Annotated in this window: 51 protein-coding genes and 1 pseudogene (1 of these 52 running past the window's edge); 22 read left to right on the forward strand and 30 right to left on the reverse strand. The window is 61.5% G+C overall.

What is annotated here, in order from left to right:
* Positions 1 to 570 carry the start of a YhdP family protein gene (locus BXU06_RS04025; protein WP_256364064.1) on the reverse strand. Its footprint begins 3,201 nt before the window's first position, so the window shows 570 of its 3,771 coding nt (coding positions 1–570); its start codon is at positions 568 to 570; its stop codon lies off the left edge, out of view.
* A gap of 137 nt (positions 571 to 707) precedes the next feature.
* Between BXU06_RS04025 and glnE the strand changes: the two genes are divergently transcribed.
* Complete coding sequence (glnE, locus tag BXU06_RS04030) at positions 708 to 3,422, forward strand: bifunctional [glutamate--ammonia ligase]-adenylyl-L-tyrosine phosphorylase/[glutamate--ammonia-ligase] adenylyltransferase (protein WP_077302646.1); 2,715 nt, start codon at positions 708 to 710, stop codon at positions 3,420 to 3,422.
* 459 nt (positions 3,423 to 3,881) lie between these two features.
* On the opposite strand, the gene BXU06_RS04035 is transcribed toward glnE, so the two are convergent.
* A complete protein-coding gene (locus tag BXU06_RS04035; RefSeq protein WP_374754321.1) occupies positions 3,882 to 4,256 on the reverse strand; it encodes a DUF2325 domain-containing protein in 375 nt (124 codons plus the stop codon).
* Between the two features lie 115 nt (positions 4,257 to 4,371).
* Positions 4,372 to 4,992 (reverse strand): riboflavin synthase subunit alpha, encoded by a 621-nt coding sequence (locus tag BXU06_RS04040; protein ID WP_077297062.1) that lies wholly within the window; start codon positions 4,990 to 4,992, stop codon positions 4,372 to 4,374.
* A gap of 149 nt (positions 4,993 to 5,141) precedes the next feature.
* On the opposite strand from BXU06_RS04040, the gene BXU06_RS04045 reads away from it, so the two are divergent.
* Positions 5,142 to 6,752 (forward strand): peptide chain release factor 3, encoded by a 1,611-nt coding sequence (locus BXU06_RS04045; protein ID WP_077297064.1) that lies wholly within the window; start codon positions 5,142 to 5,144, stop codon positions 6,750 to 6,752.
* A gap of 88 nt (positions 6,753 to 6,840) precedes the next feature.
* On the opposite strand, the gene BXU06_RS04050 is transcribed toward BXU06_RS04045, so the two are convergent.
* The 5 genes from BXU06_RS04050 to BXU06_RS04070 form a co-directional block, all read right to left on the reverse strand.
* The gene (locus BXU06_RS04050; RefSeq protein ID WP_077297066.1) at positions 6,841 to 7,173 is read right to left on the reverse strand and encodes a DUF2322 family protein; all 333 of its coding nucleotides are present in this window, start codon (positions 7,171 to 7,173) and stop codon (positions 6,841 to 6,843) included.
* Positions 7,174 to 7,203: 30 nt separating this feature from the next.
* Complete coding sequence (locus BXU06_RS04055) at positions 7,204 to 8,148, reverse strand: cation diffusion facilitator family transporter (RefSeq protein WP_077297068.1); 945 nt, start codon at positions 8,146 to 8,148, stop codon at positions 7,204 to 7,206.
* A gap of 115 nt (positions 8,149 to 8,263) precedes the next feature.
* Positions 8,264 to 8,809, reverse strand: a complete 546-nt coding sequence (locus tag BXU06_RS04060; RefSeq protein WP_077297070.1) for a hydrolase — start codon at positions 8,807 to 8,809, stop codon at positions 8,264 to 8,266.
* A 33-nt stretch (positions 8,810 to 8,842) separates the two neighbouring features.
* Positions 8,843 to 9,502 (reverse strand): glutathione S-transferase family protein, encoded by a 660-nt coding sequence (locus BXU06_RS04065; RefSeq protein ID WP_077297072.1) that lies wholly within the window; start codon positions 9,500 to 9,502, stop codon positions 8,843 to 8,845.
* A gap of 66 nt (positions 9,503 to 9,568) precedes the next feature.
* Positions 9,569 to 9,937 (reverse strand): hypothetical protein, encoded by a 369-nt coding sequence (locus BXU06_RS04070; protein ID WP_150125094.1) that lies wholly within the window; start codon positions 9,935 to 9,937, stop codon positions 9,569 to 9,571.
* A 116-nt stretch (positions 9,938 to 10,053) separates the two neighbouring features.
* Between BXU06_RS04070 and BXU06_RS04075 the strand changes: the two genes are divergently transcribed.
* From BXU06_RS04075 to BXU06_RS18020, 3 genes are read left to right on the forward strand one after another with little or no spacing between them, the layout of a single operon-like run.
* Positions 10,054 to 10,419 carry a helix-turn-helix domain-containing protein gene (locus BXU06_RS04075; RefSeq protein WP_077297075.1) on the forward strand — a complete coding sequence of 122 codons (366 nt, stop codon included), beginning with the start codon at positions 10,054 to 10,056 and terminating at the stop codon, positions 10,417 to 10,419.
* Positions 10,416 to 10,658, forward strand: a complete 243-nt coding sequence (locus BXU06_RS18015; RefSeq protein WP_253189592.1) for a hypothetical protein — start codon at positions 10,416 to 10,418, stop codon at positions 10,656 to 10,658. The genes BXU06_RS04075 and BXU06_RS18015 overlap by 4 nt, the downstream gene beginning before the upstream one ends.
* On the forward strand, positions 10,643 to 10,834 hold the full coding sequence (locus BXU06_RS18020) for a hypothetical protein (RefSeq protein ID WP_374754324.1): 192 nt from the start codon (positions 10,643 to 10,645) through the stop codon (positions 10,832 to 10,834). The genes BXU06_RS18015 and BXU06_RS18020 overlap by 16 nt, the downstream gene beginning before the upstream one ends.
* A gap of 11 nt (positions 10,835 to 10,845) precedes the next feature.
* Here the strand turns inward: BXU06_RS18020 and ada are convergent, their stop codons facing one another.
* The 4 genes from ada to ssuD form a co-directional block, all read right to left on the reverse strand.
* A complete protein-coding gene (ada, locus tag BXU06_RS04085; RefSeq protein WP_077297077.1) occupies positions 10,846 to 11,931 on the reverse strand; it encodes a bifunctional DNA-binding transcriptional regulator/O6-methylguanine-DNA methyltransferase Ada in 1,086 nt (361 codons plus the stop codon).
* 163 nt (positions 11,932 to 12,094) lie between these two features.
* The gene (locus BXU06_RS04090; protein ID WP_077297079.1) at positions 12,095 to 13,063 is read right to left on the reverse strand and encodes a sulfonate ABC transporter substrate-binding protein; all 969 of its coding nucleotides are present in this window, start codon (positions 13,061 to 13,063) and stop codon (positions 12,095 to 12,097) included.
* A 61-nt stretch (positions 13,064 to 13,124) separates the two neighbouring features.
* On the reverse strand, positions 13,125 to 13,991 hold the full coding sequence (locus tag BXU06_RS04095) for an amidohydrolase family protein (protein WP_077297081.1): 867 nt from the start codon (positions 13,989 to 13,991) through the stop codon (positions 13,125 to 13,127).
* Positions 13,988 to 15,139 carry an FMNH2-dependent alkanesulfonate monooxygenase gene (gene ssuD / locus BXU06_RS04100; protein WP_077297083.1) on the reverse strand — a complete coding sequence of 384 codons (1,152 nt, stop codon included), beginning with the start codon at positions 15,137 to 15,139 and terminating at the stop codon, positions 13,988 to 13,990. The genes BXU06_RS04095 and ssuD overlap by 4 nt, the downstream gene beginning before the upstream one ends.
* Positions 15,140 to 15,349: 210 nt before the next feature.
* Between ssuD and BXU06_RS04105 the strand changes: the two genes are divergently transcribed.
* Positions 15,350 to 16,081 carry a GntR family transcriptional regulator gene (locus BXU06_RS04105; RefSeq protein ID WP_077297085.1) on the forward strand — a complete coding sequence of 244 codons (732 nt, stop codon included), beginning with the start codon at positions 15,350 to 15,352 and terminating at the stop codon, positions 16,079 to 16,081.
* Between the two features lie 316 nt (positions 16,082 to 16,397).
* Positions 16,398 to 17,102: a thiopurine S-methyltransferase gene (locus BXU06_RS04110; RefSeq protein ID WP_077297087.1), complete on the forward strand. Its 705-nt coding sequence runs from the start codon at positions 16,398 to 16,400 to the stop codon at positions 17,100 to 17,102.
* 48 nt (positions 17,103 to 17,150) lie between these two features.
* Here the strand turns inward: BXU06_RS04110 and BXU06_RS04115 are convergent, their stop codons facing one another.
* Positions 17,151 to 19,289: a diguanylate cyclase domain-containing protein gene (locus tag BXU06_RS04115; protein WP_077297089.1), complete on the reverse strand. Its 2,139-nt coding sequence runs from the start codon at positions 19,287 to 19,289 to the stop codon at positions 17,151 to 17,153.
* Between the two features lie 239 nt (positions 19,290 to 19,528).
* On the reverse strand, positions 19,529 to 20,842 hold the full coding sequence (argA, locus tag BXU06_RS04120) for an amino-acid N-acetyltransferase (protein WP_077297091.1): 1,314 nt from the start codon (positions 20,840 to 20,842) through the stop codon (positions 19,529 to 19,531).
* Between the two features lie 498 nt (positions 20,843 to 21,340).
* Here argA and BXU06_RS04125 point away from each other — a divergent pair, with 498 nt between their 5' ends.
* From BXU06_RS04125 to BXU06_RS04135, 3 genes are all read left to right on the forward strand, one after another.
* Positions 21,341 to 23,365, forward strand: a complete 2,025-nt coding sequence (locus tag BXU06_RS04125) for a methyl-accepting chemotaxis protein (protein ID WP_171982108.1) — start codon at positions 21,341 to 21,343, stop codon at positions 23,363 to 23,365.
* Positions 23,366 to 23,662: 297 nt separating this feature from the next.
* On the forward strand, positions 23,663 to 25,468 hold the full coding sequence (locus BXU06_RS04130) for a putative nucleotidyltransferase substrate binding domain-containing protein (protein WP_077297095.1): 1,806 nt from the start codon (positions 23,663 to 23,665) through the stop codon (positions 25,466 to 25,468).
* 1 nt (position 25,469) lies between these two features.
* Positions 25,470 to 26,081, forward strand: a complete 612-nt coding sequence (locus tag BXU06_RS04135) for a 3'-5' exonuclease (RefSeq protein ID WP_077297097.1) — start codon at positions 25,470 to 25,472, stop codon at positions 26,079 to 26,081.
* Positions 26,082 to 26,123: 42 nt separating this feature from the next.
* Here the strand turns inward: BXU06_RS04135 and BXU06_RS04140 are convergent, their stop codons facing one another.
* The 7 genes from BXU06_RS04140 to phaR all read right to left on the reverse strand — a co-directional run bounded on the left by BXU06_RS04140 (position 26,124) and on the right by phaR (position 31,693).
* Entirely contained in the window at positions 26,124 to 26,915 is a 792-nt protein-coding gene (locus BXU06_RS04140; RefSeq protein WP_077297099.1) for an ABC transporter substrate-binding protein, read from the reverse strand.
* A gap of 69 nt (positions 26,916 to 26,984) precedes the next feature.
* Entirely contained in the window at positions 26,985 to 27,308 is a 324-nt protein-coding gene (grxD, locus tag BXU06_RS04145) for a Grx4 family monothiol glutaredoxin (protein ID WP_077297101.1), read from the reverse strand.
* A 152-nt stretch (positions 27,309 to 27,460) separates the two neighbouring features.
* Complete coding sequence (gene fliW / locus BXU06_RS04150; protein WP_077297103.1) at positions 27,461 to 27,919, reverse strand: flagellar assembly protein FliW; 459 nt, start codon at positions 27,917 to 27,919, stop codon at positions 27,461 to 27,463.
* 101 nt (positions 27,920 to 28,020) lie between these two features.
* Positions 28,021 to 28,878 carry a pirin family protein gene (locus tag BXU06_RS04155; RefSeq protein WP_077297105.1) on the reverse strand — a complete coding sequence of 286 codons (858 nt, stop codon included), beginning with the start codon at positions 28,876 to 28,878 and terminating at the stop codon, positions 28,021 to 28,023.
* 211 nt (positions 28,879 to 29,089) lie between these two features.
* Positions 29,090 to 29,362: a YqaE/Pmp3 family membrane protein gene (locus BXU06_RS18570; RefSeq protein ID WP_077297107.1), complete on the reverse strand. Its 273-nt coding sequence runs from the start codon at positions 29,360 to 29,362 to the stop codon at positions 29,090 to 29,092.
* 240 nt (positions 29,363 to 29,602) lie between these two features.
* Complete coding sequence (gene rimO, locus BXU06_RS04165) at positions 29,603 to 30,931, reverse strand: 30S ribosomal protein S12 methylthiotransferase RimO (protein ID WP_077297109.1); 1,329 nt, start codon at positions 30,929 to 30,931, stop codon at positions 29,603 to 29,605.
* Positions 30,932 to 31,126: 195 nt separating this feature from the next.
* Positions 31,127 to 31,693 (reverse strand): polyhydroxyalkanoate synthesis repressor PhaR, encoded by a 567-nt coding sequence (gene phaR, locus BXU06_RS04170; RefSeq protein ID WP_077297111.1) that lies wholly within the window; start codon positions 31,691 to 31,693, stop codon positions 31,127 to 31,129.
* Between the two features lie 498 nt (positions 31,694 to 32,191).
* Between phaR and phaP the strand changes: the two genes are divergently transcribed.
* Positions 32,192 to 32,749 carry a TIGR01841 family phasin gene (gene phaP / locus BXU06_RS04175; RefSeq protein ID WP_077297113.1) on the forward strand — a complete coding sequence of 186 codons (558 nt, stop codon included), beginning with the start codon at positions 32,192 to 32,194 and terminating at the stop codon, positions 32,747 to 32,749.
* 114 nt (positions 32,750 to 32,863) lie between these two features.
* Positions 32,864 to 34,030: a M14-type cytosolic carboxypeptidase gene (locus BXU06_RS04180; RefSeq protein WP_077297115.1), complete on the forward strand. Its 1,167-nt coding sequence runs from the start codon at positions 32,864 to 32,866 to the stop codon at positions 34,028 to 34,030.
* A gap of 574 nt (positions 34,031 to 34,604) precedes the next feature.
* On the opposite strand, the gene BXU06_RS04185 is transcribed toward BXU06_RS04180, so the two are convergent.
* Positions 34,605 to 35,718, reverse strand: a protein-coding gene (locus BXU06_RS04185; RefSeq protein ID WP_150125096.1) for an IS630 family transposase whose coding sequence is annotated in 2 segments (ribosomal slippage) — positions 34,605 to 35,292 and positions 35,291 to 35,718 — 1,116 coding nt in all. Because the reading frame shifts where the segments join, the coding sequence is not laid out codon by codon here.
* Positions 35,719 to 35,954: 236 nt separating this feature from the next.
* Here BXU06_RS04185 and BXU06_RS04190 point away from each other — a divergent pair.
* The 5 genes from BXU06_RS04190 (at position 35,955) to BXU06_RS04210 (ending at position 40,078) form a co-directional block, all read left to right on the forward strand.
* Positions 35,955 to 36,311 (forward strand): transposase, encoded by a 357-nt coding sequence (locus BXU06_RS04190; RefSeq protein ID WP_256364065.1) that lies wholly within the window; start codon positions 35,955 to 35,957, stop codon positions 36,309 to 36,311.
* Positions 36,312 to 36,394: 83 nt separating this feature from the next.
* Entirely contained in the window at positions 36,395 to 37,555 is a 1,161-nt protein-coding gene (locus tag BXU06_RS04195; RefSeq protein ID WP_077297119.1) for an ABC transporter substrate-binding protein, read from the forward strand.
* Positions 37,556 to 37,614: 59 nt separating this feature from the next.
* A complete protein-coding gene (locus tag BXU06_RS04200) occupies positions 37,615 to 38,580 on the forward strand; it encodes a YVTN family beta-propeller repeat protein (protein WP_077297121.1) in 966 nt (321 codons plus the stop codon).
* A complete protein-coding gene (locus BXU06_RS04205; RefSeq protein WP_077297123.1) occupies positions 38,577 to 39,317 on the forward strand; it encodes an ABC transporter ATP-binding protein in 741 nt (246 codons plus the stop codon). Before BXU06_RS04200 ends, BXU06_RS04205 begins: the two co-directional genes overlap by 4 nt.
* On the forward strand, positions 39,302 to 40,078 hold the full coding sequence (locus BXU06_RS04210; protein WP_077297125.1) for an ABC transporter permease: 777 nt from the start codon (positions 39,302 to 39,304) through the stop codon (positions 40,076 to 40,078). Before BXU06_RS04205 ends, BXU06_RS04210 begins: the two co-directional genes overlap by 16 nt.
* Positions 40,079 to 40,101: 23 nt before the next feature.
* Here the strand turns inward: BXU06_RS04210 and BXU06_RS04215 are convergent, their stop codons facing one another.
* The gene (locus tag BXU06_RS04215) at positions 40,102 to 40,665 is read right to left on the reverse strand and encodes a rhodanese-like domain-containing protein (RefSeq protein ID WP_077297127.1); all 564 of its coding nucleotides are present in this window, start codon (positions 40,663 to 40,665) and stop codon (positions 40,102 to 40,104) included.
* 161 nt (positions 40,666 to 40,826) lie between these two features.
* Between BXU06_RS04215 and nosP the strand changes: the two genes are divergently transcribed.
* From nosP to BXU06_RS17235, 5 genes are all read left to right on the forward strand, one after another.
* A complete protein-coding gene (gene nosP, locus BXU06_RS04220) occupies positions 40,827 to 41,975 on the forward strand; it encodes a nitric oxide-sensing protein NosP (RefSeq protein ID WP_077297129.1) in 1,149 nt (382 codons plus the stop codon).
* Complete coding sequence (locus tag BXU06_RS04225) at positions 41,972 to 44,548, forward strand: NahK/ErcS family hybrid sensor histidine kinase/response regulator (RefSeq protein WP_077297131.1); 2,577 nt, start codon at positions 41,972 to 41,974, stop codon at positions 44,546 to 44,548. The genes nosP and BXU06_RS04225 overlap by 4 nt, the downstream gene beginning before the upstream one ends.
* A 394-nt stretch (positions 44,549 to 44,942) precedes the next feature.
* On the forward strand, positions 44,943 to 45,527 hold the full coding sequence (locus BXU06_RS04230) for a calcium-binding protein (RefSeq protein ID WP_150125097.1): 585 nt from the start codon (positions 44,943 to 44,945) through the stop codon (positions 45,525 to 45,527).
* Between the two features lie 99 nt (positions 45,528 to 45,626).
* Positions 45,627 to 46,223 carry a hypothetical protein gene (locus BXU06_RS04235; protein WP_077297135.1) on the forward strand — a complete coding sequence of 199 codons (597 nt, stop codon included), beginning with the start codon at positions 45,627 to 45,629 and terminating at the stop codon, positions 46,221 to 46,223.
* Positions 46,224 to 46,320: 97 nt separating this feature from the next.
* The gene (locus tag BXU06_RS17235) at positions 46,321 to 46,887 is read left to right on the forward strand and encodes a DNA replication initiation control protein YabA (protein ID WP_150125098.1); all 567 of its coding nucleotides are present in this window, start codon (positions 46,321 to 46,323) and stop codon (positions 46,885 to 46,887) included.
* Here the strand turns inward: BXU06_RS17235 and BXU06_RS04240 are convergent.
* From BXU06_RS04240 to yajC, 7 genes and pseudogenes are all read right to left on the reverse strand, one after another.
* A pseudogene (locus BXU06_RS04240) lies at positions 46,853 to 47,830 on the reverse strand (IS481 family transposase); the annotation flags it as partial. The gene BXU06_RS17235 and the pseudogene BXU06_RS04240 overlap by 35 nt on opposite strands.
* 330 nt (positions 47,831 to 48,160) lie before the next feature.
* A complete protein-coding gene (miaA, locus tag BXU06_RS04245; protein WP_077297137.1) occupies positions 48,161 to 49,120 on the reverse strand; it encodes a tRNA (adenosine(37)-N6)-dimethylallyltransferase MiaA in 960 nt (319 codons plus the stop codon).
* A 14-nt stretch (positions 49,121 to 49,134) separates the two neighbouring features.
* Positions 49,135 to 51,069, reverse strand: a complete 1,935-nt coding sequence (gene mutL / locus BXU06_RS04250; RefSeq protein WP_077297139.1) for a DNA mismatch repair endonuclease MutL — start codon at positions 51,067 to 51,069, stop codon at positions 49,135 to 49,137.
* Positions 51,066 to 51,707, reverse strand: a complete 642-nt coding sequence (locus BXU06_RS04255) for a DedA family protein (RefSeq protein WP_077297141.1) — start codon at positions 51,705 to 51,707, stop codon at positions 51,066 to 51,068. Before BXU06_RS04255 ends, mutL begins: the two co-directional genes overlap by 4 nt.
* Before the next feature lie 1,624 nt (positions 51,708 to 53,331).
* Entirely contained in the window at positions 53,332 to 54,267 is a 936-nt protein-coding gene (secF, locus tag BXU06_RS04260) for a protein translocase subunit SecF (protein ID WP_077297143.1), read from the reverse strand.
* A gap of 131 nt (positions 54,268 to 54,398) precedes the next feature.
* Complete coding sequence (gene secD, locus BXU06_RS04265; protein WP_077297145.1) at positions 54,399 to 56,219, reverse strand: protein translocase subunit SecD; 1,821 nt, start codon at positions 56,217 to 56,219, stop codon at positions 54,399 to 54,401.
* Positions 56,220 to 56,280: 61 nt separating this feature from the next.
* Positions 56,281 to 56,547, reverse strand: coding sequence for a preprotein translocase subunit YajC (yajC, locus tag BXU06_RS04270; RefSeq protein ID WP_253189520.1), 267 nt, complete (start codon positions 56,545 to 56,547; stop codon positions 56,281 to 56,283).
* Positions 56,548 to 56,658: the final 111 nt, after the last annotated feature.

Consider the following 56,658-nt stretch of genomic DNA (forward strand, 5'->3'; position numbering starts at 1 on the left):
CGGCGGGCGGGCGCTGATCGACAGGCTGTGGCGCAGCAAGCCCCGGCGCAACACCACCCGGCCTTCGGTCAGGGTGAGCTCGGCCAGGCCGGCAAATTCATCGTGCCAGTGCAGGGTGGCCTGATCAATGCGCACCTCGCCCTGGCGCAGCAGCCAGTCGGGCAGCGCCGAATCGCCATTGCCCTGGGTCAGATCAATGCCGTTGACCAGAATGGCCCCCTGGGGGTCGCGGCGGATATGGATCACCGGGCCGGTGAGCGCAATCCGGTCGAAGTGCGGCTCCAGGCGCCATAGCGAACTGAGCGATGGGGCCAGCTCCAGCCGGTCAAACTGCTGGGTGGCACCGGTTCCGGGCTGGGTAATGGTTACCTGGCGCATGTACAGCACCAGCTGGCCGTGCCGCCAGCCGCCGCCCAGCTCGCCAATGCTGACCGTCTGGCCAATGCTGTGCGACAGCTGGGCGGCCAGCTCGGGCTTGAACTGGGGCAGGCGCGGCAACAGCCAGAACTGCACCACGCAGGCCAGCGCCGCCAGCAACAGTGTCACGGACAAAATCAGCCATCCCAGCACGCGGGTCAGCCGTCGCGCCAGCGGATGGCGCAACTGGGGGAATCTGCGGGTGAAAACGTTCAAAACTCACGCCCGCTCAGGATATGATAGAGAGATTCACCCATGGATTCGTCGGTTTGATGAAGAACGGTCATTATATGCCAGTAAGCCTTCCCGTAGCCTCCCCCCTGACGCCAATTGCCGCGCTGTGCGCCGCGCGCGAGCATAGCCATTACCTGACCCGGCTGTTTGCCGCCAATCCGGCCCTGGCCGAGCGCATTGGCGACGAAGCCAGCTCGCCCTTCACCCTGGCGCACATGCAGGAAGGCTTTGCCAGCCTGCCCGCCGACAGCGAGGAGGCGCTCAAGCATAATCTGCGCAAATTGCGCCAGCGGATGATGGCGCACCTGATTACCCGCGACATTGGCCGGCTGGCCGACCTGCACGAAGTGGTATCGACCATCAGCCTGTTTGCCGAGTTCTGCGTGACCACCGCACTGGCCCGGCTCAAGCCGCTGCTGGCCCACTACGGCGAGCCGGTGGGCGAAGAAAGCGGCGAAGTGCAATCGCTGATTGTGGTGGGCATGGGCAAGCTGGGCGGTGGCGAGCTGAATGTCAGCTCGGACATCGACCTGATTTTCATCTACCCGGAAGACGGCCAGACCCAGGGCGGCACCCGGCGCATCAGCAACCACGAATACTTCACCCTGCTGGGCAAAAAGCTGATTGCCGCCTTGTCCGAGCCCACCGGCGATGGTTTTGTCTTCCGCGTGGACATGCGCCTGCGCCCGTATGGTGATTCCGGCCCGCTGGTGATGAGCTTTGCCGCGCTGGAAAACTACCTGCTCAGCCAGGGCCGCGAATGGGAGCGCTATGCCTGGATCAAGGGCAAGGCGCTGACCGGCGACGCCGACGGGCTGAACGCGCTGATCCGGCCCTTTGTTTACCGCAAGTATCTGGATTACAACGCCTACGGTGCCATGCGCGAGCTGTACGCGCAAATCCAGCGCGAAGTGGCGCGCCGCGAGCTGACCGACAATGTCAAGCTGGGTGCCGGCGGCATCCGCGAGGTGGAATTCATCGCCCAGGTGTTTCAGCTGATTCGCGGCGGTCGGGAAAAAAGCCTGCAAGTGCGCAGCACCCGCGAAGCCATGGCGCGGCTGGCCGAGCTCAAGCTGCTGGAGCCAGAAACCGTCAGCGAGCTGCTTGAGGCTTACACCTTCTTGCGCGATGTCGAGCACCGCCTGCAATACCTGGACGACCAGCAAACGCAAACCCTGCCCGGCAGCGACGACAGCCGGCTGCGGATTGCCCTGAGCATGGGCTTTGCCGACTGGGAGCTGTTTGTCGCCGCGCTTAACCGCCAGCGCAAACGGGTGAACCGCCACTTTGAGCAGGTGTTTCTGCTGCCCAGCGAGCAGCACGGCGACCACCCCTTGGCCAGCCTGTGGCAGGACGTGGGCGAAGCCAGCGATTCGGTGGTGGACCGGCTGGCGGCGCAGGGCTATCACGATGCCCCGGCAGTGGCGCACCAGTTGGCCACCCTGGCGCGCAGCCAGCGCTACCAGCAGCTGCCCACCGCCACGCGCAAACGGTTTGACGCGCTGATTCCACCGCTGATTGAAGTGTCGGCGCAATGCCCTAACCCGGACATCACCCTCACCCGCATCATCAACCTGATGGAAGCCATCAGCCGCCGCGCGCCCTATCTGGCGCTGCTGACCGAATACCCGCAAACCCTGCGCCGGCTGGCCACGCTGTATTCGGCCAGCCCGTGGGTGTCCACCTACCTGACCAAGCACCCCATCCTGCTGGACGAACTGCTCGACGCCCGCGTGCTGTACGCCGAGCCAGACTGGCCGGCACAGGCCGCCCAGCTGGAACAGCAAATGGCCGAGTGCGACCGCGACGTGGAAGCCAAAATGGACACCCTGCGCCATGTGCAGCACGCCCAGCAGTTTCGTCTGGTGGCGCAGGATCTGGCCGGCATGTGGCCGCTGGAAGCCTTGTCCGACCAGCTCTCGCAGCTGGCCGACATGGTGCTGGACACCACCTTGCGCCACGCCTGGCAAGACGTGGCCAAGCGCCATGCCAACACCCCGCGCTTTGCCATCGTCGGCTACGGCAAGTTGGGCGGCAAGGAACTGGGCTACGCCTCCGACCTCGACCTGATCTTTTTATACGACGACGACCACCCGGACGCCGCCGACTGCTACGCCCGGCTGGCACGCAAGCTGTCGGCGTGGATGACCAGCGCCACCCCGGCAGGCATTCTGTACGACATCGACCTGCGCCTGCGCCCCAATGGCCAGTCTGGCCTGCTGGTCAGCACGGTGGAAGCCTTCCGCGACTACCAGGCGCGTGATGCCTGGCTGTGGGAACACCAGGCGCTCACCCGCGCGCGGTTTGTCGCTGGCGACAGCCGCATTGGCGATGCCTTTGAAAAAGTGCGCTTTGACGTGCTGGCGCTGCCACGCGAACTGGCCGGCCTGCGCCACGAAGTGCTGACCATGCGCGAACGCATGCTGGAAACCCACCCAGCGCAGCCAGACAAGCTCAAGCACGCCCGAGGCGGGATTATTGATCTGGAGTTTATTGTCCAGTATCTGGTGCTGGCCTACACCCACTATCACCCGGAACTGGCCGGCAATATCGGCAATATCGCCCTGCTGCGCCTGGCCGCCAACGCCGGGCTGATTGAACACGACCTGGCCGAAGCCTGCCAGGCCGCCTACCGGCATTATCGCCGCCTGCAGCATGCCCAGCGGCTGAACGAACACGCCAGCGTGGAAGTAGACGACGTGCTGCTGCGCCACTACAGCGACGTACAGGCGCTGTGGCAGGCGGTGTTTGGGGAAACCAGCGGAAACTGAAAGAAGCGCGGAATGAATCGGTATTCCCAACCGGGCCTGGCCCGGTTGGGGGGGCGTCTGCCAGTAGTCAGTCACGTTGAAATACAAGGGCATATGCGAGCAAGCTGGCGTCGGGCATCTCTATTTGTTCTGTTAAAACAAATCCTTGCCTTGCCACAGCGAAGCACCCGCCGCGCTTTACCCCGCCATTCCCGCGCAGGCGGGAATCCAGGGGCATCCACAGCGTGCAGCGGGGCAAGTTCTCACGACCGCCCCACAATGCCAACCCCCCACGGCGCACGCTGTGGCGCGGCCTGGGTTCCCGCCTGCGCGGGAACGACAAGTGAGGTGAGGCTTATGCCGAAAGAGGTCTGGTCACCCATCACCTTGAAACGCAAAGGCACATGCGAGCGAGCTGACGTTGAGCATCCGCACCAATCCAATAATGATCGGTTTATATCATGATGAATCACTACTGGTTCAATGCCGGGCCGATTTATCGCCCGACTTGCGCGACTGCTGCTGGCACGGCGTGGCGCAGCGCTGGCAGTCGGCGCTGCTGAAGCCGGCGTTGTCCAGCGATTGCTGCAGCGCACACACCGAGCGGCGGCAGGCGATGAAGCGGATGTTTTCCTGCGCGGCCAGCGAGCGGAAATGCTTCATCACATTGTGGCCAAGGAAGTCGGTAAACAGAATCAGCAGGTCGGTGCCCGCCGGTAGACGGTCTTGCTTGCGCTGGTGGGCGCTGTTGCGCCCGGTGAGGTGGCGGTGGATCTGTATGCCGTAGCCGTCCAGCACGGCAGGAATATTGCCCAGGGTGTCGGCACCCACCAGCATGGCTTGCATTGCGTTCATCGCACGAACTCCAATAAATGATAACCATTATCATCTTATAAAGTGCGTGCGCTGACAAGCGCTTTTCACCGTGCGGCCAGCAGTTGGTGTGGCGCATGCCACACCAGGGCAATACTCAGCCCGCTGTGACGCCGCGCTCGGCCAGCAGGCGCTCCACCGTATCCACAATCACCTGGGTTTGCGGGTCGATTTCAATATTCACCCGCTCGCCGGCACTGCGCCAGCCCAGGCTGGTGCGCGCCAGGGTTTCCGGAATCAGATGCACGCAAAACGCATTGCCGCGCACCTCGCCAATGGTCAGGCTGCAACCATCGATGCCGATATAACCCTTGGTAAACAAAAAGCGCGCGTGCTCCGCCGGCAGGCGAAACCAGGTGGTGCGGTTATTGGGGGTGTCGATCACCTCAATCACCTCGGCGGTGCACAGCACATGGCCGCTCATGGCGTGGCCGCCAATTTCTGCGCCAAAGCGGGCGGCGCGTTCGATATTCACCCGGCTGCCCACCGTCACCTCGCCCAGATTGGTGCAGGCCAGGGTTTCCTGCATCAGGTCAAAGCTCACCCGCTGGCCGTCAATCGCCGTCACCGTCAGGCAGCAGCCGTTATGCGCCACCGACGCGCCCGGCTCCAGGCCGTCGCACCAGTCGGCAGGCAGCGCCAGCACATGGGTCTGAAAATTTTCTTTGGCGTCAATCGCCACCACTTCTGCCGTGCCCGCCACAATTCCGGTAAACATGGGTCAATGCCTCGCAACAGATGAACAATCCGCCGATTGTACCCTGCTGGCCCGCCGGCTTGCTGCACTGCAAGGTTTTTTCTGCGCAAGCATTTTCCCGCTGACCATAATCCATTACAATTCAACGCTTTTCCCGCACCGGCCCCCTCATGTCCGACGCCCTGACCGCCCTGGCCAGCGAAGCTGCCCGCCGCCGCACCTTTGCCATCATCTCCCACCCCGACGCCGGCAAAACCACGCTCACCGAAAAACTCCTGCTCTTCTCCGGCGCCATCCAGATGGCCGGCACCGTCAAAGGCAAAAAAGGCGGCAAATTCGCCACCTCCGACTGGATGGACATCGAAAAACAGCGCGGCATCTCGGTCGCCTCGTCAGTCATGCAGTTTGATTACCGCAACCATGTGGTCAACCTGCTCGACACCCCCGGCCATCAGGACTTCTCCGAAGACACCTACCGCGTGCTCACCGCCGTCGATGCCGCGCTGATGGTGATCGATGCCGCCAAGGGTGTGGAAGCGCAAACCATCAAGCTGCTTAACGTCTGCCGCCTGCGCCACACCCCGATCGTCACCTTCATGAACAAGTACGATCGCGAAGTGCGCGACTCGCTGGAACTGCTCGACGAAGTCGAAAACGTGCTCAATATCCGCTGCGCGCCGATCACCTGGCCCATCGGCATGGGCAAAACCTTCCGTGGTGTGTATCACCTGCTGCGCGACCAGGTCATGCTGTTTGAAGCCGGCCAGGACATCGCCGACCAACTGGTCAGCGAAGTCATCGACGGCATCGACAACCCGCGTCTGGACCAGCTGTTTCCGCTGGAAATGGAACAGCTGCGCATGGAAATCGAACTGGTCAAAGGCGCGTCCAATGAATTTGACCTGAACGCCTTCCTGGCCGGCCAGCTCACCCCGGTGTTTTTTGGCTCGGCCATCAACAACTTTGGCGTGCGCGAAATCCTCAACGCCCTGGTCGACTGGGCCCCGCCGCCCTCCGCCCGCGACGCCACCGTGCGCCAGGTGGACCCCGCCGAAAGCAGATTCTCCGGCTTCGTGTTCAAAATCCAGGCCAATATGGACCCGAAACACCGCGACCGCATCGCCTTCATGCGCGTCTGCTCCGGTCGTTTCGAGCGCGGCATGAAAATGAAACACCTGCGGCTCAACCGCGACATCTCCGCCTCCAGCGTGGTCACCTTCATGGCCCACGACCGTGAAATTGTCGAAGAAGCCTTTGCCGGCGACATCATCGGCATCCCCAACCACGGCAATATCCAGATTGGCGACAGCTTCTCCGAAGGCGAAGCCCTGCAATTCACCGGCATCCCCTTCTTCGCCCCCGAACTGTTCCGCTCGGTGCGCATCCGCAACCCGCTGAAAATCAAGCAACTGCACAAGGGCTTGCAACAGCTGGGCGAAGAAGGCGCCGTGCAAGTGTTCAAACCGGCCAACGGCGCAGACCTGATTCTGGGTGCCGTCGGTGTGCTGCAGTTTGAAGTCGTCGCCCACCGCTTGCTCAGCGAATACGGCGTGGAAGCGGTGTTCGACCCGTGCCAGATCTACACCGCCCGCTGGGTCAGCTGCGACGACGGACGCATGCTGGGTGACTTTGAAAAAACCCTGGTCAACAACGTCGCCATCGACGCCGCCGGCAGCCTGGCGTATCTGGCCCCGAACCGGGTGAATCTGGATCTGACCCAGGAACGCTGGCCGAAGGTGGTGTTCCATGAGACGCGTGAGCATGCGGTGAAGTTGTCGTAACCGGCAGCTTGCCCACCGCTGACCACCACCCCCAATACCGCGCCAGAGCCAAACACCTGGCGCGGTGTTGCAGATGGCACCACACGGTTCAGGCCAGCGCTTCCAGCTGGCAGCTCAGCGTAGCGCCGCCCTGTTCGGCAATGGCCAGCAGGCGGTCGATGTTCGGGTGCGCGCCAGGGCGGGCGCGTGCATCAGCCGTGTGTTCGGCAAACAGCACCAGGCCATGGCGGGCGGCGGCGGCGTCAATCTGGCCAAACTGCTGGTAGAGCGCATGGTAGACCGCCAGCGAACCAGCCTGGCCAGGTTTGTTTTCCAGCCGGGCCACCTGGCCGCTGGCGTTGTGCAGGGTCAGTGCCCCCAGGTGGGTCACCGCTGGCAGGCTGGCCAGTACGTCGCGAAACAGGGTGGGGGTGGCAGTCATGGCAAGTCCTTTTCTGTGGCCGTCAGGCCGTCAATCATGGTTGTCGGGTTCAACAAACGACCATTTTACCTGAGGAAAGCGGGCGCGAATGGCCACTTCCAGGCTGTTGATCTGCTCGATGGCCTGCTGTTCCTGCTGCGGATGAACCTTGCATGCCAGCATCACATACGGGCCCATTTGCAGGGTAATCAGCCGGTACAGACGGCGTACTTCTGGTCGCGCTTCGATAAAACGGCTCAGTTCGGCTTCAATCTCTGCTCCGGCCGACTGGCCAATCATCAGGCCGTAGATTTCCCGCATCAGCGTCAGCGAAATCAGCACCAGAATCCCGCCCACCACCATGGAACCCAGCGCGTCGAATACCGGGTTGCCGGTAGCCAGCGACAACAGCAACGAGACAAAGGCCACCAACAGGCCGGCCAGCGCGGCAATGTCTTCGGCCAGCACCACAATCAGCTCGCTTTGCCGGCTGTCGCGGTAAAACTGCCACAGCGAGCGGCCCCCGGCGATGGCACGGATGTCCTTGACGCACTTGCTCAGTGAAATGGCTTCGGCCAGCACGCTGTACGCCAGCACCCCCATGATCAGATACGGCAGCGGCAGGCTGAACGACCAGCCCAGTACATGCATTTCGCGCGCGCTCAAATCCGGCGCATGGCCGCTTTGCAGGGTGTGCCAGCCTTCGTACAGGGCAAACAGCCCGCCCAGGCCAAACAGCATCATCGCCACAATGAAGCCCCAGAAATAACTGGCCTTGCCGTAACCCAGCGGATGGTCGGCGTCGGGCGCTCTGGCCGACTGGCGAATGCCCCAGAACAGCAGCACCTGGTTGGCGCAATCGGCAAAGCTGTGAATCGCCTCAGCCAGCATCGAGCTGGACTGGGTCAGTGCGGCGGCAATGCTCTTGACAATGGCAATGGAGAGATTGGCAAACAGCGCGTAGACAATCGCGCCGGTAGAAGAATGACCGCTCATGGCAACAGTTCAAAAGAGATAAAGCCGCTATCTTGCCACGCTTTGCCGCAAAGGTTGTGCGCAACAGTCAGGTGCAAACCACGTCGGCGCCCTGACATGCGCCGACGTCTCCGGTTTACTTATTGACCAGATAGCGTTGTGACATCTGGCGGAACATCGGGTCGCCCGAGCTGCGCAGCAGCTCAAACAGCACCATTTCCCGGCTGACCAGCCACACCCCGGCCTGCTGGTAACGCAGCAGCGCGGTGTCCAGATCGTGCTGGGCGCGGCTGCTGATGCCGTCGGTGACGACAAATACCTCCTTGCCGGCCGCCTTGAGCTCCAGCGCGGTTTGCAGCACGCACACATGCGCTTCCATCCCGACCAGCACCACCTGGCGACGCGCCATCAGGCTGTCGGGCAGGCACTGGGCAGCCACGCAGGAAAAGTGTTTTTTTTCCACCACAGGTGCATCCGGGCACAGCCTGGCCAGCGCCTCGACGGTGTGGCCCAGCCCGGACGGGTATTGTTCAGACAGCACCACCGGCAGGCCAAGATCGACCGAGGCCTGCAGCAGCCAGCCCACCCGGTTGACCAGACCTTGCGGGTCAAGCACCGCCGGCAACAGTTTTTCCTGAATGTCCACCACCAGCAGGGTGGCGTTGTCACGTTGAATCAGCATGTGGTGTTCTCTTCTTTTGTTCGATATCGGGCATCAGCCCTGGCGATAAGGTTCGGCCTGGGCAATCACTTCGCTTTCGGCGCACGCGTCGGCATACCAGGCCTGCAAGGCCGGCAGCGCCAGAATGGTATCAGCATAGCAGGCCGCCACGCCATCCAGCGCGACGCCGTAGGTGTGCAGGCGGCACACCACCGGGGCAAACATGGCATCGGCGTAGCTGAACGGCCCAAACAGGAAGGCCCCGTGCTGGCTGTGGCGCTGACGCAAGCCCTGCCAGATGGCCTGAATCCTGGCGATATCGGCCAGTACTTCCGGGGTGTGGCCGCAGCCGGGCAGGCTGGCGCGCAGATTCATTGGCATCTGGCTGCGCAGCGCGGCAAACCCGGCGTGCATTTCTGCGCTGACCGAGCGCGCCTCGGCGCGCAGGCGGGCATTGCTGGGCCACAGCCCGTGTTCGGGAAAGCGTTCGGCCAGGTATTCGCCAATCGCCAGCGAATCCCACACCACCAGTTCGCCGTCCTTCAATGCCGGCACCTTGCCCGATGGTGACACCGCCAGCAGGCGGCTGGCGCTGTCTGGCTGGTACAGCGGAATACGGGCCTCGCGAAACGGGATGTCCAGCTGGCGCAGCGCCAGCCAGGGCCGCAACGACCAGGAAGAGTAATTCTTGTTGCCAAGATAGAGCGTGAGCATGCCGATACCTTCGTCATGACGGGAGAGACTGCCAGACTACATGCGAGCCATGGAAAAAAACAAGCCTCAGTTGGCCGATTTGATCCGCTGCCCCGCCAGCTGGTGCAGGCCGGCCCCCAGTGCCAGGCTGATCCACAGCGCATTGGCCATCGGAAACCCAGACAGGCTTAGCGGCAAAATGCCCTGGACGGTATACGCCAGCCCTACCGCCAGATCAATCAGCTGGATGACAATCATGTTGCCAATCCAGAAGCGGTGCGCCTGTGGCTGGCGGGCTACCACCCACAGCCCGGCCCCATACGCCAGAAAACGCGCAGCCAGCATGCCAAGCGGATAATGTATGTCCTGCGCCACGGCACTGTGTCCCATGGCTTGCAGCAGCCAGTCCGGCCCAAGCAAATACAGCAGCCCCAACACCAGTTGAATGCTTCCCACCAAACGTAGCACACTACCCAACATAACTTGCCCTTTTAATGTGAATAAATTTCACATATGCTAGCAAGCCACACCCCTGCCCACAAGCAGGCACTTTTTATTCAGGAACTTACCGCATGGAAACGGCTTTTTGCGACGAGCGCTGCCCGGTTCAGGCTACCGCCGAACTGATTCAGGGCAAATGGACAACCCGGCTGATTGGCGTGCTGCTGCCCGGCCCTTTGCGCTTTGCCGAGCTACAGCGCCAATTGCCCGGCATCAGCAGCAAGGTGCTGAGCGCCCGCCTGCATATGCTGCTGGCACATGAGCTGATTTCGCGCCAGGTGCTGCCCAGCGTGCCGCCCGGCACAGAATACCGGCTGACCCCACGCGGCGTGCAACTGGCTGGGGTGATTCAGTCGATGTATGCGTTTGGTCAGTTTCTGCTCAGCGCCGAGCTTGCGGACCCCATCGAGGACACGCAGGAAACCAGCCTGACATGAGCCAACCCTTGCCTTCTCCACCCAGCCTGCTGGCACCGCCGCCACGGCTGTATCTGGGCTGTCTGGCGCTGGCCATGGGCCTGCAATGCTTCTGGCCGCTGCCGCTGGGCATGCCGCTGAATGGGCGTCTGGCGCTGGGTGTCGGGCCGGCACCTCGGGCAATCCGCGCCAGGATAGCCAGCACCTGGTGCGGCATGGCCCATTTGCCTGGTCGCGCAACCCGGTGTATGTGGCCATGACCGGGCTGTATGCCAGCCTGGCCGTGCTGGCCAATAGCGCCTGGCCCTGGTGGCTGTTGCCGCCCCTGCTGCTGGCCATGCAGCAGGGGGTGATTCGCCGCGAGGAAAGCTATCTGCTGGCCCGATTCGGTGCCCCCTATGCCGACTATCTGCAACAGGTGCGCCGCTGGCTGTAACGCACGCCAGATCAGCCGTTTTCGTCCTGTTGCGCCTCACGCGCCAGCAATGCCCGCTTGCGTTCCACCCCCCAGCGATAACCCGAGATGCTGCCATCGTGGCGCACCACCCGATGACAGGGAATCGCCACCGCCAGCGCATTGGCTGCACACGCGCCCGCCACGGCGCGCACGGCGCTGGGTGCGCCAATGCGCTGGGCAATCTCGCTGTAACTGGCGGTCATGCCGGGCGGAATCTCCCGTAGCGCCTGCCATACCCGCTGCTGAAACGCCGTGCCACGAATATCCAGCGGCAAATCCAGCCCCACCTTGGGGCAGTCAACCCACCCCACCACCTGCGCCATCCACTGTTCAAATCCGGCATCACCGCCCAGCAGCGTTGCCTTGGGAAAGCGCGCCTGCAGGTTGCGCACCAGTGCGTCGGGGTCGTCCCCCAGCAGGATGGCGCACACCCCACGCGCACTGGCAGCCAGCAGAATCGCCCCCAGCGAACATTGCCCCACAGCAAAACGCAGCTGCTCGGCCACGCCGCCAGCCTGGTAGTGGCTGGGGGTCATGCCCAGCAGTTGGGTCGATGTTTGGTAAAAATGCCCGCTGGACTGATAACCGGCCTGATACAGCGCATCGCTCACCCTGGCGTGCTGGCCCAGCGCCTCCCGCACCCGCGCCGCCCGCAGCGCCTGGGCGTAGGCATGGGGTGTCACCCCGGTCACCGCCTTGAACACCCGATGCAGATAATGTGGGCTCATCCCGGCCTGTTCTGCCAGCCAGGCCAGGCTGGGCGGCGTGTCAGCGGCTTCCATCAGCCGGCACAAACCGGCAATCCGCTCGGCGTGCTGCGCCGCCAGCGGCGGCTGCTCTGGCTTGCAGCGCCGGCAGGGCCGAAATCCTGCCAGCCTGGCGGCATCGCCAGTCAGAAAAAAGCGGACATGCTCAGGACGCGGCGTGCGCGCACCACACGTGGGGCGGCAGTACACGCCGGTGCTGGTCACCGCATAGTAAAACAGCCCCTCGGCAGCAGGGTCGCGCGCCAGCAGTTGCGCCCAGCGCGGGTCTTGCCGGGTGGCCTCGGCCAGGCGTTCGGTGTCTTGGGACATGACGATGGGATGACTGCGTGAGGAAGATGACTGGAAGTGTAAGCAGGATGGGCGGGAGGCGCACTCTGGATCTTGCGCTTGAATTTTTTTCAGCGGGGAACCGCCCGGATAAGGCGCTGCCCCGGACCATGCCCGCACGCATGGTCCGGGGCAGCAGGGGGGTTTACTTCCCGCCCAGCCCCGTCCAGACAATCTCCTTTACCACCAGCTTTTTCGGAATCAGCTTGAGCTGGTAAAACGTATCGGCAATCCGTTGTTGCTCGGCCACCACTTTGGCGTCGAGCGGACGCACGTCATAGGTGCCCCGGTCGGCGGCAATCTTGACAATATTGGCGTCCAGGCCAATTTGTGACGACAGCTGACTGGCCACTTCCTTCAGGTTCTGTTTGGCCCAGCCATCCAGGCGGGCAAGTTCTTCGACGATCACCTTCACCACTTTGGCGTTATTGTCGGCGTAGCTGCGCGAAGCCAGATAAAACTGGTGATTGCTGACATGGCCCACGCCATCGGCCACCAGGCGGGCACCCAGCTGTTGTTCGGCGGCGGCAAAGAATGGGTCCCAGATCACCCAGGCGTCAACGCTGCCGCGTTCGAATGCGGCGCGGGCGTCGGAGGGTGACAGGAAGACGGTTTGCACATCCTCATACTTCAGGCCGGCCTTTTCCAGCGCCTTGACCAGCAGGTAGTGCACATTCGAGCCCTTGTTCAGTGCCACCCGCTTGCCTTTCAGGTCATGCACCGATTTGATCGGCGAGTCCTTGTGCACAATGATGCCTTCGCCTTTCGGGGCCGGTGGCTCATGGGCCACATACACCAGGTCAGCGCCGGCGGCCTGGGCAAAAATCGGCGGGGTTTCCCCGGTGGTGCCAAAGTCAACGCTGCCCACGTTCAGCGCTTCCAGCAGTTGCGGGCCACCGGGAAATTCGGCCCATTTCACCTGAATACCCAGCGGGGCCAGGCGTTTTTCCAGCGTGCCTTGGGCCTTGAGCAGCACCAGCGTGCCGTATTTCTGATAGCCAATCCGCAGGGTATCGCTGCCGGCGGCCCAACTGGGCGCGGGCAAGGCCAGGCTGAGCGCCAGGGTGGTCAGTGCGCCGAGCAGGCGGCGGCGGGTAAGGGTGAATGCAGTCATGGTTCAGCTCCGTAAGGCCTGCCCCGGCGTGCGCCGGGACAGGCCATGCGTTAGGGGGTTGTTAGCGGTTCGATGGGGTGGCGGCGTCCAGGCCCAGCAAGCGGGCGGCGTTGCCGTACAGCACGCGGTCGATCACGTCTTCCTTGAAGCCCAGCGCCAGAAAATCGTCAATCGACTGGCCAATCGGGCGGAACGGATAAGACGAGCCAAACAGCAGCTGGTCACGCATAAAGCCGTTGGCGGCATCCACATAGCCATGAGCACCGGCCACAAACAGATACATGTCGGGCACCACATACACGTTTTCATGGCGGAAGGCCACGCCGACAATGCCGGCAACATTGGGATAAAAACCGTGGTAGCAGACAATCGGCAGCTGCGGAAAAGCCTGCGCCAGCCGGCCAATTGCTGCCGGGTCGTTGTAGCTGGGGTCGGGGGTGGTCGGACCGGACATGATGAACACCGGCACACCCAGCGCCGCGCAGGCTTCGTACACCGGGTAATAGGCACGGTCGTCGGCGTGGCGGGCGGGCTGGCCAAAACCAGGCTCCACGTCGATACCGATCAGGCCCAGGGTGTTGACCGCCCGCTCCAGCTCGTCCAGCGCCGGCTGCACGCCCTGGACAATCGGGTCCACCGCGCCCACGCCAAGCAGCACGTCGTGACCGGCAACAATCTGGTGAATCTGGTCGTTGGGCAGATGCTGGCCGGGGGTGTGGCGACCGACCACCACGGCGCGGGTCAGCCCGGCCTGGTGGATTTCCTGCAAAAACCCTTCCTGGGTCAGCGACGGGGTGAAATGCTCGTCATGCTGCGAACCCACCCGACGGTTCAGCCAGCGCGCGGTGGCGTAGGCGGCGGTGCCTGAGGTGGCACCAAAAAAGTCGTGCAGATAGGCTGGCCGGCAGCGCATGTCGATCACGTTCATGCTGCCTCCTGTTCCACCGCCGGGGCATCCGCCAGGGTGCTGGCGTCAAATGGCCCACCGGTGACAATCTTGCCCTGCGGGCGCAGCTCGGCCTTGCCCGGCAGCAGCGGAAACACCAGTTCGGCAAAGCGGTAGGCTTCTTCCAGATGCGGGTAGCCGGACAACACAAAGCTGTCCACGCCCAGGTCGGCGTATTCCTTCAGCCGCGCCGCCACGGTGTGCGGGTCACCCACCAGCGCAGTGCCGGCACCGCCACGCACCAGACCCACCCCGGCCCACAGATTGGGGCTGACTTCCAGCTGGTCGCGCCGACCCTTGTGCAGGGCCGTCATGCGCCGCTGCCCTTCCGAATCCATCTGCGCGTAGCGCGCCTGCACCTTGGCAATGGTGTCGTCGTCGATATGTTCAATCAGCGCTTCGGCGGCGGCCCAGGCGGCTTCGCTGGTTTCGCGCACAATCACATGCAGGCGCACGCCAAAGCGCACGGTGCGGCCATATTTGGCGGCGCGGGCGCGCACGTCGGCAATTTTTTCCGCCACGGCGGCTGGGGGTTCGCCCCAAGTCAGATAGGCGTCAACATGCTCGGCAGCCAGCTCGTGCGCGGCAGGCGACGAGCCGCCAAAGTAAATCCCCGGATGCGGGGTTTGCACTGGTGGGAAGAAGTTGCGCGCGTCACGCACGGTGTGATGCTGGCCGGTAAAGTTGACGGTTTTGCCCGCCAGCAGCTCACGCCAGATGGTCAGGAATTCGCTGGCTTCATCGTAGCGGGCATCATGGTCAAGAAAAATCCCGTCGCCGGCCAGTTCGACCGCGTCGCCGCCGGCCACCACATTGACCAGCAGACGGCCATTGCTCACCTGGTCCAGCGTGGCGGCCTGACGGGCGGCGGCGGTAGGCTGGGTCAGCGCGGTGCGCAGCGCCACCAAGAGCTTGATGCGCTGGGTGACAGTCGCCACGGTAGAGGCGGTCACCCAGGGATCGAGGCAGCCGCTGCCGGTGGGAATCAAAATGCCATCGTAGCCAAGCTGGTCCACCGCCACGGCAATCTGGCGCAGGTAGGCATTGGTGGCCGGGCGGGCGGCATCGGCCTTGCCCAAGTAACGGGTATCGCCCGAGGTGGGCAGGAACCAGAAAATATCAAGACTCATCGCGCATTCCTCATTACAGGTGGACAGCCGCCGGCGGGGCCGACAGTTGCGTCAGGGGATGGCAAGGATTCTAGGCCGCGCCCACCCGCTGGCAGAAATGAGGAAAGCTGCAAAGCTTTGCAGATAAAGTTATAACCTGTCATGACCAGTTGATCGCCCGACGCGGGTATACTGGCCACACCCTTTGCTGATCCGGACATCGCCTACCCAATGACCTCCCGACTAGACCTCAGCCAGCCGCTACACGGCCAGATCCGCGACTGGCTACGCGGCGAAATTCTTGCTGGCCGCTACCTGCCATACGCGCGCCTGCCCTCGGAAAAGGCGCTGATGAGCCAGTTTGGCGTCAGCCGCATCACCGTGCGCCACGCACTGGGTGTGCTGGCACAAGAAGGCCTGCTCAGCACAGTAGCCGGCAAGGGCAGCTTTGTCGCTCCGCCCAAACCCGCCCAGGCGCTGGCGCGGCTGCAAGGCTTTGCCGAAGCGATGCACAGCCAGGGGTATCAGGCGTATAACCGGGTGGAATCGCTGGTCGAACGTCCTGCCAGCGCCACTGTGGCCCGCTGGCTGGCGCTGGCCGAAGGCGCACCAGTCACTGAAATCCGCCGCGTGCGCCACCTGGACGGCGTGCCAGTGTCGGTGGACCTCACCTATGTGCCGGTGGAGCTGGGCCGGCGGCTGGCGCAGGCAGACCTGGCCGGGCGCGATATCTTTGCCATCTATGAACAGGATTACGGCATCGCCCTGGGCTATGCCGAGCTGAGCATCGACGCCGTTGCCGCCAGTGCCGAGCTTGCTACCCGGCTGGAGGTGGCCGAAGGCGCGCCGCTGATCCATCTGGAGCGGATGACCTACACCCGCGACGGCCAGCCGCTGGAGCTGGACTGGATTCATTACCGGGGCGATCGTTTCCGCTATCGGCTGCGCATTGACCGCGAGTAAGCGGGCCGGCTGACACGGGGGGTTTAACCTGGTCGGCACTGGGCGGCCCTGCTCCATGGCAAGCCCACAGGGGTCACGCGCTCATGGGGTGCTGCTGCCTGAAGCGGAGGATGACACAGGGACGAAGCCAGCCATAAAAAGGCGCATCGGGATGTGGCCGGCAGGCGGTTTTTTTGCGCAGCACAGGCCGAAAAAGCTTTCGCCAACCCGAAAAGACTGTGTTACGGTGCCATCATGCAGTGCACCATCCTTCCTGCTCCGCCCTGAGTTGCCCGACCGGATTCAGACACCTTCGCCCCTGACTGCGAGACTGCTCATGTCTGTTTCCCGGCCCCCGCCGGCCACCAGCCGCGACCATGCGCTATGGCAACAATGCTGGCGTGACCGGCATATCGATTTTCATCAAGCTGTCCCCAACCCGCTGCTGATGCGCTTCTGGCCTACGCTGGCGGCTGGCGCGCGCGTGCTGGTGCCGTTGTGCGGCAAAAGCCTCGACATGGGCTGGCTGGCGGCGCAAGGCCATCAGGTGGTGGGGGTGGAGCTTAGCCATCTGGCCATCCGGGCATTCTTTCGCACGCTTCAGCTCAAGCCGCGCCGGCATGTGGTGGGCGACTTTACCGTATGGGAAAGCGGCCCGTTCCAGCTGTGGTGCGGCGATTATTTTGCCTTGAGCCGCGAGCTGCTTGGGCCGATTGATGCCGTGTACGACCGCGCCGCGCTGACTGCCCTGCCGGAAGATCTGCGCAGTGCTTACGTGCTGCAGTTGCGCCGCCTGCTGCCTGCGGCGTGTCCGGTGCTGCTGCTGACGGTGGAAGATGCCGAAGAAGGCGAAAGCGCCGAACAAACGGCAGAGGCCGCCGAGGAAATCGGCACGCTGTTCACCCTGGCGTTCAGCGTGCAGCTGCGTCATGTGGAAAGCGTCAGCGAGGCGGAGGGTCAGGCTGAACACAAGGTGTATCAGCTGTATACCCAGGTGGAGGGTGAACCGGCGGCACCATGGGCACCGGCTGGCCCGGTGTAGCAAGCCGCCTGATGGCCCTGTCCTCCGGACGCTTTCCGGGGATGGCCCTCAGCCGAACAACTCGTCGATCATCGACGGCTGGGCGTCGTCGTGGCCAGTGTCGGCAAACACGGTGGGCTCCAGGCGCTGCGGTTCTTCCGGATAGGTGTGGGCGTGCAGCAGGTGGCTGGCGTCCAGTTTCATGCTGCTGTCAAACACCACCCAGCAGCCGCGTTTGTCCTGTTTCTTGGCCTGATACATGGCGGCGTCGGCAGCGGCGACCAGCGTGTCGGCGTCCTTGGCGTGCGAAGGATAGACGGCAATGCCCAGACTGGCGCTGACCCGGCGCTTGACGCCGTCAAATTCAAAGTCGAGCCCGGTGATTTGCTGCACCACCCGGCGTGACAGCATGGTGGCGTCGTAGGCGCTGGCTTCCGGCAGCAGCACGGCAAATTCATCCCCCCCCAGCCGGCAGAATACTTCGTTTTGCCGCACGGTTTTATTCACCACCCGGCCAATGTCGATCAGCACTTGGTCGCCGGCGGCGTGACCGTGGCTGTCGTTGATGATCTTGAAGTCGTTCAGGTCAAAAATCACCAGCGCCATCGGCTGCTCGCGCCGGTCGGCGCGTTTGACCATGCGCTCCAGCTCGGTATCAAAGCGGCGGCGGTTGTAAATGCCGGTGAGGGTGTCGCGCTCGGCCAGGAAGATGAGCTGTTCGGCGGTGGCGCGTTCGGCGGTGACATCCTCAAAAATCCACAGGCTGCCATGTTCGTTATCGTTGACTTCCACATGCTGGAAGGCCAGCACCCGCTTATCGTCCAGGCGCAGCTCGTTGCGCGGGGCTTCTTCCTCGCTGGCGTCGTGTGGGGCAAACATCGCCGGCACCAGGCTGCTGAGGTCTTCGCCAATCAGTTGGTCCACCGACGACAGGCTGAGCATGCGGGCAAACATCGGGTTGGCGTAGGCAATGCGGTGCTGGTGGTCGGTCAGCACCATGCCGATTGACAGCGAGGAAAACAGCGCGGTCAGCCGGGCACGTTCGCGTTCCACCTCGCGCAGATGGGCTTCGTTCTGCTGCTGCAGCGCCTGCAGTTCGGCAAATGCCTTGTTCAGTGCCAATTGGTCGTTCTTGATCTGGGTGCAGTCCATCACACTCAGCCGGCAGCCCTGATAAACATCGAGCGCGCCATAAATCGGGTGCCAGTTGGCCATTAGCCACAGCCAGTGGCCGCTTTGGTGGCGGGCGCGAAATTCAAAGCCCTGGCCCGAGGTGCGCGCCTCAATGGCGTGGGCCAGGGCGCGGCGCAGGCGCTGGCGGTCGTCGGTGTGGACAATGGTTTCCAGCACCGAGACCTGGGCCATGCATTCTTCACGGGTATAACCGATGATGCGTTCCGACGCGCTATTGGTCCAGAACAGCTTGTTGTCCGGGTTGATCCATAATTCCCAGGCGTAGGCGTAGTCGGCAATCGCGTGCAGCATGTTCTTTTGCGACTGGATTTCGCCAATCTGCTGGCGCAGCGCGTCGCGCATATGGCTGAAATGGCGGGCCAGCTGGCCAATTTCATCGTGGCGTGCTTCCGGAACCTGTACATCGTACTGGCCATCGGCAATCGCCTGTGCGGCGCGGCCCAGCCGGCGCAGCGGGCGCAGTAGCCAGGCACCCAGCAGCCACTGCAAGCCAAGCAGCGAAAACACGCTGAACAGGCCAATCAGCGCACACCAGCCCAGCGCCCGCGACAGTGCATCGCGCGCGTCGGCCACCGACAGGCCGTATAGCACTTCGCCCACTGGCTGGCTGCCGTATTGCAGCGTCAGCCGGTGGTGAAACACCTGGTCATTGCGGCCAAACAGCATGAATGAGGCCAATTGGTCGGGCGGCGGCGGGGCGTGGCGGGCATTCCAGGCACTGCTGGCCAGCATCTCACCCTGCGGCGAGCGCACCGCCAGATAGACAATATTGTCGTAGCGGGTAAAGCGTTCCACTTGTCCGTACAGGGTATTGAGGTCTTGACTGGACACCGGTTCCAGCAAGGTGGCGCTGACCAGCCGGTCGAGCGTGGCCAGCTGGGTGGCCAGGTCGCGGCGGGCAATATCGTGCAGGGAATACAGGGTGACTGCCGAGATCAGCCCGACAATCATCAGGTTGATCAGCAGGCCCAGGCCAATCAGGCGAAAACGCAGGGAGTGGGTGCGAAGCAGCATGCGCGCAATCCGTCAGCTTAACGCAGGACGGCCATGCTGCATGGCAGCATGGCAAGGCCATGGCGGACGTAACTTGCCATGGTGGCCGGGCCAGGAATGTTCAATGCGCCCGTGTGCATTCTGCAGCCTCCCTGCGCTGTTGGTGCGGCATGAACAGGCCATGCGCACCTTTAGCTATATGGTTATCGTTTTAAGTTATTTATTGCGGCTTCATTATCCGCACTTCTGGCAAAATCCGTCTACAGCTTCTTGAAAAAAACCTTGGAACGTCGCTGAAAGTTATAAATCTGCTGTTTTGCCTGTGGCAACTCAGTGATATCCCCTGGCACAAAGCCGCGTTCGACAAACCAGTGGGCGGTCTGGGTGGTCAGCACAAACAGCCGTGCCACCCCGCTGGCGCGCGCCAGGGTTTCCACATGGCGCAGCAGGGTTTCGCCATAGCCTTCGCCCGCCCATTCCGGATCCACTGCCAGACAGGCCAGTTCGGCCATGCTGACCTCGGCAAACAGGTTCATCGCCACACAAGCAATAATTCGACCATCGTGCTCAAGCAGGGAGAACTTCTGGATTTCCATTTCCAGCTGTTCACGCCCGCGCTTGACCAGGGTGCCCAGCCGCTCCAGCGGCTCGATCAACGACAAAATGTCACCAATATCATCGATACTGGCTTCGCGCAGACGCACCAGCGGTTGCGGGGAGATCATTGAGCCAATGCCGTCGTGGGTGAACAGCTCGGTCAGCAGCGCACCTTCGGTACGGTGGCTGATCAAATGCGCACGCTTGACCCCCTGGCGGGTGGCGCGGATGGCATAAGGCAGGTAAATCGCCACATCGCCGCCGCTGTGGGCGGGCTGTTCGGCCAGAAACGCCTCGGCTTCATTGGCGGTCAGCTGGCGCAACAGTTCGCCGCGCGTATCCATGATGCCGGGGGTGTCGGTCAGAAAAATCAGTTTTTCGGCTTTCAGCGCAATCGCGGTGGCGCTGGCCACTTCTTCCAGGGTGAGGTTGAAAATCTCGCCACTGGGAGAATAGCCCAGCGTGGACAGCATCACCAGTTCGCCGGCGTCCAGCCGGGCATGCAGCGCCGGGGTGTCAATCTTGCGGATTTGCCCGGTGTACAGCATGTCCACCCCGTCGCGCACGCCCAGGGGTCGCGCCACCAGATAGTTGCCAGCGGCCACGCGCAAATTGGCCCCGGCCATCGGCGAGTTGGGCAGCGCCATTGACAGCCCGGCCTCGATATCGGCACGGGTGACGCCAACCGCCTGTTTGACAACTTCCAGGGTGTCGGGGTCGGTAATGCGGATGCTGCCATGAAAGCGTGGGGTCAGGCCCTGCACGGCCAGCAGGGCATCAATCTGGGGGCGGGCGCCGTGCACCAGCACAATGCGCACGCCCATGCTGACCAGCAGGTTGAGGTCGTAGCTCAGCCCGGCAAACTTGCCCTGGCTGATGACTTCGCCGCCAAAGGCAATGACAAAGGTTCGGCCCCGAAAGGCATGGATATACGGCGCGGCTTCGCGAAACCACTGAACAAATTCTGGCGTGCTCATCGGCGGACACAACATCTATTGGCAGTTTTGATCGGCTCACGATAGCAGGAAGTCTGTCGCAATGCACATGACGGCGCGACAAATGTTGCATTGCAAGAAGATGACGGCCAGCCGCACCAGGAACACAGGCCAATCCCGCCAGGCTGGCTGTTTGGCACGAAGCGCCAAGCCTGGGCAGAGCAGGCCTGGCAAATGGAAAAACTGGGTATATGAAAATAAAACGTGTTCTTGTTTATATGATTGAAACAAACGTTGAACTTATTGAACAGCCTTTCATAAAATATCGGGCAGTTCACTGATGAAGTCCCGCTATCATGTCGATAGGAAAATGAAGGCAAAACGTATTCCCCCCGTGCATTTGTCTTCATCTCCACCCATTAGGGCATGACCCTGAATGCGTTATTTCAGCATAACAAAGGCTATGACAGAGGCGGGATGCGCCCGCTTCCGGAACATGGCCGAAACCATGCAGCACATTATTTTCGGGAGAGTTTTAACATGCTGAAATCCTTGAGTTTCCGGCAGAAAATCCTGTTGGCGGTTCTGGTGACTGTGTTTCTGGGGTTTGCGGTCACCCTGGGCTTTGTCAATATGGCCAACAGTCAGGATGCCCGTCGCCAGGGCGAAGCGCTGGCAGAACAAATGGCCGCCCGCTATGCGGAACAAACCGAAAAAACCCTGAATGAATCGATGAAAGCCGCCGCCCAACTGGCGCAAACCTTTGAAGGCTTGCGCCAGGGAGGCATGCCGTCTCGCCCCACGCTGGATGCGCTGCAACGCCGGGTGCTGATGGCCAACACCGGCTTCATCAATATCTGGGTTTTATTCGAACCCAATGCGCTGGATGGGCGCGATGCCGAATTTGCCAACACGCCGCACCATGACCGCAGCGGTCGCTATGTGCCTTACTTTACCCGCAAGCCAGATGGCAGTATCGGCCAGGAAATTCCCGGTGGCGGCAAGGGCGAGGTGCTGGAATACGACCGCCCTGGCGATGGCGACTACTATCTGGTGCCCAAGCAACGTGGCATGGACACCATCACCGAGCCCTATGAATACGATGTGGCCGGGCAGAAAATGCTTTTGTCCTCGTTTGTGGCCCCCATCAAGGACAGCAATGGCCGCTTTATCGGTGCGGCTGGGGTGGATGTGCCGCTGGCCAGCGTGCAAAACGAGCTGGGCAAGGTCAAGCCGTTTGATGAGGGCTATCTGAGCGTGCTGTCCAACGGCGGCGTGTATATTGCCCATCCAGACACGGGCAAGCTGGGCAAGGCAGCGGCTGACCTGTCGCCGGAAGCACTGGCGGCGATCAAGGCCGGCAAGGTGTTTCACTATCAGGCTGCCGGCAACTGGATGCACTTTCTGATGCCAATCCACATTGGTCAGTCGGGCACGCCGTGGGCGGTGGCGGTAAGCATTCCGATGGACAAGGTGATGGAACAGGCCAATGCCACACGTAATCAGTCGCTGTGGATCGGTCTGGCCTGCCTGCTCGGGTTGGGCGTCATCCTGTTCATGGTGCTGGCCCGTCTGATTCGCCCCTTGAACGAGTTGTCGCGGGCAATGAGCTATCTGGCCAGCGGCTCGGGTGACCTGACCCGGCGCATGCGGGTGTCGGGCAACGATGAAATCGGCAAGGTGGCCCTGGCATTCAATGCGTTTGTCAGTCAGCTGCACGAGATGTTCAGCGGGGTGAAACAGCACGCCGAAGCCCTGGCCCGCCATGTGGACGAACTCAGCCAGGTATCCACCCAGGTGGCCGAAGGCTCGCAGCGTCAGTCCGAAGCCGCTAGTGCTACCGCCGCCACCATCGAGCAGGTGACCACCAGCATCAACCATATCGCCAACAGCACCCGCGATGCAGAAAGTGTGGTCAACCGCACCGGCAGCCTGACCCGCGATTCGGCTACCGTGGTTAACCGCTCATCCAGCGAAATTGGCCAGATTGCCGGCGCGGTGCGCCAGCTGAATGACAACCTGGCCGCGCTGGAAGGCCGTTCCGGACAGATCAGCGCGATTGTCAATGTCATCCGCGACGTGGCCGACCAGACCAACCTGCTGGCACTGAACGCGGCGATTGAAGCCGCCCGCGCTGGCGAGCAGGGCCGGGGCTTTGCCGTGGTGGCCGACGAGGTGCGCAAGCTGGCTGAGCGCACTGGCCAGGCAACCGTGGAAATTGCCGGGATGATTACCGCCATCCAGCACGACACCCGTGCAGCAGCAGGTGGCATGACCGCCGCGCTCAGCCAGGTGGATCAGGGCGTCGAGCTGGCCCAGCAGGCAGCGCAGGCGATTGCCGCCATTCAGGACAATAACACCCAGCTGATTGAAAAAATCCACGAAATTGCTGACGCCACTGCCGAGCAGTCGCTGGCCAGCACCGACATTGCCCGCAATGCCGAGCGGATCAGCAGCATGGCTGCCGACAACGACGCCGCCATTCAGCACAGCGCCAACGCCACCCGCCAGGCGCAGACCCTGGCGGCCAGCCTGCGCGAGATTGTGTCGCACTTCAAGCTGTAACGCCCACGCCGAATGCCGCCTTGCCCTGCGGTGAGACATAGGGCAAGGCGGCGGGTTTTTGCCTGGCTGACCCTGAAGGTGGTCTACCGGCCCATGCCGCCACCGGACGATGCACTGCACTAATGACAATGACAAAAACTGGTGGTATTAACCAGAATTTCAGTAAAAATCAGCAAAAACCTCTGTTGCATCGCACAAAATCCGCTTTTTGTCAGGATAACCCTACTGCTGGCATGTGCAAGCCATGACATAAGCGTTATCATGGTGGTTTGCTGAATTTCGCCGGAGAACCACCGCATGAGCCGCTTTGATTTCCTGCACCCCCCTTTCGATGTCCTGACCGCCGCCGAGCGCGAACAGGTGGAAAAAGCGGTTGATATCGTGTTCTATCCCAACGAAGAAGTGATTCTTGGCCCAGGCCAGGCGGTGGATAGCCTGTTCATGGTGATCAAGGGCATCGTGCGCGAAGTGGCCGAAGACGAAATCATCGCGGTGTACCACGCCAACGACACCTTTGATGCCCGTGCGCTGATTGCTGGCAACTCGGTTCACCGCTTTGAAGTACACGAAGAAGCGCTGGTGTTTGTCCTGCCCAAAGAAGCGGTGATGGCGCTGATTGAATCCAACCCGGTATTTGGCGCATTTTTCTTCCAGAGCGTGTCGGAAAAGTTTTCCGCCATGGCCCAGCGTTCTGGCAACCGCGAGCTGCAAACCCTGCTGACCGCCACCGTGCGCGAAGCCTGCGTGAAAACCCCGGTGTTTCTCGACAGTGCGCAAACCGTACTGGACGCTGCCCGGACGATGAAGCAGCAGCGGGCCAAATCCATTCTGGTGCGCGATGGCGAGCGCATTGGCATTTTTACCGCCAGTGATTTCCGCGACATCATCCTGACCAATACCCCGGCCAGTACGGCGCTGGGCGACACTGCACATTTCAATCTGGTGACCACGGATGCCGGCGATTACCTGTTCAACGCCCTGCTGACCATGACCCGCCATCACATCCAGCGTGTGGTGGTGACCGAAAACGGCCAGCCCACCGGTGTGCTGGAACAGATTGACCTGCTGTCCTACTTCTCCAACCACTCGCACCTGATTGCCCAGCAGATCGAGCTGGCCGAATCGCTGGATACACTCAAGAGTGTGGCCGGGCAGATTGACCGGCTGGTGGCGGTATTGTCCAGCCATGGGGTGAAGGCGCCGCAGCTGGCGCGGCTGGTGCAAACGCTGAATGCCCAGCTGTTTGCTCGCGCCTGGCGGCTGATTGCACCGGAAGAGCTGGTCGATAACAGCTGTCTGATTGTGATGGGCAGCGAAGGCCGTGGCGAGCAGATCATCAAGACCGACCAGGACAATGCGCTGATTGTCCGCGATGGTTTCAGCCATCCCTACCTGGAAGACGCCTGCGCGCGCTTTTCGGCCACGCTGATCGAGTTTGGTTATCCGCCCTGCCCTGGCCAGATCATGGTCAATAATGCACTGTGGCGCAAACCGCAGGCGGATTTCCACGACCAGCTGTATCGCTGGGTGTACCTGCCGGACGCGGATGCGCAGATGAATCTGGCCATTTTTGTTGATGCCGAGTCGGTGGCGGGCGATGCCGAGCTGCTGCATCAGGCCAAGCGCTATCTGCGTTCGATCATGTCTGACGATGCCGGTTTTTATCTGCGCTTTGCCCGCGCCATCGAGCAGTTTGACACCCCGCTGGGGCTGTTCTCGCAGTTGCTGACCAAGTCGCAGGGCGGGGTGTCCACGCTGGACCTGAAAAAAGGCGGGATCTTCCCGATTGTCCACGGCATCCGCGCCATGGCGCTGGAATACCAGCTGGAAGCCAGCAATACCCTGGAGCGGATCAAAACCCTGGTCGAACAGGGGCATCTGGAGGCCCAGCTGGGCCATGACACTGCCGAAGCGCTGGGCTTTTTGCTGGAAATGCGCCTGAAAGCCGGCCTGAGCATGCTGGCTGACGGCAAGGCTCCGTCCAACCTGATTGAGCCGGATCGCCTGTCCACCCTGGAGCGCGACCTGCTGAAAGACGCACTGGCCGTGGTCAAGCGCTTTAAAACCACCATTCGCCACCACTTCAAGATGACCGGGTTCTGACATGTTTGCTGCGCTGAAAACCACTTGGGCGCGCAAGCGCCTGTCCAACCCTGCCTATGCCCATCTGTTTGACGGGCATCCGGATGAAATGGTCAGCGTGGATTGCGAAACCACCAGCCTGAATATCCGTGAAGCCGAACTGCTGTCGATTGGCGCAGTGCGCATTCGCGGCAACCGGGTGCTGACCAGTGAGTCGTTTTACATGCTGGTCAAACCGGAACGCCTACCGATTGGGGCCAGCGTGGCCGTGCATGGCTTGCGTCCGATTGATGTGTCCAATGGTGTGCCGCCGATGGTGGCAGTCAAGGCGCTGCTCGACTTTATTGGTGGTCGCCCGCTGGTGGGCTATTACCTGGAATACGATGTCGGCGTGCTGAACAAGTACGTGAAGGGGCTGATCGGCATTGGCCTGCCGCAGGCGCAGACTGAAGTATCCGGCCTATACTACGACTGGAAGCTCAAGCAAAACCCGGATGGCTACGTCGATCTGCGCCTGCAGCCCATGCTGGACGAACTGGCGATTCCCACCCTGGCTCGCCACGATGCGCTGAATGATGCCATTACCGCCGCGATGATTTTGCTGGCCATGCGCCAGCGTGGGGCCAAGGTATAGCGCCACGGGGCTGCGCGTTGCCGTCGCAATTGGCCCGACACATCAGCCGGGGGGTGCCGCCAGCTGCTTGAGGTAGCTGCGCTGACGCTGGCGCAGTGTGGGCAAGCTCGGTGCGTGCCGCGCCAGCGCGTCCAGCACTGGCTGTAGTCGGGCATCGTGGCGAAAGCACACGCGCAAGGGGTGCTCGGCCAGCCAGCGGGCATGAAATTCCAGGGCAAGCGCTTCATTGCGCAGCGGTGAACGTTCCAGCAGGTAATACATCACCTGATTGTCAATCACCGCCACATCAATCCGCCGCTGTACCAGCTTGCGCAGATTGCTGATATCGCTGCTGGCCACATCCACCGGCAACTGGCCACTGGCCACTGCCGCGTCAAATGCATCGCTGTTGGCATAGCCGCTGACCACGCCCACCCGGTAGCGACTCAGGTCGCTGATCGTTTCCCAGTCAATCACCCGCCCCGGCAGATAGGCCAGGCCAAGCACGCTGCTGCCAATCGGGGCGCTGAGCTTGCAGCGGCGTTCGGTGTCGTGGGTCTGGTATTCTGGAAAATAGCCATCCAGACCGGGACGATGGCCAATGCCATCGCGAATGGTGCGCGCCCACGGCAGCCAGACCACTTCCAGCCGATACCCGGCCTGCGCCAGCATCTGGCGCAGGATGGCGGTGCTGCTGCCTTGCTCGGGCAAGCTGGCGGCGGAAAAGGGGGCCCAGTCGCTGGAGGCCAGCCGGACCACCGGGCGGGGATCCGGCATCGTCGGCGCGGCCAGAACGCTGCCCGCCCAGAGCACGCCAAGCCAGACCATCCGGTGGATGCCGTGGTAGAGCGTCATTGGTGTTCTCCTGGCTGACGACACAACAACGTCCCGCAAGCGGGGCGCTGGAGGAAGCGGCTGTGTGGCTCAGCCCTGCACGTCGTTGAGCAGGGTTTGCAGTTCGCCGTTTTCAAACATCTGGCTCATGATGTCGGAACCGCCGATGAATTCACCTTTGACGTACAGCTGCGGAATGGTGGGCCAGTTGGAGAATTCCTTGATGCCCTGGCGGATGGCGGCATCCTGAAGCACATCAACAGTCATGATCTTGTCCACATTGCAGGCCTTGAGAATCTGCACGGCGCGGCCGGAAAACCCGCACTGCGGAAACTGGGCCGAGCCTTTCATGTAGAGCACCACCGGGTTTTCGGAAACTTGTTGCTGGATCACATCGTGAATCGAGGCTGACATGGTTGAATCCTTTTTCATGCGAACGGGGGCGGGGAATACCCGAGTAATTTGTTAGGATTTTAATCCGCCACAGCAGCAGGGTCAACGCTGGTGCCGCACACAAAAACGCCACCCCATCGCTGGCGTGGCGTTCAGATCAGGCAACCGGGCAATCAGGCGGCGCGGTTGTGCAGCACCATATCACATTGCAGCTGGCCCAGTTGCAGGCCACGCAGCGAAACCGAGTTGATGATCAACGGGTTGCGCAGATTGGCACTCAGCGATTTGAGCAGCGGGTGGGTATTTTCGTCGATGGCGTCGCTGCCTTTGTAAATCATCACCAGCACCAGGGCATCTTCCGGGTTGGCCAGTTGCAGGGCATCCACTTCTTCGGCGCTGAGTTCCACTTCGTAGCGCACGCCAAATTCTTCCGGTGCCACCACGCTGAACAGCACATCAGCGTCATCCAGCGACTGCATCCAGAACACGCGCGGGCTATCAGCTTGTTCAGACTCCTCATGGAACAGCTTGAAACGCTGGCAGGATTCGAACCCCGGCAACCCCAACGGGAAATTCAGAACCGTGTTTTCATCAACAGTAACTTGTCCGAGCAGGTTCGATTGAAACAACATTGTAAGACTCCTCCGCAAAGCGGATGACATGGGAACACTGAAGATTCTGACACAGCCATTCTGTCCTACCCATTGCGGTAAGTCAAAGCCTGTGCATTTACTCAGGCCAGCGTGCCGGCGCGCATTTCGGCAATGGCCTGCTCGATCTCGTCGCGGGTGTTCATCACAAACGGCCCCCACTGGGCAATCGGCTGGTTCAGCGGCTGTCCGGCCAGCACCAGCAAGCGTGCGCCGCTGGCGCTATGCAGCTGTACGCCATGGCTGGCCGGGTTTTGTGTCAGCACCGCCAGCGTGCGCACCGGCAAGGCTTGATCCGCCACACTGAGCGTGCCGTCGTAGAGATAAACGGCGGCATGATGGCCTGCAGGCAGCGCCAGGCATTCGCTGGCACCAGCGGGCAGATGCACATCCCAGTAGCATGGTTCGGTGTCTGCTTCCTGAATCGCCCCTTCCACACCGTCCACACCGCCGGCAATCACCCGAATCAGGCTGCCTGCCTGGGTGCGCAGTTCCGGAATCGCCTCGGCGGGCAGGTCGCGGTAGGTTGGCGCACTGAGCTTGCGTGCGGCGGGCAGGTTGATCCACAGTTGAAAGCCATGCATCAGGCCATCTTGCTGTTCCGGCATTTCCGAATGCAAGATGCCGCGCCCGGCATTCATCCACTGCACCGCGCCGGGACCGAGCACGCCTTCATTGCCCACGCTGTCACGATGGCGCATGCGCCCGGCCAGCATATAGGTGACGGTCTGAAAGCCACGATGTGGATGCTCGGGAAAACCGGCCAGATAGTCGCCAGGCTGGTCGGAGCGGAACTCGTCCAGCATCAGGAAGGGATCAAGCCGGCGCTGTGCGGCAGCACCATGCAGGATACGCAGCAGGCGCACCCCGGCACCATCCGAAGCGGCTTGCCCGGCAAGGGTGAATTCAATCTGGCGGCTGATAAATGCAGACGGTGACATGAAGAGGCTCCCTGGCAGAGTCAGTCAGGATTGCTGAACTTGATCTGTGCCAATTAATGAATGAACATGCTGCTCAATGCAACTCATACATCCATTCTAGGCAGCCAGCTGCCAGCAAGATAGCGAGGAAATCTGCCAGAAAGGTTCAAAAAATCTGAATATCAGCCACTTGGCCTGCCGGAACGGCTGACGGGTCTGCCGTGCGTCCGGTTTAATAGCGACGCCGATTGGTGGGCATTTTGGCGCTGACAGGGGCCGGCTTGCTCGAGATGGGAGGGTGAACTGGGGCCGGATGATGTGTCCGGTGCGCATGGGGGCGATGCTGGCTGGCGCTGGCCTGGCCCAGCGCATACATGGCCCAGAGCGCAGCTGGCAACCAGCCAACCACGGTCAGCTGAAGCAACAGGCTGACCACGCCGGCCCCGGTGCGATGCAGGCGGAAAAATGCAGTGAATGGCAACAGGATGGCAAGCAGGACGCGCATGATCGATCTCCCGACAAGACACCTGGAACAAAACGGCTCAGTTCTTCCCGCCTGGCGCTGTCGCAGGGGACGGCAAGCGCAGAGACCGTCAGGGCGGTTTTGTCCGTGGTGTGTAATACGCTGGAACTGTAGTCACATCGGCTACAGCAGACATCAAGGTATCAAGGTCTTTCTGCCATGTTAGCGCAAACCGGGAAGGGTGAGGAGGATTGGCGCGGCAGCGCCGGCCTCCAGGCTGTATCAGTCGTCCAGCCGCTCACCCCACAAGTCGTATTCGTCGCTGTCGATGATGCGCACTTCCACCCAGTCGCCCACCTGCAACCCATCGCTATCGGCCACAAATACCAGACCGTCGATTTCCGGCGCATCGGCGTAGCTGCGGCATACCGCACCTTCGTCGTCGATTTCATCCACCAGCACGGTCATGATCTGGCCCACGCGGGCGGCCAGTCGGCGGGCGCTGATGTCTGCCTGCAATTCCATCAATCGTGCCTTGCGCGCTTCCTTCACGTCTTCCGGCACTGGGTCGGGCAGTTCGTTGGCAGCGGCACCGTCCACCGGCGAGTAGGTGAAACAGCCCACCCGGTCCAGCTCGGCTTCACGCAGGAAATCCAAGAGGATATTGAAGTCCTCTTCGGTTTCGCCAGGAAAGCCAACGATGAAGGTGCTGCGGATTACCAGTTCCGGACAGATTTCCCGCCATTTGCGGATGCGTTGCAGCACATTGTCGGCATTGGCCGGGCGCTTCATGGCCTTGAGCACTTTTTGCGACGCGTGCTGGAACGGGATGTCCAGGTAGGGCAGGATTTTGCCTTCGGCCATCAGTGGAATGATTTCATCCACATGCGGATAGGGGTAGACGTAATGCAGGCGTACCCACACGTCCAGCTTGCCCAGTTCTTCGCACAGCTCGGTCATCCGGGTTTTCACCGGGCGGCCTTGCCAGAAGCCGGTGCGGTATTTCACGTCCACGCCGTAAGCGCTGGTGTCCTGGGACACCACCAGCAGCTCTTTGGCCCCTCCCTTGACCAGCGCCTCGGCTTCTTTCAGCACCTCATGGACTGGCCGGCTGTCCAGGTCGCCGCGCAAGCCGGGGATGATGCAGAAGGTGCAGCGATGGTTGCAGCCTTCGGAAATCTTCAGATAGGCGTAGTGGCGTGGGGTGAGCTTGATGCCGGCTGGCGGCAGCAGGTCCATGAAGGGGTCGTGCGGCTTGGGCAGGTGCTGATGGATATGTTCCATCACTTCGCTGGCGGCGTGCGGGCCGGTGACTGCCAGCACGGCGGGATGCACGTCGGTGACCATTTTGCCGTCAGCACGGGCCCCCAGACAGCCGGTGACGATCACCTTGCCGTTTTCATTGAGCGCTTCACCAATCGCATCCAGCGATTCAGCCACCGCTGAATCGATAAAGCCACAGGTATTGACCACCACCAGATCGGCCCCGTCATAGCTGGGGGAAATTTCGTAGCCTTCGGCGCGAAGGCGGGTGAGGATGTGTTCGGAATCGACCAATGCCTTGGGACAGCCAAGACTGACGAACCCGACTTTGGGTACGGTATGTGCCATGGAGAAAAAGACTCATGCAAAAACGAACAAAGCCGGACATCTGCGCGGATGTCCGGCTGGCGGAGTTCTGCAAGTATACAGCAGGGTTGTCCGCGCTACAGCGGCGTGGGCTGTCCGGCCTTTACCCCAGGCGGGACAGCCACCCTGCTGGCGCAACACACCCTTAACCCGGTGTCAGGCCATCATGTTGGGCGATCAGGCATCTTTGTTGGGGTCACTGCTGGGCGGGTAGGGCTGGAAGGGAAAGCCGGTGAACAGGTTTTTGGTGCGGGCCTGCATCTGGTTCTGCATTTCCACAAACATATTGGTGCTTTGCTCCAGGTAGCTGGTCATCATGTTCTGGATGGCCGGGGCCTGGAATTTCATGTATTCGCTCCACATATTGTGGTTGCCAAACATTGGCGTGTCGCCCACCATTTGCCGGGTCTGATCCTGCAGCTTTTGCTGCATCTGGGTAAAGAGCTCAAGGTTCTTTTCCAGATAGTTGCCCATCAGGCCCTGCATGGTGTTGCCGTAGAAGCGGATGATCTGGGTCAGCACGTCGTAGGTGAACATTGGCATGCCGCCGGCTTCTTCTTCCAGAATGATCTGCAACAGCACGCTGCGGGTAATGTCATCCTGAGACTTGGCGTCGACCACTTGCAGTTCCACGTGGTCCAGCACCAGCTGCTTGACATCCCCCAGGGTGATGTAGGAGCTGGTGGCCGTATCGTACAGGCGACGATTCGGGTATTTCTTGATAATGCGCTTCTCTCCGCTCATGTCGAGCCTCCGGTTTTTCTTTTGGTATAACATGGGCACACCGTGGCAAAGTCGCAACAGTGCACGTGTTCACATGGGTTGACTACACGAAAGGCCGGCACATTGACCTTCGTTTTTGGCGGCATCCCCGCCTGAATGGGCTGGCGTGCCCAAGGCCCTCCGCTTGCGTGGGCGGTGGCTGGAACCGGCCAATATCCTTTGCGCTGACGCGGTTTTTCCGCATGTGCTGCCCTGGTTTCTGGACATGACCGGAACTCGCCGCCCAAGTGGGCATACCGCAAATTATTGCAGCGCAAAAGACAACTTTACCATAGCCATGCCTGCTGTCTGCATCTTTCTGGTGCATTGCGCAAGATGTTATTTTTAATGAAGAAAAATTTTGTGCAGCGCACAAAATAGTACTTGACGCACCGCACAATGCTTCCTAGAATGCAGCCATCGGAAGTTGCAAACAGTGCAAATTTTCCTTTCCAAACAAATGTCTACGAGGAGATTGACATGGTGAACCCGCAAGCCCAATTCAGCCAGGCTGCCCTGCACGGCATTGATACCGCCATGCGTTTGACTCAAATTGGCCTGAACAGTGCTGAACGCCTGTTCAAACTACAGTTCCAGACTGGCCGCACCCTGCTGGAAGAACAAGTCCGCAATCTGCATAGCCTGGCCGAAGGTGCTCCGCAAGAACTGCCGACCCGGGTCAACGGCCTGGCAGTGCAAACCGTCGAGCAACTGGTCAACCATTCGCGCAATGCCTACGAAGTGCTGTCGGCCACGCAAAACGAACTCACCCAACTGCTGGATGAACAGTTCAGCCAGCTCAACCGCACCGTAATCAGCTCGATCGACGTGCTGGCCAAAAACGCGCCGGCTGGCACCGATGCTGCCGTGAATGCACTGAAGTCGTCGATTGCCGCCTCGGCTGCCGCGATGAACAGCATGACCAAGGCTGCTCACCAAGTGGCAGAATTCACTGAAACCAGCGTCAAGGCCGCCACCACCGCCACCGCTGATGCAGTGAAAACCGCCGCTCAGAAAGTGGGCACCCCGGCTGCCTGATGCCAGCTGGCGTCAGCCAAAACCCCGCTGCCATGGCTGCGGGGTTTTTTGCGCCCATTTGCGCTGTCGGGCGATGGCGCTACAATCGGTTTTTCTGGTCAGTGGACACACCACATGAAAATCAGCAGCACGTTTGACGCCGGCAGCATCGAAGTGGTCGCCCTGGACAGCTTCGACGACATTCGCCTGCGCCTGCGCCCGGACAATGCCTCCGACTTTGCCCAATGGTTTTACTTCCGCCTGCAGGGTGCGGCTTACCAGCCCTGCACCATGCGCATCCTGAACGCCGCTAACGCTGCCTACCCGGAAGGCTGGGTGGATTATCAGCCCTGTGCTTCATATGACCGCGTCAACTGGTTCCGGGTTCCCGCCCGCTACGAAGATGGCGTGCTGATTATTGAGCACACCCCGCTGGCCAGCAGCATTTATTATGCTTACTTTGAACCCTACTCCTACGAGCAGCACCTGCGCCTGATTGGCGAGGCGCAAAGCTCTGGTCTGGTGCAACTGTCTGACCTGGGCTCTACCCTGGACGGGCGCGACCTCAGCTTGCTGACCATTGGCCATGAAGTCAGCTCCGACCTGAAAGTGTGGATCATCGCCCGCCAGCATCCGGGTGAAACCATGACGGAATGGTTTATCGAAGGTTTGCTGGGCCGGCTGCTGGACACCCATGATTCGCTGGCACGCGCGCTGATGGACAAGGCCACCTTCTATATTGTGCCCAATATGAACCCGGATGGCTCAGTGCGCGGCAATCTGCGTACCAACGCCGCAGGTGCCAACCTTAACCGCGAATGGCTGACACCCAGCGCCGAGCGCAGCCCGGAAGTGCTGTGGGTGCGTGAGAAAATGCAGGAAACCGGGGTGGACCTGTTCCTGGACATCCACGGTGACGAAAGCCTGCCTTATGTATTTGTCGCCGGCACGGAAGGGACGCCCAATTACCGTGCGCCGATTGCCGCACTGGAAGACAAGTTCAAGCAGCACTTCTTGCTGGCCAGTCCGGATTTTCAGGATGAACATGGCTACGCCAAGGATGCGCCAGGCGAAGCCAACCTGAGCATGGCCACTGCCTGGGTGGGCAATGCCTTTGAATGTCTGGCGTTTACCCTGGAAATGCCGTTCAAGGACAATGCCAACCTGCCCGACGACGATATGGGCTGGAATGGCCAGCGCAGCCTGCGTCTGGGCGAGGCGATCCTGCAGCCCATCTATGCGGTGTTGAACGATATCCAGCTGCTGCGCGCCAGTCAGGACGACACAAGCAGCGCGGTGTGAAGGCGTTGGTCGTGAAAAATGCCGCTTCCGGTTGAACCGTTGCGCGGCAACTCTCGCCTTTCAGGGCGGTGAAGAATAGTGCGGACGGCTTAGCCGTCCGTGCCTTCACCGCGCGCTGTCCCACCACTTCTTACAAACGCAGTGCCGTCTGTGCCAAATATCGTTTTCGTGATTGATAGGCCCAAGGATACGCTGAAAAAATTGTCATTCCCGCGAAGGCGGGAATCCAGTGTTTTGATTTTGCTGGGTTTTGCTTTTGGCAAACACGATTTTTCTGAATAAATCAGCGCGTCCCTAGACCGCTTTCGGCATGCGTTTCACCTAACGTGTCGTTCCCGCGAAGTCGGGAACCCAGACCGCGCTACAGCGTGCGCGGTGGGTGTTGAGCGTTGTCGGATAGTCAGCGCGCTGTGGATGCCCCTGGATTCCCGCCTGCGCGGGAATGCGCGGTGGGGTGCGGCGGATGGTTCGCTGTGTCAAATCAAGATGTTTGACATAAATAAAGCAAGACATCCGACGTCGGCTTGCTCGCAGGCACCCTCGTGTTTCAACGTGACTGGCTACTAGTAGCCAGTCACGTTGAAACACGAGGATAAAGACGAGCAAGCTTACGCCGGGCATCCTGAGTGGAGAACTTCCACTTGACGGGGATGGCGTTGGCGTTGCGTTCACGCACATTGGCCTCAACCTCGCGTCGCAGCATTTCTTCATCGGCGATACGTTGCGACAAACACATATTCGACAGCACAGCCAGCTCAAGCTCGGCAATGTTGAGCCAGCTGCCATGCTTGGGGGTGTAGTGAAACTCCAGCTTCCTGGCAATGGCGCGGGCTTCTTCTGGCTGAAACGCTTCGTAGAGAGAGGCTGTTTTGTGGGTGTTCAGGTTGTCCAGAACAACCCGAATCACTTCCGCGTCCGGGTAGCATTCGACGATGTGCCGCATGGCGTGAGCAAAGTCGATCTTGGTGCGGCGCTCCATGATCAGCACCTCCCGCCAGCCCCGCTTCGGTTCGCAGATCATCATCAGATTGCGCACGCCGTTGCGCTTGTATTCAGTATCCTGACGAGCGGGCGCGCTGGGTTGTGGCGGTATGGGTTCACGCACCTCACCAATCAGTTGCTTCGGGCTTTCGTCGAAGCAGATGACCGGGCGTGCCGGATCATAGGGTTCTGCGTACAAATCAAGCAGATCTTCCATCGGCGCAACAAATTCGGCGCCGACCTCAGGAATACACCACTCCTGCACCTGCCACGGTTTTAAGGTGTTTTTTTAAAAGCCGACGCACCGTTTCGTGACTGAACGAATCGGCGTATCCCAGTTGTACGACCTTGTCGGCCAACAGACGCAAGGTCCAGTGGTCATGTCCGGCGGGAGGTGGGGTACAGGCGGTGGCAATCACATGGGCGCATTGCTTATCCGTCAATTTCGGCGCTTTTCCAGGACGCGGTCTATCGCTCAACGCGGCTTCGACGCCTTCTTCGACACATCGTTGCCGGGTGTGGTGGATCATGGTGGCGGACACGGCCAGGGCTTCCATGATCGCCGTATCCTTACAGCCCGCTGCCGCCTTCAGCAGTATCCTGGCCCGCGTTTGCTTGCGCGCTGCGCACTTGCCCTTGCGCAGTATGGCTTCCAGCATTTCGACTTCGTCATCTGTCAGCGTGACACGATACTTGATGGCGGGCATGGTGGTTTCCTCAGCGGGGTTGTGCCGTCCTGTATGCAGCAGCTGTGCCTATTATCTGTTCAGATCATGGTGACTGGCTACTAGGCACCAGTCAATCGGTTCAAATCATGGTGACTGGCTACTAGGGTATCACTGCGATCATGCCACGTCTCCCAGCCTTCAAGTACGAATGGATGCCGACTGGCAGACGCGCCGAGCGGTTGAAACCTCACTGACCCAAAGGCGGTGCCGTCGGCATCGACATGGGCATTACCCGTTTCGCCACGCTGTCGGATGGTACCTTCTACACGCCGCTCCACAGCTTCAAACGTCACAAAACTGCGCTGCGCCGCGCGCAACGTGCGATGAACCGCAAACAGATGTTCAGCAATAACGGGAAGAAGGCAAAGTCCAGAATCCAGCGCATCCACGCCCGCCTCGGCAATGCCCGCCGCGATTATCTGCACAAGTGCTCAACCACGATCAGGCAAAACCACACAATGGTGGTAGCAATTCCCTTCCTTTGCACGCTTAAAAACAACCGCTCAAGAGCGACTGCCAGGCCAGCGCGGGGGAGCATGTCAACGCAATGCGAGGTCTGCCCCCAACTTTAGTCGAATAGACGTCCAGGCCGTGGCCGCCAACAATGGGATCAGCTCTTGTCTGACCCTTGCTTGCCGTCTGAAAGCCCTTGCCCATGTCTGCCTGTTCCCGTCTTGTTCTGGCTGTTCTGTGTGTGTCTGCTCTGCCGGCAGCTGCGCTCACCACGGTAGACATCGCCTACCTGGAAGAAACCCGCCCGCCCGTCACCACGCTGGCCAATCTGGAACCGCCGCCAGCCGATCTGGGCCGGGCCGGGGTGGAGCTGGGCATCCGCGACAATGATTCCACCGGCAAATTCTTACAGCAGCGTTTTCAGCTGCACAGCATTCAACTGCCGGCTGGCGTGCCGGCCAGCGAGTGGATGGCGCGGCTGAACAAAACCAAGGCGCGGCTGGTGGTGTTGAATCTGCCGGCCAGCACGCTGGAGGGGCTGCTCAAGCAGCCGGGCCAGGAAGGCATGCTGTGGTTTAACGCGGGTGCAGCAGACGACCGGCTGCGCCAGAGCGAGTGCAAGCCCAATCTGCTGCATACCCTGCCAGGCCGGGCGATGCAGGCCGATGCGCTGGCGCAGTATCTGGTGGCCAAGCGCTGGAAAAAATGGTTTCTGGTCAGCGGCCCGCAGCCGGAAGATGCCGCCTATGCGGCGGCGATTCGCCGCGCAGCCAAGCGCTTTGGCGGGCAGATTGTCGGTGAGAAAGCCTGGCGCTACAGCCACGATGCCCGCCGCACCGCCCAGGCCGAGGTGCCGAGCTTTACCCAGGTGACCGATCACGAAGTGATGATTGTGGCCGACGAGCGCGGGGATTTTGGTGAATACTTTTCTTACCGCACCTGGCTGCCGCGCCCGATTGCCGGCACCCAGGGCCTGGTGGCGGCAGGCTGGCACGCCAGCGCCGAGCAGTGGGGTGCGGTGCAGCTGCAAAACCGCTTCCGCGCTTACGCCAAACGGCCAATGCAGTCGGCGGATTACGCCGGCTGGGCAGCCGTGCGCAGTGTGGGTGAGGCGGCGGCACGCACCCAGTCGGCTGACGCTAAAACCTTGCGCGACTATATCCGCAGCCCGGAATTCGAACTGGCGGCGTTCAAGGGCCGCAGCCTGAGCTACCGCGCCTGGAACGGTGAATTGCGCCAGCCGATGCTGATTGCCCAGCCGCGCGCGCTGGTCAGCCTGTCGCCGCAGGAAGGGTTTTTGCACCCGAACAGTGATCTGGATACGCTGGGATTTGACGCGCCAGAAGTGAAGTGCAAGCCGTAACTCAAGCCGTAACTGATGACTTTTTGTATTGATTTTCCTGACGCCCTGGAGCCACTCCGATGACCCTGTTTCCCCGCCTGGCCTGCTGCGCTGCGCTGCTTGCCGCGCTGCCGGCACTGGCCGACACCGTGTATGTCTCCAATGAAAAAGACCACACCCTGTCGGTGATCGACAGTACCAGCATGAAGGTGCTGAAAACCGTGCCGGTGGGCAAGCGTCCGCGTGGCATTACCCTGTCCAAGGACGGCACCCAGCTGTATATCTGCGCCAGCGACGACAATACCGTGCAGGTGCTGGATCTGGCCACGCTGAAGGTGATTCATAACCTGCCCTCGGGCGAAGATCCCGAGCAATTTGCCCTGTCGCCAGACGGCAAGCAGCTGTACGTAGCCAATGAAGACAGCAATGTGGTCACCATTATTGATATTCCCAGCCGGCGAGTGGCCGGGCAGATTGACGTGGGGGTCGAGCCAGAGGGCATGGCAGTCAGCCCGGATGGGCGCTGGGCAGTGAACACCTCGGAAACCACCAATATGGTGCACTGGATCGACACCCGCACCCGCAAGCTGGTGGATAACACCCTGGTGGACCAGCGCCCGCGTTACGCCCGCTTTAGCGACGACAGCAAGCTGTTGTGGGTGAGCTCGGAAGTGGGCGGCACGGTGTCGGTGATCGATGTGGCCACCCGCAAGCGCATTCACACCATCCGCTTTGCCATTCCCGGCATCCCCAAAGACCGCATCCAGCCGGTGGGCATGCGCCTGACCCGCGATGGCCGCTATGCTTTTGTGGCACTGGGCCCGGCCAACCATGTGGCGGTGGTGGATGCCAAAACTTACGCGCCGGTGAAATACCTGCTGGTGGGCCGCCGGGTGTGGCACACCGCGCTGACCGGCGATGAAAAACAGCTGTGGGTGAGCAATGGCATCAGCAATGATGTGTCGGTGATTGATGTGGACACCCTCAAGGTGGTCAAGTCGATTGCCACTGGCCGTTATCCGTGGGGCGTGGCGATCAAGCCATGAGCGCCGCACTGGAGGTTTGTGCCGTCAGCCACCGCTATGGCGCGCGGCTGGCGCTGGACCAAGTCAGCCTGAGCGTGGCACCGGGTGAGTTTCGCGTGCTGCTCGGCCCCAACGGAGCCGGCAAGAGCACGCTGTACGCGCTGCTCACCCGGCTGCTGGCCTGCCAGAGCGGGCAGATTCGGCTGTTTGGCCAGCCTTTGTCTGCCCAGGCGATGGCCGGGCTGGGGGTGGTGTTTCAGCAGCCCACGCTGGATCTGGATCTCACCGTGGAACAGAACCTGGCCTATTTTGCCGCGCTGCACGGCTTGCGCGGCGCGGCGCGGCAGGCGCGCATCGACGCTGAACTGGCGCGCATGGCGTTGACGGAACGCCGGCACGAGCGGGTGCGCCAGCTCAATGGCGGCCACCGTCGCCGGGTGGAAATTGCCCGCGCCCTGCTGCACCGCCCGCGCCTGCTGTTGCTGGATGAAGCTACGGTCGGGCTGGACATGCCGGCACGGCGGTTTCTGGTGGAGCATGTGCATCAGCTGGTGCGCAACGAAGGGCTGGCGGTGCTGTGGGCCACCCATCTGATTGATGAAGTGCTGGCCGACGACCAGGTGGCGCTGCTGCATCAGGGCCGGCTGGTGGCGCAAGGCCGGGCCGGCGATCTGCCGCAACAGGCCGGCTGTGCCAGCCTGGGCCAGTGGTTTGACCAGCTGACCGGCAAGGAGAATGACGCATGCCTGTGGCCCTGATTGTGTTGCATGCCATTGTCTGGCGCGAGCTGCTGCGCTTCTGGCAGCAGCGCTCGCGTTTTTTTGGCGCGCTGGTCCGCCCGCTGATCTGGCTGATTGTGTTTGCCTCGGGCTTTCGCGCCGCGCTGGGCTTGTCGATCATTCCGCCCTATGAAACCTATATCACCTACGACGTGTACATCACCCCTGGCCTGGTCGGCATGATCCAGCTATTTAACGGCATGCAGCATTCATTGTCGCTGGTGTACGACCGCGAGATGGGCAGCATGCGCGTGCTGCTGACCAGCCCACAGCGGCTGTCCTGGCTGCTGGCCTGCCGGCTGCTGGCTGGGGTGGTGGTGTCGGTGGTGCAGGTGTACGGCTTTTTGCTGATTGCCCGGCTGTGGGGGGTGGATATTCCGTGGATGGGCTTTGTCAGCGTGTTTCCGGCGCTGCTGGTTACTGGCCTGCTGCTGGGGGCGGCGGGAATGCTGATTTCGTCGTGGGTGAACCAGATCGAGAACTTTGCCGGGGTGATGAACTTTGTGGTGTTCCCAGTGTTTTTCTTGTCCACCGCGCTGTACCCGCTGTGGAAGATGCAGGAATCCAGTGAATGGCTGTACTGGGTGTGCGCGGTGAATCCGTTTTCATCGGCGGTGGAAACCCTGCGCTTTGCCCTGTATGGCCAGCTGGCGCTGGAACCGGCGCTGATTACCGTGGCATGCACCGCGCTGATGCTGGCGCTGGCCATTCGCGGCTACCGCCCCCGGCAGCGGGCATGAGCGCCGGCCTGCCACAGCGGCATTCAGCGCGGCGGCCTGTAGGGCTGCGGCGTGGCGTCCACCAGCGCCAGGCCGGCATCGCGCCAGCCATCGGTGCCATCGGCAAACCACAGCACCTGGCGGTAGCCCAGCGCCAACGCGCGCTTGCCGGCATTCCACGACATCCAGCAGTCGCGCAGGCAGTAAAACACCAGCGGCGCGTCCAGGTTACCGGCGCTCAGCCGGGCCAGTTCGCTGGCAAACCAGGCTTCCATACCGGCTTCCGGCGCGCCCTGGCCCACATTGGGCAGCCACACGCTGCCGGCCAGATTGCGCCGGGGCTGCGCCGGCAGCCAGCGGCTGACGCCATCGGCGTCGTCAATCCGGTTGGCCGGCATCACATCGATCAGCAGCAGGGTTTGCTGCTGCAAACGGGCAGCCAGGGTAAGGGCGTCGATGCGCTGGGCACCGGGCAGTTGTTCCGGGGTGGGCGCACGGTAGTGGCTCATCCGGTAGCCGTCGGGCGGCGGCGGCGCGGCGTCGCCGGCTTGCCCCAGGCTTGGCAACAGGCTGGCGGCGCACAGCAGGGAGGCGATAAGGTGACGCATGACGGGGCTCCTGTGCAAACAGACAACAGTCGGCCAGCGTGGGCAAAAGCCGGCGGCTTGCCCATTCGACTTTCGTCGGGGGCGCGGGCAAAATGGTCCGACCGTTTGTCAGACACCCCGGCATTCGACCGGGGGCCGCACGCGGGAGGAGACACGCCATCATGAATTTTGCCCCGCAGGTGCGGCGCGGCCACACCACCCTGGCCGACGCTGACGCTGCCGTTGACGAGCTGCACGCCCAGCTCGACCAGCCTGACTGTAGCCTGGTGCTGATTTTTGCCTCACCCGATTACCCACCCGATGCGCTGGCCAGCGCGCTGAACCGGCGCTTTGCCCATACCCTGGTGGTGGGCTGCACCACAGCAGGTGAAATCAGCGCCAGTGGCTATCAGCATCATTCGATTGCTGCGGTCAGCTTTGCTACACCAGACTTTTGCGCAGTGGCCCAACGCATCGATGACCTGCCGGGGCTGAGCCTGTCCGACGCGCTGGGCGTGGTGATGGGCGCACGCCACCAGCTGGGCCGGCGCTCGCCGTTTGCCATCGACCGGCGTACCTTTGCCCTGCTGCTGATCGACGGCCTGTCGGCGCGGGAAGAACAGATTGCCAGCCGGCTGTCGCGCGCGCTGGGCGATATCCCGATGTTTGGCGGTTCCGCCGGCGACAATATGCGCTTTGAACGCACCGCCGTGCTGGTGGACGGCCAGTTTGTCAGCAACGCCGCCGTGCTGGTGCTGGTCAGCACCCGCCACCCGTTTGAGGTGTTCAAATCCGAACACGCTGCCGGTTACGGCGAACGGGTGGTGATTACCGAGGCCGACGCCGACCGGCGCATTGTCACCGAAATCAACGCCGAACCCGCCGCCGCCGAATACGCGCGGCTGTTGGGCCTGCCCCCGGAAAAACTCACCCCACAGGCATTTGCCGCCCATCCCCTGGTGCTGCAAGTGGGTGGCGTGCCCTATGTGCGCTCGATCCAGCGGGTGAACCCGGACATGAGCCTGAGCTTTTTTTGCGCCATCGACGAAGGGCTGGTGCTGTCCGGCACCCGCTCGCACGACGTGGTGGTCAACCTGGCGCGTACCTTCGAGGGCCTGCGCCAGCGGCTGGGGCCGCTGCAGATTGTGCTGGGCTGCGACTGTATTTTGCGCACCCTGGCCGAACACGACAGCAGCACCCGCAACCGCCTGTCCGACCTGCTGGCCGCCAACCATGTGGTTGGCTTCAACACCTATGGCGAGCAATTCAACGCCATGCACGTCAACCAGACCTTTACCGGCATTGCGATTGGATACGGACTTCCGGCATGAATGATGTCAACAGCAGCGCGCTGCGGCTGGCCGCCCTGGAGCGGGAAAACACCAAGCTGAAAAAAATCAACACCGCGCTGATGCGCCGGGTGGAGCAGGGCCTGGCCGATAACGGCAACTCGTTCACGTTTTTTCAGGTGGCGGTGGAGCTGGAACACCGCATCCAGGAGCGTACCCGCGCGCTGGAACAAGCCATGGCCGAGCTGGAAACCGCCAACTTTGCCCTCACCCAGGCCAAGCGCGCCGCCGAAACCGCCCAGGGCCGGCTGGACGTGGCGGTGGACACCATCGCCGACGGCTTTGCCCTGTGGCACCCGGACGACACCCTGGCACGCTGCAACCGCCGCTTTCTGGATCTGTTTCCCAACCAGCGCAGCATGATTCGCCCCGGCCTGCGCTTTGAAGACTTTCTGGCGGCAGTGGTCAGCGACGGCGGCGTGCTGGAAGCGCGCGACGACCCGTTTGGCTGGCTGCAGCGCCGGCTGGCCTACCACCGCGAACCAGAAGGCAGCCTGATGCTGTCGATGGCCGATGGCACCTGGCAGCGCATCAGCGAACGGCGCACCGGCGACGGTGGCCGGGTGGGCATCTACACCGACATCACCGACATCAAGCGTCAGGAAATGCGCCTGCGCGAAAGCGACCTGGCCGCGCATTCTCTGCTGCTGCAAGCCACGCTCAACAGCATCCGCCAGGGCATCGCCGTGTTCGACCCGGATGGCGCGCTGCTGGCGTGGAACCACCGTTTTTCCGATCTGATTGGCCTGTCGCCGCAGGCGCTCAGCGTGGGCCGGCGCATCAGCGCCCGCGAACGCACACTGTGCTGCCCGCTGTCGGGCGCGCTGGAAATGGCCGGCACCCGTGGCCGTACCCTGGAAGTGCAGTACAACCCAATGCCGGATGGCGGGTTTGCCATGACCTACACCGACATCAGCGAACGCAAGGCCGCCGAACAGGCGCTGCGCGACAGCGAAGCCAAGATGCGGCTGATTACCGACGCGCTGCCGGCGCTGATTGCCTACGTGGACAACCAGCAGATTTACCGCTTCACCAACCAGGGCTACGAAGACTGGTTTGGTATCCCGCGCCGCGATATCAATGGCCGCCCGATGCGCGACGTGCTCGGCCCGCGCTTGTTTGATGGCCGCCGCCATTATGTCGAGCGCGCACTGGAAGGGCGCGCCTCGGTATTTGAGCTGGAACTGCCGGCCCCACGACGCAATATCGAATTTGCCAAGGCCACATTCATTCCGCACTTCGACCCCGACCACGGCGGCGTGCTGGGCTTTTTTGCCCTGATTCAGGACATCACCGACAGCCGCCGTGCCGCCCAGGCGCTGGAACACGCCAAAGAGCAACTGGAACAGCGGGTGGCTGAACGCACTATCGAACTCAGCCACACCAATACCCGGCTGCAGGAAGCCATCCACGCCGCCGAAGAAGCCCAGCGCAGCAAAACCCGCTTTTTTGCCGCTGCCAGCCACGATCTATTGCAACCGCTGAACGCCGCCCGGCTGTTTCTGGCCTCGCTGGCCGGCCAGCCGCTGCCGCCCGCCGCCGCCCGGCTGGCCGACAACGCCGGGGCCTCATTGGAAGCGGTGGATGACCTGATCAACACCCTGCTGGAAATCTCCCGGCTGGATGCCGGCGCGGTAGAAACCGACAAGCGCCACTTTCCGCTGGCCGCCCTGCTCGACCAGCTGGGCACCGAATTTGCCCCGCTGGCCGAAGCGCGCGGGCTGTCGCTACGGGTGCGCAGCTGCAGCGCCATCGTGCACAGCGACTGGGTGCTGCTGGGCCGGGTATTGCGCAACTTCTTGTCCAATGCCATTCGCTACACTCCGCGCGGCAGCCTGCTGCTGGCCTGCCGGCGCATTGACGGCGGCGTGCGCATCGGCGTGTGGGACCAGGGCGCAGGCATTCCAGCCGACAAGCTGCCCAGCGTATTTGGCGAATTCATCCGCCTGTCCGAGCACAGCAGCATGTGCCACAAGGGCATGGGCCTGGGGCTGGCCATTGTGCATCGCCTGGCGCGGGCGCTGGATCACCGCCTGCATGTGCGCTCACAGTTTGGCCGGGGCTCGTGCTTTGCCATCGACGTGCCATATGGCCGCCCGGCCGCCGTGCAGTTCGACGCGCCGCGTGACGACCCCGTCACCGCCAGCCAGCCGCCCGCCGTGGCCGAAGGTGCACGGCTGCTGCTGATCGACAACGACCCGGCCATTCTGGAAGGCATGGTCACGCTGCTGGAAGACTGGCGCTATCAAACCCTGGCCGCCCCCAGCGCCGACGCCGCCATCACCCTGCTTGACGCCCACGGCCTGATGCCAGACGCGATTCTGGCCGACTACCACCTGGACGACGGAGCCACCGGCAGCGAAGCCATCCAGCGCATCTGCCAGCACCTGGGCCAGAACGTGCCCGCCGCGCTGATTACCGCCGACCACAGCGCCGAACTGCGCCAGGCCGCCGAACAGGCCGGCTGGGCCTGGCTGGGCAAACCGGTGCGCCCCGCCCGGCTGCGCGCCTTGCTCAGCCATGTGCTGCGTGATGTGGGGGAGAAAAAAAGCTGATCCTGGGGCTGAACGCGTGCCGCGTGTTCAGCCCAGCAAGCCCACGGCACTTCACCAGTGCAAGCCCCGCCTCACCGGCAGCCCTGTCCGGCAACCCCAATCTTCTCCCCATGGCCCTGCGCCGGATTTCCCGGCCAGCGATCCCCGTCGCCTCCTTTTCTTCACGCCTGCCAGCCAGCCGCAGCCACAGCCGTCAGTGCCTGCGCCGCCGCCCAAGGCTGCCCGCCATCCGCTCCGTGCCAACTCACTTGGCAAGTGATAGTAGATTTTATTAGCCAAATGGTATTTTTACGGATTGACGGTCAATTTCGCTTTGCTTAGCATGGGTCGTATGGTTGAGAATTAGACCATTAACTCAATTCGCACTGGCTCAGAAGGCAATGATATTTTCAATATGAGCACAATGGAAATGAAGCCAGGTGAAGATGCCCATGGCTATAGTGCACTCGGAGGGGATGATACTGTCAACGGCAGCAAATATGTTGATTTTATCTATGGTGGCACAGGAAATGATATTTTGTATGGAAATGGCGGCGACGATGCCTTGTTTGGTGAATCAGGAAATGACCGGCTCTCTGGCGGTATCGGCGTTGACTTGCTGCACGGCGGCGATGGCAATGATGTTCTGGATGGCGGTGCGGGCTTCGACGATCTCCTCGGCGGGTTTGGCAATGATCTGTATGTGGCTTATATAGGTCAAGGTCAGGACCGCATCAATGATGGTGTCACATCCAGTTTTACCCCCGACTACGGTGGTGGTATCGACATAGTGCAAATCCCCAACCTGACGCTGAACCAGGTCTACGCTGGCAGGTACAATAATGACCTGTATCTTTCAAGTGTGGCTGATGCCAGCGATGGCCAACTGAACGAAGGGGTGGCCATCACCAATTTTTTCCTGGGAGGCATTTATACCATCGAGTATTTGCAAACCAGTGATTACACCGTTAATCTTTCCCAATATTTTAATGTGGTGTAGCCTCTGATTCGTCAGCGGATCATCGCGGCCAGTCACGTCACATTCTCTAGCTGCTTGTGCAAACAAGCAGCTGATCACCATTCAGCTTGGAGTCTTCCCATGCAAATTGACATTGGATCCCTCTTATCCAGTTACCCCAGCAACCCCAACTACGTCGGCAGCCCGGAGCAATTAGCGACCAAGGCTGAATTGGATAAATTCTACAAAGAATCGCCGAACGCCGGATTTTCCTTTACTTTCGATCCGGCCTTGGCTAATACCACACATAATAATATCCGCTATATGCTTTTACCCAAGCCAACTGAGGAAGAAAAGATCGCGTTTCTAAAAATGAAACAGCAGTTTGAAGAGCTCTTGAAGAGTGATGAAGAAGTCAAGAAAAAACTCGAGTCCCCTGAAGTGCTTGAAAAATTTTTTAGCCAGGAAGCTGACAGTATTTTTCGCAGCCCTGCTGGCGAGATTCTGGCCGTAGTGTACAAAGATGGCTCCATATATAGCCATGGTGGTGTCAATCTGGATGCCATTCATCAGGCAGGCCAAGGCCTGAGTCAGCATGAATACCGGGCGATGGCCCGTAATGCTGTTGCCACCGCGCTGGGCAGCCAGGCAGTGGCTTCCTACTACGACTACCATAAGCCGGCCCCCACGCTCAGAGACATTTCCCTGGAAGAAAAAGCGTATTACCGCCGTGCCTGATGCCTGCCTGCGAGGCTGGCGCAGTCAGTTGTGCCAGCCTTGATTTAAGCCGCTCGGCCAGTCGGCTGGCTGACCACCATGCAGTTTGGAGCTCACCATGCAAATCGACATTGGATCCCTCTTATCCAGTTACCCCAGCAACCCCAACTACGCCGGCAGCCCAGAGCAATTAGCAACCAAGGCCAAATGGGATAAAATCCAGAAAGAATCGCCGAATGCCGGATTTTCCTTTACTTTCGATCCGGCCTTGGCTAACACCACGCACGATAATATCCGCTATATGCTTTTACCCAAGCCCACCGAGGAAGAGAAGATCGCGTTTCTAAAAATGAAACAGCAGTTTGAAGAGCTCTTGAAGAGTGATGAAGAAATCAAGAAAAAACTTGATGCAGCCCTTGAAGAAAACCTTCGAATGGAAGCCGACAGCATTTTTCGCAGCCCTGGTGGCGAGATTCTGGCGGTGGTGTACAAGGATGGTTCTATATATACCCATGGTGGTGTCAATCTGGATGCCATTCATCAGGCAGGCCAAGGCCTGAGTCAGCACGAATACCGGGCAATGGCCCGTAATGCTGTTGCCACCGCGCTGGGCAGCCAGGCAGTGGCTTCCTACTACGACTACCATAAGTGTCAAGTCCCGCCTGGTTATAAATGCGCTTCTTGAACAATTCAGGTTTTTTCTTCTGCCATTCTTTCAGCGCCTGAATGGGCGAAAGATGGTTGAGCGCACGCTGCGGAATCTGCTGGTTGTAAGTGTTCACATAGCGCTTAAGCGTTGTCTCCAACTCAGCCGCTGAAGCAAATCGGGTCTGGTTCACCACCTCACTGATTCGGCCATTGAAGCGCTCAACCATCCCGTTTGTCTGCGGGTGGCGCGGCGGGCACAGGCGGTGCTCAATATTCAGCGTCATGCAACGGACATCAAAGGCGTGGCGTCCGGTTGGCTCACGCTTTTTGCTGGTGAAGCGGTCGGTGAACTGACTGCCGTTGTCAGTGAGCAATTTGACGATCTTCATCGGTGCCGCGCGTTCCAGCCGGTTTAAAAAGTCCACGCTGCTTTGCTCACTTTGGTCGGCATAGATATGCATGAACACCCAGCGTGTGGCGCGGTCGATGGCTACAAACAGGTAACGTCGCTCTTTCTCGTCAGGCATCCGCGGCAAGTACTTGATATCCATGTGCAGGAAGCCAGGTTCGTAATCCTTGAAGGTTTTGACCTGTGGCTCAACCTGGCCGGCATCAGCCAGCGCCTGGGCTTGCAGTTGACGCAAATTGGCCACGCCATGGCGGCGCAGACAGCGATCCAGCCCAGAGCGAGAGACGTCTGGATTGATGAATTCGCGCACCACAGCGACCAGGTCATCCAATCCCAGTAGCGTCAGGCTTCGCAAGGCCACGGCAATCGCCTCTTGTGCCGGAGTCAGCGTGGTGCAGAGCTTGTGCGGGCGATGGGATAAATCCTCCGGGCTGTCGCGCTGTTTCCACTTGCGTGCGGTTGCCACGCTGATGTTGTAGCGTTTTGCCAACTCAAGCAACGATGCGGCTGAATTCTTGATCTCCGCTCGCGTACGAGGGGTGGTTCGAGCCTGGGCGTGGACTTCACTCATGTTGATTGCTCCGCTTTCAAGGTCTCAATTAGACCACGCATCATGTCTCTTGCCCAGAAGAGTGGCCTGCTACGAATTGGAATATGATCACACGGGATGCAACAGTTAGGTATTTCTTTTTCTGCTGCATCGCCTCCGCCCGAGTACGCGGAGGCGCTAAGTGGCTACGGCGTGCTGGTGGTGGGGTGGGTTTTGTTGCTGTCTGGTGCGGATTGCCGCAATGTCACGCTGTCGCTGTGGCCTGGTTCTGGCTTCCCGCCTGCGTGGGAATGATTCCGTAGGTACGCCACCGGCTGCGGGGCGTTGCCATATGTTATGCCCCCCACTGCTTTACTCCGACATCGTGCTTTTCCACGCCCCCAACACCCGCCCCAACATCGCCTCCCCTTCCAGCAAACAATCCACCTCCAGCAACCCATCCATCCCGCGCAGCCAGGTGAGCTGGCGTTTGGCCAGTTGGCGGGTGGCGGCGATGCCTTGGTCGATGAGTTGCTGGCGGTCGATGTCGCCGTCCAGGTGGTGCCAGGCCTGGCGGTAGCCCACGCAGCGCATGGACGGCAGGCCGGTGTGCAGGCCGGGGTAGCGTTGGCGCAGTTGGCGCACTTCGTCCAGCAGGCCGGCGTCGAGCATCTGGGTGAAGCGGGTGGCGATGCGTTGGTGCAGCACGCTGCGGTCGCTGGGCAGCAGGGCAATTTTCAGCAGCTGCCAGGGTAGCGGGTCGTGCTGGCGTTCGGCGATCAGAGCGCTCATTGGCTGGCTGGTCAGGCGGTGGATTTCCAGCGCGCGCTGGATGCGCTGGGCGTCGTTGGGGGCCAGGCGTTCGGCGGTGGCGGGGTCGATGCGCGCCAGGTCGGCGTGCAGTGCCGGCCAGCCGCGTTCGGCGGCCTGTTGGTCGAGCTCGGCGCGCACGGCGGGGTCGGCGGCGGGCAGGTCGGACAGGCCGTCTTGCAGTGCCTTGAAATACAGCATGGTGCCGCCGGCCAGCAGCGGCACGCGCCCGCGCGCGGTGATGTCGGCCATCAGCTGGCGGGCATCGTGAGCAAACTGGGCGGCGGAGTAGGCATGCAGCGGGTCGATGATGTCAATCAGATGGTGCGGCACTTGCGCTTGTTCTTCGGCGCTGGGTTTGGCGGTGCCGATGTCCATGTCCTGATAAACCAGGGCGGAGTCCACGCTGATGATTTCCACCGGGAGATGGCGGGCCAGGGCCAGGGCCAGGCCGGTTTTGCCGGAGGCGGTGGGGCCCATCAGCAGGATGGCGGGTGGCAGAGGGGTGGAGGTGTTGGTCATGGTGGCGTGGGGGGTTACTGGCCGCGCATGAACAGCGCGTCCAGGTCTTTCATCGAGAGGGCACGCCAGGTGGGGCGGCCATGGTTGCATTGGCCGGAGCGCTCGGTGGCTTCCATGTCGCGCAGCAGGGCGTTCATTTCCGGCAGGGTCAGGCTGCGGTTGGCGCGCACCGCACCGTGGCAGGCCATGGTGGCCAGCAGGGCGTTGCGGTGTTCGGTCAGTGCCTGGCTGCTGCCGCACTGGCGCAGATCGTGCAGGATGGCGCGCACCAGCGGCAGCGGGTCGGCGTCTTTGAGCAGGGCGGGAATGCCGCGCACGGCCAGCTGGCCAGGGCCCAGCTCGGCCAGTTCCACCCCCAGTGCGGCCAGCACGTCGGCGTGATCGTGGGCCAGGCTGGTTTCTAACCGGTCGGCGGCAAAGGCAATGGGCAGCAGCAGCGGCTGGGTGGCCAGTTGCTGGCTGTCAAATTGCTGTTTCAGCCGTTCGTACACAATCCGCTCGTGGGCGGCATGCATGTCCACCACAATCAGCCCACTCGCGTTTTGCGCCAGGATGTATACGCCGTGCAGTTGGGCCAGGGCAAAGCCCAGGGGCGGCAGGCCGGGGTCGGCGTTGGGCTGACGTGGCACGGCGGCGGCGGTGGAGGCTGACGGCGGGGTCGATGTGGCCGTGGGTTCGGCTGGCGCGGATGCAGCGGCGGGTGTCTCGGCGCGTTCGCTGTCGCGCACGTCGGCAAACAGCGCAGCGTAAAAGCCCTGGGCGCTGTCGGCCACTTGCAGCGGCAGCGGGCTTTGTCGCGGCGCTTCGTAGCGGCTGGCCGGGCGCACGGCGGGTGGGGTAAAGCTGCCTAGCAGGGCGGGCCGGCCCGTGCGGCTGTCGTCAGGCGGGCTGGTTGGCAACGACGTGGAGGCGCTGTCGGTGTCTGCATCGGCAGGGCTGGCTGGGCCGGATTCGCCGGCCTTGCTGGCGGCCAGCGCTTTGTTCACGGCATGAAAAATGAACTGATGAATCGCCTGGGATTCGCGAAAACGCACTTCCACTTTGGTGGGGTGAACATTCACATCCACGCCGGCGGGGTCGAGGGTGAGAAACAGCGCATAGCACGGGTGGCGCTCGTGGTGCAGCACGTCGCGGTAGGCCTGACGCACGGCGTGGCCGGCCAGTTTGTCGCGGACAAAGCGGCCATTGACAAAAAAATACTGCGCATCGCGGCTGGTTTTACCCAGAGTGGGGCTGCCGGCAAAGCCCTGCAGGCGCAGCCCGGCGGCATCGGCGTCCACGGTCAGCGCGGTCTGGGCAAATTCGCTGCCCAGCAGCTGCGCCACGCGCTGTTCCAGGCTGTGCCGGGCCAGCCGCCAGCTGACCTTGCCATTGTGGCGCAGGGTCATTTCCACTTCGGGGTGGGCCAGGGCAATGCGCTCGAAGGTGGCTTCGCAGTGGGCGTATTCGGTGGCCGGGCTTTTAAGAAACTTGCGCCGCGCCGGGGTGTTGAAGTACACGTCGGCCACTTCCACCGTGCTGCCTTCGGCGTGGGCGGCGGGTTCCGCCGGATAGAGCGTGCCGTCCTGGGCCAGAATCTGCCAGGCCATGTCGGCACCGGGCGGGCGGCTGGTCAGCGTCAGCCGGGAAATGGCAGCAATGCTGGCCAACCCTTCACCCCGAAAGCCCAGCGTGCCCACCCGCTCCAGATCGCCCAGCGACTGGATTTTGCTGGTGGCGTGGCGGTCCAGCGCCAGCGCCAGATCGTCGGCGGCAATGCCGTTGCCGTCATCGTTCACCCGGATCAGCCGGGTACCGCCATCGGCGAGATCCACGCTGATTCGGGTGGCACCGGCGTCGATGCTGTTTTCCAGCAGTTCCTTCAGCGCCGCCGCCGGGCGCTCGACCACTTCGCCAGCGGCAATCTGGTTAACCAGATGGTCGGGCAGGCGCTGGATGCGCGCGCTCATGCCGACGCTCGCCGTTGTCGCCAGACTTCAATCACGCCAGGCAGGATGGAGACCACAATAATGCCCAGAATCAGCAGGCTGAGGTTGCTTTTGACTGCCGGAAGGTTGCCAAACAGATAGCCGGCGTAGCTGAAGCTGGCCACCCACAACAGCGCGCCCAGCACATTAAAGCGGGCAAATTGCAGATAAGCCATATGGCCCATGCCGGCCACAAACGGGGCAAAAGTGCGCACGATGGGCACAAAACGCGCCAGCACAATGGTCTTGCCGCCATGCCGGGCGTAAAACGCTTCGGTGCGGATGAGGTATTCGCGCCGGAAAATCCGCGAATCCGGATTGGCAAACAAGCGCACGCCAGCATGACGGCCAATCTGGTAATTGCAGGCGTCGCCCAGGATGGCGGCAACAATCAGCAGCGCCACCAGCAGGTGGATATTCATACTGCCCAACGCCGCCAGCGTGCCGGCGACAAACAGCAGCGAATCACCCGGCAGGAAGGGGGTCACCACCAGGCCGGTTTCGCAAAAGATGATCAGAAACAGGATCAGGTAAATCCACGGGCCGTAGGCGACAACCAGCTCGGCCAGGTGGCGGTCGATATGCAGGATGAAGTCCAGCAACAGGCTGATAAATTCCATAAGGCTTGGCAAGGGCTTTCAATAAAATGCGCCCCCAGCAAGCCGGGGGCTGAAAAAAATGGCTCAAACCGGGCCAGTGCGCCGCCCGATTAGCATCGTCATTCCCGCTCAGGCGGGAATCCAGAAATTCACCACAGCATGGTCTGGCATCCGTTATCGTCCATCGTCGGACAGCGGCCACACCCGATTCACCGTCAGCACGCGGTGGAAACTTGCCTGGGTCCCCGCCTGCGCGGGGACGACGCGGAAGGGAGTGGAAAACCTGGCGGCGGTGTGCAACCGTTACCTGATTTTCACCAAAAGCCACTCCCTGAGATACTTCGCCACCATCATTCAATCCACCGCCCATCGCGTCCCACTCCGTCATTCCCGCGTAGGCGGGAATCCAGAAACTCACCACAGCGTGGGATGGATGAATCCTCAACAAACAGCGTCCAAGGCAATTTTACCGTCAACACGCCGTGGAAACTTGCCTGGGTCCCCGCCTGCGCGGGGACGACGCGGAGGGGAGTGGAAAACCTGGCGGCGGCGTGCAGCCGTTGCCAGGTTTTCACCAAGCAAAATGCCACTGCCGAGATACATCACCACAATTCAACACCCAGCCCGTCGCGCCCCACTTCGTCATTCCCGCGCAGGCGGGAATCCAGAAATTCACCACAGCATGGTCTGGCATCCGTTATCGTCCGTCGTCGGACAGCGGCCACACCCGATTCACCGTCAGCACGCGGTGGAAACCTGCCTGGGTCCCCGCCTGCGCGGGGACGACGCGGTAGGGAGTGGAAAACCTGGCGATGGTGTGCAGCCGTTGCCAGGCTTTCACCAAGCAAAATGCCACTGCCGAGATACATCACCACCACAATTCAACACCCAGCCCGTCGCGCCCCACTTCGTCATTCCCGCGCAGGCGGGAATCCAGAAATTCACCACAGCATGGTCTGGCATCCGTTATCGTCCGTCGTCGGACAGCGGCCACACCCGATTCACCGTCAGCACGCGGTGGAAACCTGCCTGGGTCCCCGCCTGCGCGGGGACGACGCGGTAGGGAGTGGAAAACCTGGCGATGGTGTGCAGCCGTTGCCAGGTTTTCACCAAGCGAAATGCCACTGCCGAGATACATCACCACAATTCAACACCCAGCCCGTCGCGCCCCACTTCGTCATTCCCGCGCAGGCGGGAATCCAGAAACTCACCACGGCGTGGTACGGATGAATCCTCAACAAACAGCGGCCAAGGCAATGTCACCGTCAACACGCCGTAGAAACTTGCCTGGGTCCTCGCTTACACAGGAACAACGATTTTCTCCGGTTTCTCCAGCATTCCCCATGCTGATATAAAACTCAGCCCGTCGCGCTTAACCGCTTTACCCCCGTAAAGTCCGCCGAGCATCGCAGACAGTCAGGGGGCTGTCCGGCACGGTTGTTTGAGCGGCAGCGAGTTTCCGGGCCGGCCCTGACTGTCGAGAAGCGCAGGGCACCCGAAGGGCGGGCGTCCCGGGTCGCTTTTCTTTGCCTCCTTTCTTTGGCGAAGCAAAGAAAGGAGGGCGGGCACGGGGTGCAACCCCGTCTCAATTCAATCCCAGCCACCCCGCGCGCCAGCGCGGCTGCTCACCCCCAACACCCTACCCTCACACCACCGCCTCTTCCTTCGGCTTCACCGGCTTGATCATATGCTCACGCCTCACCCCCAGCGCCAGCGCAATCGGGCTGGCCACCAGCACCGACGAATAGATACCAAACACAATGCCAATGGTCAGCGCAGTGGCAAAGCCATGCAGCGCCGGGCCGCCAAACACCAGCATCGACAGCACCATGGCTTCGGTCGAGCCATGGGTGATGATGGTACGGCTCATGGTGGCGGTAATGGCATTGTCGATAATCTGTGCCGTGGATTTGCCGCGCAGGCCGGGTTTGCGGAAGTTTTCCCGAATCCGGTCAAACACCACCACTGATTCATTCACCGAGTAGCCCAGCACCGCCAGCACGGCAGCCAGCACGGTCAGCGAGAACTCCCACTGGAACAGGGCAAAGCAGCCCAGGATGATCACCACGTCGTGCATATTGGCCACAATGGCCGCCACGGCAAAGCGCCATTCAAAACGCAGGGCCAGGTAGAGCATGATGCCCACGCACACCAGGGTCAGCGCGGTCAGGCCGCTGGTCACCAGTTCTTCGCCCACTTGCGGGCCGACAAACTCTACCTTGCGCAATTCCACCTGGGTATTGTCAGCTTGCAGGGCGGTCAGCACCTGGTTGGACAATTGGGCACTGGTACGGTCTTTCAGGTTAGGCAGGCGGATCAGCACGTCGCGGCTGGTGCCCAGGCTTTGCACGGTGGCTTCACCCAGCTTGAGGCCGTCCAGCTTGCTGCGCACGCTGTTGAGTTCCACCGGCTGGGTGTACTGCACTTCCAGCACGGTGCCCCCGGTAAATTCCACGCTGAAGTGCAGGCCTTTGCTGAACAGAAAAAACACCGACAGCAAAAAGGTCAGCAACGAAATCGCCGTGGTGAGCTTGCCATAGCTCATGAACGGGATGTCTTTTTTGAAATGCAGCAGTTCCATGGATGTGGACTTTCTTGATTCTGTGTCCCGCGCTGGCGTCAGCAGGCAGGAAAGGGCGGAATATCACGCTCACGCTGTGGTGGTGTGCCACGCTGGCGGCTCCCGCATTGGGGTGCCGCCAGCGCCAGGCGTTACACCGACAGCTTGGTCAGCCGGCGACGGCTGCCATACACCAGGTTAACCAGACCGCGCGACACCATCACGGCGGAGAACATCGAGGTCAGGATGCCCAGGCAGTGAACCACGGCAAAGCCGCGCACCGGGCCGGAGCCAAAAATCAGCAGCGCCAGGCCGGCAATCAGGGTGGTGATGTTGGAGTCGAGAATCGTCGCCCAGGCGTGGTCGTAACCGGCCTTGATCGCCGCCTGCGGGGTGACGCCATTGCGCACTTCTTCGCGCACCCGCTCGTTGATCAGCACGTTGGCGTCAATCGCCATGCCCAGCGTCAGCGCAATGGCGGCAATGCCGGGCAGGGTGAGCGTGGCTTGCAGCATCGACAGCAGCGCCACCAGCATCAGCACGTTCACCCCCAGAGATACGGTGGAGATCACGCCAAACACCCGGTAATAAATCAGCATGAACACGGCAATGGCGGCAAAACCGTACAGGGTGGAGTTAAAGCCCTTTTCGATATTGTCCTTGCCCAGGCTCGGGCCAACGGTGCGTTCCTCGATGATGTTCATCGGCGCGGCCAGCGAGCCGGCGCGCAGCAGCAGCGCCACGTCGTTGGCTTCTGCCGGGTTCATCGACCCGGAAATCTGCACGCGGCCACCGCCGATTTCACTGCGGATCACCGGCGCGGTCACCACTTCGGCCTTGCCTTTTTCCACCAGCAGCATGGCCATGCGCCGGCCAATATTGTCGGCAGTCACCTGACGGAAGATGCCGGCACCGGTGCTGTCCAGGTTGATATGGACCGCCGGGGTGCCGTTTTCGTCAAAGCCGGGCTGGGCGTCATTGATGTTGTCGCCGGTCAGCTCCACTTCTTTTTTCACCAGGATTTTCTGCACGCCGCCCCGGCCAGTGGCTTCGTCCAGCAGCTCGTAGCCTGCCGGCACCAGGCCGGATTGGGCTTCGGCTACCTTGGCCGGGTCGTCTTCCACCAGACGCACTTCCAGGGTGGCGGTGCGGCCCAGGATGTCCTTGGCCTTGGCGGTGTCCTGCACGCCGGGCAGCTGCACCACAATGCGGTTGGCACCCTGCTGCTGGATCACCGGTTCGGCCACGCCCAGTTCATTCACCCGGTTATGCAGGGTGGTGATGTTCTGCTTGACCGCGTCGGTCTGGATTTTGACGAATTCTTCCGGCTTCAGGCTGATTACCAGCTTGTTCAGCGTGTCGTCGGTTTTCAGGGTGAGGTTGGGCAGCATGCGCGCCAGCACGTCTTCGGCGGCTTTCAGCGTGGTGGCGTCGCGCAGGCCCAGTTCGATGGTGTCACCCACGCGCTTGAGCGTGCCGTAGCGGATTTTCTTGGCGCGCAGCTCACGGCGGATGTCGCCGCTATAGCGTTCGATGGTTTTGTCCACCGCAGCCTTCATGTCCACTTCCAGCAGAAAGTGCACGCCACCGCGCAGGTCCAGGCCGAGGAACATCGGGTGGGCTTTGAGCTGGGCCAGCCAGGCCGGCGACGACGACAGCAGGTTCAGCGCGATGATGTAATTATCGCCCAGCGCCTGCTGAATCAGGTCGCGTGCCTTGATCTGGGTGTCCGGGTCGTGAAAGCGCACTTTCAGGCTGTGGCCATCCAGATAAATGCCGTCAGCCGGCAGCTTGGCAGCCTGCAGGGTTTTTTCCACCCGCTCCATCAGGGCGGTGTCGATGGCGATGGACGAGCGGGTGGTGGACACCTGCACCGCTGGACTTTCGCCATAAAAATTGGGCAGGGTGTACAGGATCGAGACGATCAGCACCACGGCGATGATCAGGTATTTCCAGAGCGGATAACGGTTCATGAGGCGCGTCGGGGGAGAGGGGCCGCCCGTTGTGCTGGGCGGCCACCGGAGTGAACAGAAATTACAGCGACTTGAGCGTGCCTTTTTCCAGCTTGCTCGCCACGGCGGCGCGCTGGACAACGATTTCTACCCCGTTGCTGATTTCAACGGTCAGGTATTCGTCGCCAGCCTTGGTGATGCGACCGGCAATGCCACCCTGGGTGAGCACTTCTTCACCCTTTTGCAGGGCGTCGAGCATGGCTTTGTGCTCTTTCATTTTTTTCTGTTGCGGGCGGACCATCAGGAACCAGAACAGAATGAAGATGCCGATCATCGGCAAAAATTGCATGAGTGCAGCTTGATCCATGATGAGTGTATCGACCTTGTGCAGGGCCTCGCCACAGGCTGGCGGTGCCGGGTTGTAAAAAACGGGTGAAGCAGGGCCTGGCCATCGGGCAGG

The sequence above is a fragment of the Aquaspirillum sp. LM1 genome (assembly GCF_002002905.1).
Lineage (GTDB): Bacteria > Pseudomonadota > Gammaproteobacteria > Burkholderiales > Aquaspirillaceae > Rivihabitans.

What these genes read in the sequence shown, in the direction of transcription:
- BXU06_RS04135 (WP_077297097.1), top strand. Translation starts at nt 25,470, where the DNA reads ATGTTTGCTGCGCTGAAAACCACTTGGGCGCGCAAGCGCCTGTCCAAC.
- BXU06_RS04130 (WP_077297095.1), top strand. Translation starts at nt 23,663, where the DNA reads ATGAGCCGCTTTGATTTCCTGCACCCCCCTTTCGATGTCCTGACCGCC.
- rimO (WP_077297109.1), bottom strand. Translation starts at nt 30,931, where the DNA reads ATGGCACATACCGTACCCAAAGTCGGGTTCGTCAGTCTTGGCTGTCCC.
- BXU06_RS04040 (WP_077297062.1), bottom strand. Translation starts at nt 4,992, where the DNA reads ATGTTTACCGGAATTGTGGCGGGCACGGCAGAAGTGGTGGCGATTGAC.
- argA (WP_077297091.1), bottom strand. Translation starts at nt 20,842, where the DNA reads ATGAGCACGCCAGAATTTGTTCAGTGGTTTCGCGAAGCCGCGCCGTAT.
- BXU06_RS18570 (WP_077297107.1), bottom strand. Translation starts at nt 29,362, where the DNA reads ATGCGCGTCCTGCTTGCCATCCTGTTGCCATTCACTGCATTTTTCCGC.
- phaP (WP_077297113.1), top strand. Translation starts at nt 32,192, where the DNA reads ATGGTGAACCCGCAAGCCCAATTCAGCCAGGCTGCCCTGCACGGCATT.
- BXU06_RS04095 (WP_077297081.1), bottom strand. Translation starts at nt 13,991, where the DNA reads ATGAACGTGATCGACATGCGCTGCCGGCCAGCCTATCTGCACGACTTT.
- fliW (WP_077297103.1), bottom strand. Translation starts at nt 27,919, where the DNA reads ATGTTGTTTCAATCGAACCTGCTCGGACAAGTTACTGTTGATGAAAAC.
- BXU06_RS04215 (WP_077297127.1), bottom strand. Translation starts at nt 40,665, where the DNA reads ATGCGTCACCTTATCGCCTCCCTGCTGTGCGCCGCCAGCCTGTTGCCA.
- BXU06_RS18015 (WP_253189592.1), top strand. Translation starts at nt 10,416, where the DNA reads ATGAGCCAACCCTTGCCTTCTCCACCCAGCCTGCTGGCACCGCCGCCA.
- BXU06_RS04230 (WP_150125097.1), top strand. Translation starts at nt 44,943, where the DNA reads ATGAGCACAATGGAAATGAAGCCAGGTGAAGATGCCCATGGCTATAGT.
- BXU06_RS04180 (WP_077297115.1), top strand. Translation starts at nt 32,864, where the DNA reads ATGAAAATCAGCAGCACGTTTGACGCCGGCAGCATCGAAGTGGTCGCC.
- BXU06_RS04200 (WP_077297121.1), top strand. Translation starts at nt 37,615, where the DNA reads ATGACCCTGTTTCCCCGCCTGGCCTGCTGCGCTGCGCTGCTTGCCGCG.
- mutL (WP_077297139.1), bottom strand. Translation starts at nt 51,069, where the DNA reads ATGAGCGCGCGCATCCAGCGCCTGCCCGACCATCTGGTTAACCAGATT.
- BXU06_RS04105 (WP_077297085.1), top strand. Translation starts at nt 15,350, where the DNA reads ATGACCTCCCGACTAGACCTCAGCCAGCCGCTACACGGCCAGATCCGC.
- BXU06_RS04195 (WP_077297119.1), top strand. Translation starts at nt 36,395, where the DNA reads ATGTCTGCCTGTTCCCGTCTTGTTCTGGCTGTTCTGTGTGTGTCTGCT.
- yajC (WP_253189520.1), bottom strand. Translation starts at nt 56,547, where the DNA reads ATGCAATTTTTGCCGATGATCGGCATCTTCATTCTGTTCTGGTTCCTG.
- BXU06_RS17235 (WP_150125098.1), top strand. Translation starts at nt 46,321, where the DNA reads ATGCAAATCGACATTGGATCCCTCTTATCCAGTTACCCCAGCAACCCC.
- BXU06_RS04045 (WP_077297064.1), top strand. Translation starts at nt 5,142, where the DNA reads ATGTCCGACGCCCTGACCGCCCTGGCCAGCGAAGCTGCCCGCCGCCGC.
- BXU06_RS04205 (WP_077297123.1), top strand. Translation starts at nt 38,577, where the DNA reads ATGAGCGCCGCACTGGAGGTTTGTGCCGTCAGCCACCGCTATGGCGCG.
- BXU06_RS04035 (WP_374754321.1), bottom strand. Translation starts at nt 4,256, where the DNA reads ATGAACGCAATGCAAGCCATGCTGGTGGGTGCCGACACCCTGGGCAAT.
- grxD (WP_077297101.1), bottom strand. Translation starts at nt 27,308, where the DNA reads ATGTCAGCCTCGATTCACGATGTGATCCAGCAACAAGTTTCCGAAAAC.
- phaR (WP_077297111.1), bottom strand. Translation starts at nt 31,693, where the DNA reads ATGAGCGGAGAGAAGCGCATTATCAAGAAATACCCGAATCGTCGCCTG.
- BXU06_RS04090 (WP_077297079.1), bottom strand. Translation starts at nt 13,063, where the DNA reads ATGACTGCATTCACCCTTACCCGCCGCCGCCTGCTCGGCGCACTGACC.
- secD (WP_077297145.1), bottom strand. Translation starts at nt 56,219, where the DNA reads ATGAACCGTTATCCGCTCTGGAAATACCTGATCATCGCCGTGGTGCTG.
- BXU06_RS04255 (WP_077297141.1), bottom strand. Translation starts at nt 51,707, where the DNA reads ATGGAATTTATCAGCCTGTTGCTGGACTTCATCCTGCATATCGACCGC.
- BXU06_RS04140 (WP_077297099.1), bottom strand. Translation starts at nt 26,915, where the DNA reads ATGACGCTCTACCACGGCATCCACCGGATGGTCTGGCTTGGCGTGCTC.
- BXU06_RS04210 (WP_077297125.1), top strand. Translation starts at nt 39,302, where the DNA reads ATGCCTGTGGCCCTGATTGTGTTGCATGCCATTGTCTGGCGCGAGCTG.
- BXU06_RS04055 (WP_077297068.1), bottom strand. Translation starts at nt 8,148, where the DNA reads ATGAGCGGTCATTCTTCTACCGGCGCGATTGTCTACGCGCTGTTTGCC.
- nosP (WP_077297129.1), top strand. Translation starts at nt 40,827, where the DNA reads ATGAATTTTGCCCCGCAGGTGCGGCGCGGCCACACCACCCTGGCCGAC.
- glnE (WP_077302646.1), top strand. Translation starts at nt 708, where the DNA reads ATGCCAGTAAGCCTTCCCGTAGCCTCCCCCCTGACGCCAATTGCCGCG.
- BXU06_RS04115 (WP_077297089.1), bottom strand. Translation starts at nt 19,289, where the DNA reads ATGCTGCTTCGCACCCACTCCCTGCGTTTTCGCCTGATTGGCCTGGGC.
- ssuD (WP_077297083.1), bottom strand. Translation starts at nt 15,139, where the DNA reads ATGAGTCTTGATATTTTCTGGTTCCTGCCCACCTCGGGCGATACCCGT.
- ada (WP_077297077.1), bottom strand. Translation starts at nt 11,931, where the DNA reads ATGTCCCAAGACACCGAACGCCTGGCCGAGGCCACCCGGCAAGACCCG.
- BXU06_RS04065 (WP_077297072.1), bottom strand. Translation starts at nt 9,502, where the DNA reads ATGCTCACGCTCTATCTTGGCAACAAGAATTACTCTTCCTGGTCGTTG.
- BXU06_RS04110 (WP_077297087.1), top strand. Translation starts at nt 16,398, where the DNA reads ATGTCTGTTTCCCGGCCCCCGCCGGCCACCAGCCGCGACCATGCGCTA.
- BXU06_RS04225 (WP_077297131.1), top strand. Translation starts at nt 41,972, where the DNA reads ATGAATGATGTCAACAGCAGCGCGCTGCGGCTGGCCGCCCTGGAGCGG.
- BXU06_RS04060 (WP_077297070.1), bottom strand. Translation starts at nt 8,809, where the DNA reads ATGCTGATTCAACGTGACAACGCCACCCTGCTGGTGGTGGACATTCAG.
- secF (WP_077297143.1), bottom strand. Translation starts at nt 54,267, where the DNA reads ATGGAACTGCTGCATTTCAAAAAAGACATCCCGTTCATGAGCTATGGC.
- BXU06_RS04155 (WP_077297105.1), bottom strand. Translation starts at nt 28,878, where the DNA reads ATGTCACCGTCTGCATTTATCAGCCGCCAGATTGAATTCACCCTTGCC.
- BXU06_RS04050 (WP_077297066.1), bottom strand. Translation starts at nt 7,173, where the DNA reads ATGACTGCCACCCCCACCCTGTTTCGCGACGTACTGGCCAGCCTGCCA.
- BXU06_RS04125 (WP_171982108.1), top strand. Translation starts at nt 21,341, where the DNA reads ATGCTGAAATCCTTGAGTTTCCGGCAGAAAATCCTGTTGGCGGTTCTG.
- BXU06_RS04235 (WP_077297135.1), top strand. Translation starts at nt 45,627, where the DNA reads ATGCAAATTGACATTGGATCCCTCTTATCCAGTTACCCCAGCAACCCC.
- BXU06_RS04075 (WP_077297075.1), top strand. Translation starts at nt 10,054, where the DNA reads ATGGAAACGGCTTTTTGCGACGAGCGCTGCCCGGTTCAGGCTACCGCC.
- miaA (WP_077297137.1), bottom strand. Translation starts at nt 49,120, where the DNA reads ATGACCAACACCTCCACCCCTCTGCCACCCGCCATCCTGCTGATGGGC.